At 73.4% G+C, this 54,597-nt stretch carries 53 protein-coding genes (1 of these 53 only partly in view); 17 read left to right on the top strand and 36 right to left on the bottom strand.

From position 1 onward, the window contains the following. Nucleotides 1–528: 528 nt before the first annotated feature. The 3 genes from ACGFYU_RS10060 to ACGFYU_RS10070 are packed head-to-tail and all read right to left on the bottom strand — an operon-like array spanning nt 529 to nt 3,787. Nucleotides 529–1,626: an acyl-CoA dehydrogenase family protein gene (locus tag ACGFYU_RS10060; protein ID WP_393826794.1), complete on the bottom strand. Its 1,098-nt coding sequence runs from the start codon at nt 1,624–1,626 to the stop codon at nt 529–531. Further along, nucleotides 1,623–2,813 carry an acyl-CoA dehydrogenase family protein gene (locus ACGFYU_RS10065; protein WP_393826795.1) on the bottom strand — a complete coding sequence of 397 codons (1,191 nt, stop codon included), beginning with the start codon at nt 2,811–2,813 and terminating at the stop codon, nt 1,623–1,625. Before ACGFYU_RS10065 ends, ACGFYU_RS10060 begins: the two co-directional genes overlap by 4 nt. Further along, nucleotides 2,810–3,787, bottom strand: a complete 978-nt coding sequence (locus ACGFYU_RS10070; RefSeq protein WP_393826796.1) for an NADPH:quinone oxidoreductase family protein — start codon at nt 3,785–3,787, stop codon at nt 2,810–2,812. Before ACGFYU_RS10070 ends, ACGFYU_RS10065 begins: the two co-directional genes overlap by 4 nt. 227 nt (nt 3,788–4,014) lie before the next feature. On the opposite strand from ACGFYU_RS10070, the gene ACGFYU_RS10075 reads away from it, so the two are divergent. Together ACGFYU_RS10075 and ACGFYU_RS10080 are read left to right on the top strand one after the other, a co-directional pair. Then, complete coding sequence (locus tag ACGFYU_RS10075; protein ID WP_393826797.1) at nt 4,015–5,166, top strand: hypothetical protein; 1,152 nt, start codon at nt 4,015–4,017, stop codon at nt 5,164–5,166. Between the two features lie 50 nt (nt 5,167–5,216). After that, entirely contained in the window at nt 5,217–6,116 is a 900-nt protein-coding gene (locus ACGFYU_RS10080; RefSeq protein ID WP_393826798.1) for an SDR family oxidoreductase, read from the top strand. Nucleotides 6,117–6,130: 14 nt separating this feature from the next. On the opposite strand, the gene ACGFYU_RS10085 is transcribed toward ACGFYU_RS10080, so the two are convergent. The 5 genes from ACGFYU_RS10085 to ACGFYU_RS10105 form a co-directional block, all read right to left on the bottom strand. Further along, nucleotides 6,131–6,964 carry an enoyl-CoA hydratase/isomerase family protein gene (locus ACGFYU_RS10085; protein ID WP_393826799.1) on the bottom strand — a complete coding sequence of 278 codons (834 nt, stop codon included), beginning with the start codon at nt 6,962–6,964 and terminating at the stop codon, nt 6,131–6,133. A gap of 55 nt (nt 6,965–7,019) precedes the next feature. Continuing rightward, complete coding sequence (locus tag ACGFYU_RS10090) at nt 7,020–7,784, bottom strand: PIG-L deacetylase family protein (protein WP_393826800.1); 765 nt, start codon at nt 7,782–7,784, stop codon at nt 7,020–7,022. Nucleotides 7,785–7,820: 36 nt separating this feature from the next. After that, complete coding sequence (locus ACGFYU_RS10095; RefSeq protein WP_393827134.1) at nt 7,821–9,125, bottom strand: alpha/beta fold hydrolase; 1,305 nt, start codon at nt 9,123–9,125, stop codon at nt 7,821–7,823. 121 nt (nt 9,126–9,246) lie between these two features. Further along, complete coding sequence (locus ACGFYU_RS10100) at nt 9,247–10,335, bottom strand: S-(hydroxymethyl)mycothiol dehydrogenase (protein ID WP_393826801.1); 1,089 nt, start codon at nt 10,333–10,335, stop codon at nt 9,247–9,249. 70 nt (nt 10,336–10,405) lie between these two features. Continuing rightward, nucleotides 10,406–11,407 (bottom strand): LysR substrate-binding domain-containing protein, encoded by a 1,002-nt coding sequence (locus ACGFYU_RS10105; RefSeq protein WP_393826802.1) that lies wholly within the window; start codon nt 11,405–11,407, stop codon nt 10,406–10,408. 71 nt (nt 11,408–11,478) lie between these two features. Between ACGFYU_RS10105 and ACGFYU_RS10110 the strand changes: the two genes are divergently transcribed. Beyond that, a complete protein-coding gene (locus ACGFYU_RS10110) occupies nt 11,479–12,396 on the top strand; it encodes a dihydrodipicolinate synthase family protein (protein WP_393826803.1) in 918 nt (305 codons plus the stop codon). A gap of 415 nt (nt 12,397–12,811) precedes the next feature. Further along, a complete protein-coding gene (locus tag ACGFYU_RS10115; protein ID WP_393826804.1) occupies nt 12,812–13,534 on the top strand; it encodes a transglycosylase SLT domain-containing protein in 723 nt (240 codons plus the stop codon). Nucleotides 13,535–13,541: 7 nt separating this feature from the next. On the opposite strand, the gene ACGFYU_RS10120 is transcribed toward ACGFYU_RS10115, so the two are convergent. The 9 genes from ACGFYU_RS10120 to ACGFYU_RS10160 all read right to left on the bottom strand — a co-directional run bounded on the left by ACGFYU_RS10120 (nt 13,542) and on the right by ACGFYU_RS10160 (nt 22,520). Further along, nucleotides 13,542–14,147, bottom strand: a complete 606-nt coding sequence (locus ACGFYU_RS10120; RefSeq protein WP_393826805.1) for a response regulator — start codon at nt 14,145–14,147, stop codon at nt 13,542–13,544. Between the two features lie 21 nt (nt 14,148–14,168). Further along, nucleotides 14,169–15,353, bottom strand: coding sequence for a sensor histidine kinase (locus ACGFYU_RS10125; protein ID WP_393826806.1), 1,185 nt, complete (start codon nt 15,351–15,353; stop codon nt 14,169–14,171). A 70-nt stretch (nt 15,354–15,423) separates the two neighbouring features. Next, a complete protein-coding gene (locus ACGFYU_RS10130; protein ID WP_393826807.1) occupies nt 15,424–16,341 on the bottom strand; it encodes a squalene/phytoene synthase family protein in 918 nt (305 codons plus the stop codon). Nucleotides 16,342–16,403: 62 nt separating this feature from the next. Further along, nucleotides 16,404–18,110, bottom strand: a complete 1,707-nt coding sequence (locus ACGFYU_RS10135) for a serine/threonine-protein kinase (RefSeq protein WP_393826808.1) — start codon at nt 18,108–18,110, stop codon at nt 16,404–16,406. A 27-nt stretch (nt 18,111–18,137) separates the two neighbouring features. Then, entirely contained in the window at nt 18,138–19,778 is a 1,641-nt protein-coding gene (locus tag ACGFYU_RS10140) for a peptide-N4-asparagine amidase (RefSeq protein ID WP_393826809.1), read from the bottom strand. A gap of 80 nt (nt 19,779–19,858) precedes the next feature. After that, on the bottom strand, nt 19,859–20,338 hold the full coding sequence (gene rraA / locus ACGFYU_RS10145; RefSeq protein WP_393826810.1) for a ribonuclease E activity regulator RraA: 480 nt from the start codon (nt 20,336–20,338) through the stop codon (nt 19,859–19,861). A 93-nt stretch (nt 20,339–20,431) separates the two neighbouring features. After that, nucleotides 20,432–20,698: a GlsB/YeaQ/YmgE family stress response membrane protein gene (locus ACGFYU_RS10150; RefSeq protein ID WP_393826811.1), complete on the bottom strand. Its 267-nt coding sequence runs from the start codon at nt 20,696–20,698 to the stop codon at nt 20,432–20,434. Between the two features lie 86 nt (nt 20,699–20,784). Continuing rightward, entirely contained in the window at nt 20,785–21,681 is an 897-nt protein-coding gene (locus ACGFYU_RS10155; RefSeq protein WP_393826812.1) for a hypothetical protein, read from the bottom strand. Beyond that, nucleotides 21,678–22,520 (bottom strand): phosphatase PAP2 family protein, encoded by an 843-nt coding sequence (locus ACGFYU_RS10160; RefSeq protein ID WP_393826813.1) that lies wholly within the window; start codon nt 22,518–22,520, stop codon nt 21,678–21,680. The genes ACGFYU_RS10155 and ACGFYU_RS10160 overlap by 4 nt, the downstream gene beginning before the upstream one ends. Before the next feature lie 158 nt (nt 22,521–22,678). Between ACGFYU_RS10160 and ACGFYU_RS10165 the strand changes: the two genes are divergently transcribed. After that, a complete protein-coding gene (locus ACGFYU_RS10165) occupies nt 22,679–23,287 on the top strand; it encodes a TetR/AcrR family transcriptional regulator (RefSeq protein WP_393826814.1) in 609 nt (202 codons plus the stop codon). A gap of 144 nt (nt 23,288–23,431) precedes the next feature. Here the strand turns inward: ACGFYU_RS10165 and ACGFYU_RS10170 are convergent, their stop codons facing one another. After that, the gene (locus ACGFYU_RS10170; RefSeq protein ID WP_393826815.1) at nt 23,432–23,965 is read right to left on the bottom strand and encodes a TerD family protein; all 534 of its coding nucleotides are present in this window, start codon (nt 23,963–23,965) and stop codon (nt 23,432–23,434) included. Between the two features lie 828 nt (nt 23,966–24,793). Here ACGFYU_RS10170 and ACGFYU_RS10175 point away from each other — a divergent pair. Next, the gene (locus ACGFYU_RS10175; protein ID WP_393826816.1) at nt 24,794–25,621 is read left to right on the top strand and encodes a glutamate ABC transporter substrate-binding protein; all 828 of its coding nucleotides are present in this window, start codon (nt 24,794–24,796) and stop codon (nt 25,619–25,621) included. On the opposite strand, the gene ACGFYU_RS10180 is transcribed toward ACGFYU_RS10175, so the two are convergent. Then, the gene (locus ACGFYU_RS10180; RefSeq protein ID WP_393826817.1) at nt 25,605–26,567 is read right to left on the bottom strand and encodes an SMP-30/gluconolactonase/LRE family protein; all 963 of its coding nucleotides are present in this window, start codon (nt 26,565–26,567) and stop codon (nt 25,605–25,607) included. The genes ACGFYU_RS10175 and ACGFYU_RS10180 overlap by 17 nt on opposite strands. Nucleotides 26,568–26,711: 144 nt before the next feature. Continuing rightward, nucleotides 26,712–27,278 carry a DJ-1/PfpI family protein gene (locus ACGFYU_RS10185; protein ID WP_393826818.1) on the bottom strand — a complete coding sequence of 189 codons (567 nt, stop codon included), beginning with the start codon at nt 27,276–27,278 and terminating at the stop codon, nt 26,712–26,714. 213 nt (nt 27,279–27,491) lie between these two features. On the opposite strand from ACGFYU_RS10185, the gene ACGFYU_RS10190 reads away from it, so the two are divergent. Beyond that, nucleotides 27,492–28,325 (top strand): endonuclease I family protein, encoded by an 834-nt coding sequence (locus ACGFYU_RS10190; RefSeq protein WP_393826819.1) that lies wholly within the window; start codon nt 27,492–27,494, stop codon nt 28,323–28,325. Nucleotides 28,326–28,439: 114 nt separating this feature from the next. Next, nucleotides 28,440–28,763, top strand: a complete 324-nt coding sequence (locus tag ACGFYU_RS10195; protein WP_393826820.1) for a DUF3040 domain-containing protein — start codon at nt 28,440–28,442, stop codon at nt 28,761–28,763. Here the strand turns inward: ACGFYU_RS10195 and ACGFYU_RS10200 are convergent. The 3 genes from ACGFYU_RS10200 to ACGFYU_RS10210 all read right to left on the bottom strand — a co-directional run bounded on the left by ACGFYU_RS10200 (nt 28,760) and on the right by ACGFYU_RS10210 (nt 32,441). Continuing rightward, nucleotides 28,760–29,365, bottom strand: coding sequence for a hypothetical protein (locus ACGFYU_RS10200; RefSeq protein ID WP_393826821.1), 606 nt, complete (start codon nt 29,363–29,365; stop codon nt 28,760–28,762). The genes ACGFYU_RS10195 and ACGFYU_RS10200 overlap by 4 nt on opposite strands. Before the next feature lie 128 nt (nt 29,366–29,493). After that, entirely contained in the window at nt 29,494–31,134 is a 1,641-nt protein-coding gene (locus ACGFYU_RS10205) for a glycoside hydrolase family 20 protein (RefSeq protein ID WP_393827135.1), read from the bottom strand. A 62-nt stretch (nt 31,135–31,196) separates the two neighbouring features. Then, nucleotides 31,197–32,441, bottom strand: a complete 1,245-nt coding sequence (locus tag ACGFYU_RS10210; RefSeq protein ID WP_393826822.1) for an MFS transporter — start codon at nt 32,439–32,441, stop codon at nt 31,197–31,199. A 178-nt stretch (nt 32,442–32,619) separates the two neighbouring features. Between ACGFYU_RS10210 and ACGFYU_RS10215 the strand changes: the two genes are divergently transcribed. Both ACGFYU_RS10215 and ACGFYU_RS10220 read left to right on the top strand, forming a co-directional pair. Beyond that, nucleotides 32,620–33,087 (top strand): MarR family winged helix-turn-helix transcriptional regulator, encoded by a 468-nt coding sequence (locus tag ACGFYU_RS10215; RefSeq protein ID WP_393826823.1) that lies wholly within the window; start codon nt 32,620–32,622, stop codon nt 33,085–33,087. A 185-nt stretch (nt 33,088–33,272) separates the two neighbouring features. Further along, the gene (locus ACGFYU_RS10220) at nt 33,273–33,821 is read left to right on the top strand and encodes a DUF1062 domain-containing protein (protein WP_393826824.1); all 549 of its coding nucleotides are present in this window, start codon (nt 33,273–33,275) and stop codon (nt 33,819–33,821) included. Nucleotides 33,822–33,870: 49 nt separating this feature from the next. Here the strand turns inward: ACGFYU_RS10220 and ACGFYU_RS10225 are convergent, their stop codons facing one another. Then, nucleotides 33,871–34,413: a GNAT family N-acetyltransferase gene (locus tag ACGFYU_RS10225; RefSeq protein WP_393826825.1), complete on the bottom strand. Its 543-nt coding sequence runs from the start codon at nt 34,411–34,413 to the stop codon at nt 33,871–33,873. Nucleotides 34,414–34,477: 64 nt separating this feature from the next. Here ACGFYU_RS10225 and ACGFYU_RS10230 point away from each other — a divergent pair, with 64 nt between their 5' ends. Then, nucleotides 34,478–34,744 carry a hypothetical protein gene (locus ACGFYU_RS10230; RefSeq protein ID WP_393826826.1) on the top strand — a complete coding sequence of 89 codons (267 nt, stop codon included), beginning with the start codon at nt 34,478–34,480 and terminating at the stop codon, nt 34,742–34,744. A gap of 235 nt (nt 34,745–34,979) precedes the next feature. Here the strand turns inward: ACGFYU_RS10230 and ACGFYU_RS10235 are convergent, their stop codons facing one another. Genes ACGFYU_RS10235 through ACGFYU_RS10245 form a run of 3 tightly spaced genes read right to left on the bottom strand, consistent with a single transcriptional unit; the run spans nt 34,980 to nt 37,732 of the window. Then, on the bottom strand, nt 34,980–35,654 hold the full coding sequence (locus ACGFYU_RS10235) for an RNA polymerase sigma factor (protein ID WP_393826827.1): 675 nt from the start codon (nt 35,652–35,654) through the stop codon (nt 34,980–34,982). Between the two features lie 8 nt (nt 35,655–35,662). Further along, nucleotides 35,663–36,133: an LPXTG cell wall anchor domain-containing protein gene (locus tag ACGFYU_RS10240; protein ID WP_393826828.1), complete on the bottom strand. Its 471-nt coding sequence runs from the start codon at nt 36,131–36,133 to the stop codon at nt 35,663–35,665. Nucleotides 36,134–36,184: 51 nt separating this feature from the next. Then, the gene (locus ACGFYU_RS10245) at nt 36,185–37,732 is read right to left on the bottom strand and encodes a PLP-dependent aminotransferase family protein (protein WP_393826829.1); all 1,548 of its coding nucleotides are present in this window, start codon (nt 37,730–37,732) and stop codon (nt 36,185–36,187) included. On the opposite strand from ACGFYU_RS10245, the gene ACGFYU_RS10250 reads away from it, so the two are divergent. Both ACGFYU_RS10250 and ACGFYU_RS10255 read left to right on the top strand, forming a co-directional pair. Beyond that, on the top strand, nt 37,720–38,682 hold the full coding sequence (locus ACGFYU_RS10250) for an EamA family transporter (RefSeq protein ID WP_393826830.1): 963 nt from the start codon (nt 37,720–37,722) through the stop codon (nt 38,680–38,682). The genes ACGFYU_RS10245 and ACGFYU_RS10250 overlap by 13 nt on opposite strands. A gap of 114 nt (nt 38,683–38,796) precedes the next feature. Then, entirely contained in the window at nt 38,797–39,639 is an 843-nt protein-coding gene (locus ACGFYU_RS10255) for a helix-turn-helix domain-containing protein (protein WP_393826831.1), read from the top strand. Between the two features lie 3 nt (nt 39,640–39,642). On the opposite strand, the gene ACGFYU_RS10260 is transcribed toward ACGFYU_RS10255, so the two are convergent. The 4 genes from ACGFYU_RS10260 to ACGFYU_RS10275 form a co-directional block, all read right to left on the bottom strand. Then, nucleotides 39,643–43,092: an endo-alpha-N-acetylgalactosaminidase family protein gene (locus ACGFYU_RS10260; RefSeq protein ID WP_393826832.1), complete on the bottom strand. Its 3,450-nt coding sequence runs from the start codon at nt 43,090–43,092 to the stop codon at nt 39,643–39,645. A gap of 175 nt (nt 43,093–43,267) precedes the next feature. Next, nucleotides 43,268–43,642: a YbjQ family protein gene (locus ACGFYU_RS10265; RefSeq protein ID WP_393826833.1), complete on the bottom strand. Its 375-nt coding sequence runs from the start codon at nt 43,640–43,642 to the stop codon at nt 43,268–43,270. Between the two features lie 52 nt (nt 43,643–43,694). Next, nucleotides 43,695–44,360 carry a response regulator gene (locus ACGFYU_RS10270; protein WP_393826834.1) on the bottom strand — a complete coding sequence of 222 codons (666 nt, stop codon included), beginning with the start codon at nt 44,358–44,360 and terminating at the stop codon, nt 43,695–43,697. Then, on the bottom strand, nt 44,335–45,579 hold the full coding sequence (locus ACGFYU_RS10275) for a sensor histidine kinase (protein ID WP_393826835.1): 1,245 nt from the start codon (nt 45,577–45,579) through the stop codon (nt 44,335–44,337). Before ACGFYU_RS10275 ends, ACGFYU_RS10270 begins: the two co-directional genes overlap by 26 nt. A gap of 380 nt (nt 45,580–45,959) precedes the next feature. On the opposite strand from ACGFYU_RS10275, the gene ACGFYU_RS10280 reads away from it, so the two are divergent. Further along, the gene (locus ACGFYU_RS10280; protein WP_393826836.1) at nt 45,960–46,424 is read left to right on the top strand and encodes an SH3 domain-containing protein; all 465 of its coding nucleotides are present in this window, start codon (nt 45,960–45,962) and stop codon (nt 46,422–46,424) included. Between the two features lie 35 nt (nt 46,425–46,459). On the opposite strand, the gene ACGFYU_RS10285 is transcribed toward ACGFYU_RS10280, so the two are convergent. The 3 genes from ACGFYU_RS10285 to ACGFYU_RS10295 all read right to left on the bottom strand — a co-directional run bounded on the left by ACGFYU_RS10285 (nt 46,460) and on the right by ACGFYU_RS10295 (nt 50,535). Continuing rightward, nucleotides 46,460–48,745 carry an RNA ligase gene (locus ACGFYU_RS10285; protein WP_393826837.1) on the bottom strand — a complete coding sequence of 762 codons (2,286 nt, stop codon included), beginning with the start codon at nt 48,743–48,745 and terminating at the stop codon, nt 46,460–46,462. A gap of 57 nt (nt 48,746–48,802) precedes the next feature. After that, the gene (locus tag ACGFYU_RS10290; RefSeq protein ID WP_393826838.1) at nt 48,803–49,489 is read right to left on the bottom strand and encodes an epimerase; all 687 of its coding nucleotides are present in this window, start codon (nt 49,487–49,489) and stop codon (nt 48,803–48,805) included. 89 nt (nt 49,490–49,578) lie between these two features. Then, the gene (locus ACGFYU_RS10295) at nt 49,579–50,535 is read right to left on the bottom strand and encodes a tellurite resistance/C4-dicarboxylate transporter family protein (protein ID WP_393826839.1); all 957 of its coding nucleotides are present in this window, start codon (nt 50,533–50,535) and stop codon (nt 49,579–49,581) included. Nucleotides 50,536–50,762: 227 nt separating this feature from the next. Here ACGFYU_RS10295 and ACGFYU_RS10300 point away from each other — a divergent pair, with 227 nt between their 5' ends. Both ACGFYU_RS10300 and ACGFYU_RS10305 read left to right on the top strand, forming a co-directional pair. Continuing rightward, on the top strand, nt 50,763–51,743 hold the full coding sequence (locus ACGFYU_RS10300) for a helix-turn-helix domain-containing protein (RefSeq protein ID WP_393826840.1): 981 nt from the start codon (nt 50,763–50,765) through the stop codon (nt 51,741–51,743). A 194-nt stretch (nt 51,744–51,937) separates the two neighbouring features. Next, the gene (locus ACGFYU_RS10305; RefSeq protein ID WP_393826841.1) at nt 51,938–52,516 is read left to right on the top strand and encodes a YdeI family protein; all 579 of its coding nucleotides are present in this window, start codon (nt 51,938–51,940) and stop codon (nt 52,514–52,516) included. A gap of 1 nt (nt 52,517) precedes the next feature. On the opposite strand, the gene ACGFYU_RS10310 is transcribed toward ACGFYU_RS10305, so the two are convergent. After that, nucleotides 52,518–53,612 (bottom strand): hypothetical protein, encoded by a 1,095-nt coding sequence (locus ACGFYU_RS10310; RefSeq protein ID WP_393826842.1) that lies wholly within the window; start codon nt 53,610–53,612, stop codon nt 52,518–52,520. A gap of 201 nt (nt 53,613–53,813) precedes the next feature. Next, on the bottom strand, nt 53,814–54,221 hold the full coding sequence (locus tag ACGFYU_RS10315; RefSeq protein WP_393826843.1) for a DUF5997 family protein: 408 nt from the start codon (nt 54,219–54,221) through the stop codon (nt 53,814–53,816). 58 nt (nt 54,222–54,279) lie between these two features. Between ACGFYU_RS10315 and ACGFYU_RS10320 the strand changes: the two genes are divergently transcribed. Continuing rightward, nucleotides 54,280–54,597, top strand: partial view of a LysR substrate-binding domain-containing protein gene (locus tag ACGFYU_RS10320; protein WP_393826844.1) — the 5' end (the start) only. The gene runs 483 nt beyond the window's last position; only the first 318 of its 801 coding nucleotides appear in the window; it begins with the start codon at nt 54,280–54,282; its stop codon lies beyond the right edge, outside the window.

Below are 54,597 nucleotides of genomic sequence, written 5' to 3' on the forward strand. Positions count from 1 at the left end.
GGGGGGGGGCCGGGCGGGCCCGGGGGGGGGGGGGGGGGGGGCCGGGGCCGGGGGGGGGGCTCGGCCGGTGCCCTGGCGGGGGCTTCGCGGAGCCGGGGCCGGGGTGGGGGCTCGGCCGGTGCCCTGGCGGGGGCTTCGCGGAGCCGGGGCCGGGGTGGGGTGTCGTCCGGGACGGGCTTCGATGTTCGGCGCCCTTTCCGGGTCGGCTCTGTCGGGCGGTGCCTTGCGCCGAATTCATCTCGTTTTAGTCCCGGCCGACACCCCACCCCGTCCCCGACCCCGGGCCGTACCGCTCGGTCTCGGCGAGACCTTCCAGCCCACCAGGCACCTTCCACTCGGCCGTCACTTCCAGCCTCGCCGGCGTTTGAGGCGCGGGGTCCGGGGCAGAGCCCCGAATCTTTGAGCCGCACTTGCCCGGTCACGCCAGGCACACCCAGCCCCTCCGGCGTTTGAGGAGCGGGGTACGGGGCGGAGCCCCGGATTCTTGGGCCGCACCCGCCCGCGTACGCCCCCCGGCCGGGACAACCCTTACGGCGCCGGGAGTTCCGCGAAGTCGGCCACCAGGCCGCGGTGGTGGCCCGTCGTGCCGAGGGCGAGGGAGTCGGCCTTGGCCCGCTTGAGGTAGAGGTGGGCCGGGTGCTCCCACGTCATGCCGATGCCCCCGTGGAGCTGGACGCACTCCTCGGCGGCCCGGACTGCCACCCCCGAGCAGTACGCCTGGGCGACGGCGACCGTGAGGGGCGCGTCGGGGGCCGACGTGGCCAGGGCGTCGGCCGCCGCCCTGGCCGCCGCGCGGGCGGAGGCCACGTCGAGCCAGAGCCGTGCGAGGCGGTGCTTGAGGGACTGGAAGGAGCCGATGGGGCGGTTGAACTGGTGGCGGGTCCTGACGTGCGCGACCGTCTGCGTCAGGCACCATTCGGCCAGCCCGAGCTGCTCCGAGGCGAGGAGTCCGGCCCCCGAGAGCAGGGCCCCGGCGACGGCCGCCCGCGCGGTGGCGGGGTCCGCGAGGAGGGTGCCGGCGGCCGCGTCGAGGGTGACGGTGGCCAGGGGGCGGGTCAGGTCCAGCGGGACCCGCGCGGTCAGCCGGGCGGAGGCGGCCGGGACGGCGTACAGCCCGGTGTCGGCGAGGACCAGCAGGACGTCGGCGGCCACGGCGTCCGCGACGGCGGTGACCGTCCCGGTCAGGATCCCGCCGCCCGCGTCGCGGACGGCCGCCGGGAGGGGTGCGCCCGGGGCGAGGGTCAGCGGCACGGCCGGCACGCACACCTGGTGGCCCGCGGCCAGCTCGCGCAGCAGCGGGGCGGCCTCGGCCGTGTCGCACCCGAGCAGGATCTCGGTCGCGAGCACCGCGCTCGTCAGGTACGGGAGGGGCGCCACGGCGCGGCCCAGCTCCTCCAGCACCACGGCCGCCTCGCGGTGGCTCGCGCCCTGGCCGCCGAGCTTCTCCGGTATGAGGAGTCCGGCCGCGCCGATCCCGACGGCGAGGGTGCGCCACACGTCCGGGTCGTGCGGGCGGCCGGTTTCGGCACGGGCGAGGACGGCCGCGCCGTCGCAGCGGTCTGCGAGGAGGGACCGTACGGCGGAGCGGAGTTCCTCCTCGGTCTCCGAATAGAGCAGATCCGTCATCGTGCCAGGTCCTTCCAGGCGAGGTCCTTGTCGTCGCGCGGCTCGGGGGGCAGGCCCAGGACGCGTTCGGCGACGATGTTGAGGAGGATTTCGCTGGTGCCGCCCTCGATGCTGTTGCCCTTGGCGCGCAGGTAGCGGTAGCCGGCGTCGCGGCCGGTGAAGTCGACCAGTTCGGGGCGGCGCAGGGTCCAGTCCTCGTAGAAGAGGCCCTCTTCGCCGAGGAGTTCCACCTCCAGGCCGCTGATCTCCTGGTTGAGGCGGGCGAAGGTGAGCTTCATGCCGGATCCCTCGGGGCCTGGCTGCCCGGCGACGAGCTGCTGGCGCAGCCGTTCCCCGGTGAGACGGGCGACCTCGGCCTCGACCCACAGTTCCAGGAGCCGTTGGTGGAGGGCGTGGGTGCGCAGTTCGGGCCGCTCGCGCCAGGCGGCGGCGACCGGGGCGATCATGCCGCCCTCGCGGGGGATGCGCATGCCGCCGATGGATACGCGCTCGTTCATCAGGGTGGTGCGGGCGACGGCCCAGCCTTCGCCGACGGCGCCGAGGCGGCGGGAGTCGGGGATGCGGACACCGGTGAGGAAGACCTCGTTGAACTCGGCCTCGCCGGTGATCTGGCGCAGCGGCCGGACCTCCACGCCGGGGGCGTGCATGTCGCAGAGGAAGTAGGTGATGCCCTGGTGCTTGGGCAGCGCCGGGTCGGTGCGGGCGATCAGGATGGCCCAGCGGGCGGTGTGGGCGCTGGAGGTCCACACCTTCTGGCCGTCGACCACCCACTCGCCGGTGTCCTCGTCGAGGACGGCGCGGGTGCCGAGCGCGGCGAGGTCGGAGCCGGCGCCGGGCTCGCTGAAGAGCTGGCACCAGACCTCCTCGCCGACCCACAGGGGGCGCAGGAAGCGGTGCTTCTGCTCCTCGGTGCCGTACGCGAGGATCGTGGGGGCGGCCATGCCCAGGCCGATGCCGATCCGGCGCGGGTCGTTGTCGGGGGCCGCGGCGGCCTCCAGTTCGGCGTCGACGACGGCCTGGAGGGTGCGGGGGGCACCCAGGCCGCCGAGGCCCTCGGGGTAGTGGACCCAGGCGAGGCCGGCGTCGAAGCGGGCGCGCAGGAAGTCGGTGCGCGGGGTGGTCGCGGGCGGGTGGGCGGCGAGCAGGTTCCGGGTACGGGTGACCAGGTCCTCGGCGGTGGCCGTCATCGCGCGGCACCTCCGTCCAGGGCCGGTACGACGACCAGCCGGCCGGTGGTGGTCCCGTCGGCGAGGCGCTGCACGGCGTCGGCGGCCGCGGCGAGCGGGACGCGTTCGCTGATCAGCGGCCTGATGGCGCCCTCCGCGGCGAGCCGGGTGAGTTCGGCGTGGCAGGCGGGGATGGCGGCGGGTTCCTTGGTGGCGTACAGGCCCCAGTGCAGGCCGAGGATCGCGTAGTTCTTCACCAGGGCGTGGTTGAGGGCGGGGGTGGGGATGGTGCCGCCGGCGAAGCCGACGACGACGATCCGGCCCTCGAAGGCCACGCATTTGGCGGAGGCGGTGTAGGAGTCCCCGCCGACCGGGTCGTAGACCACGTCGGCGCCGCGTCCGGCGGTGAACTCCTTGACGCGGGAGGCGATGTCCTCCGCCGTGCGGTCGATCACCAGGTCGCAGCCGAGTTCCTCGGCGGTGCGCGCCTTGGCCTTGCCGCCGACGACCCCGATGACGGTGGCCCCGGCCGCCTTGCCGAGCTGGACGGCGGCGCTGCCGACCCCGCCGGCGGCGGCGTGCACCAGGAGGGTCTCGCCGGCCTGGATGCGGGCGCGGCGGTGCAGGCCGAACCAGCCGGTCTGGTAGCCGATGTGGAGTGCCGCCGCCTCGGCGTCGTCGAGGGTGTCGGGGGCGGGCAGCAGGGCGCGGGCGGGCGCGGTGACGTACTCGGCGAAACCGCCGTGCGGCAGGATCGGGTTGGCGATGACGCGGCGGCCGTCCTCGGTCTCGCCGCAGATCTCGACCCCGGGGGTGAAGGGGAGCGGCGGGCGGATCTGGTACTGGCCGCGGACGAGCAGCGCGTCGGGGAAGTTGACGTTGGCGGCGAGCACCCTGAGCCTCACCTCGCCCTCGCCGGGGATCGGTTCGGGAACCTCTTCGAGGCGCATGGCCTCACGGGGTTCGCCGGGGGTATGTACTCGCCATGCCTGCATCCGGGGCCTCCAGCCGCCGTCGAGGAACCACGTTCCGCGGGCATACTAAGCGGTCGCTTGCCCTTCTGTGAACCCATCGGGCCACGCGGGGGAACGCGTCGGTCCGTACGGCGGTGTGTGCTTGTGACCCACCTGTCGGGCAGCATGTGCCCCGTAGATCAACAGGCAGCTGCCATACGGCACATGACATGCACCATCGGGGGATTCGAACCATGAACGGAATCGGCATGAGAAGCGTGACGGCCGCGGCGGGGGCCGCCGCCGTGCTCGCGGGGCTGATCAGCGCCGCCGGACCGGCCTCGGCGGCCGACACGGCGGCGTGCAGGCCGGCCGTCGAGCTGCTGCCGGCCCTGCCGGGGCTGAGCGGCGGCGCCGTGGCGGGCTTCGGCACCGGCGGCCTCGTGGTCGGCGAAAGCGGCGACCGGCCCGCCTACTGGACCGGCGCCGAGCACACCGTCCACGCCGTACCGCTGCCCGCGGGCTTCGACCGGGGCAGCGTCAAGGCCGTCAGCGCCAAGGGCCTGATGGTGGGCACGGCCGTGCGCGGCTCGGACCACACCTCGGTCGCCTTCACCCACCAGCTGGGCAGCGCGGCCTCGGAGGCGATCACCGAGCCGTCCAGCCCGTACGGCGAGGTGGCCGTCGACGTCAACGAGTCGGGCCGGGTCGTCGCCGCCGACCACGGCGTGGCCAAGGAGTGGGTGAACGGCAAGGTCGTACGCGAACTGCCGGTCCCCGCCGACGCGATCGCGGGCAGCAAGGTCGTCTCGCTGAACGGGATCAACAAGCGCGGCGACATCGTCGGCACCGTCAGCGGCTCGTACTTCGACGCCGAGAACGACATCCAGGTCACCAAGACCTTCCCGGTGGTCTGGCCGGCCGGCGGCGGCTATGCGCCGTACAGCCTGGAGGTGTGGAACGGCTACCACCACTCCTTCGCCACGATCGGCAGGGACATCGACGACCGCGGCCGGGTGGTGGGCCTGGAGGACTACTACTACCGCAACGACCCGAGGCTGACCCCGGCCGTCTGGAAGAAGCCGTACGACGCCCTGCCCGTCGACCCGGGCCGCGTGGCGGGCTACGGCCACCTCGAGTTCAACGGCAGCAGCCCGACCACGAACGTGGCCGTGGGCACCGCCACCGAGTTCGAGGAGAGCTTCGCCAGTTACTACCAGGCCGTCTACTGGTCCGGCAAGGGCGCCCCGCAGGTCCTGCCGGCCCCGGCGGGCGCCCCCGGCGCCGTGCCACTGACCCGCGCCTTCGCCGCGACCGACGACGACCGGGTCGGCGGCACCGTGAACGACCGCGAGACGCGGGCGGGCAGCGCGGTGATCTGGACCTGCGCGAGCAGGCAGGCGTACGTGCCGCAGAAGTAGGCGGTGTCGCGGGCATGGAGATGTGAGCGCCCGCGCGCTATCGATGCCTCATGACGGACGACACCCGGCGCGGCCTGCCCGCGCCCCCGCCGCTCGGCGCCGCCGCCCTGCCACCCGGTACGTACGCGGGGCAGGTGGTCCTCGTGACCGGCGGCGGCACCGGGCTGGGCAAGGCCATCGCCGCCGAGTTCGCACGGCTCGGTGCCGATCTGGTGATCGCGAGCCGGCGCGCCGAGCAGCTCCACGCCGCGCGCGAGGAGCTGGCGGCCGTCCCCGGCGCGGGCCGGGTGACGGCCGCCGTCTGCGACATCCGGGACCCCGAGCGGGTCGCGGAGGTCTTCGACGCGGCGCAGGCCGCGCTGGGCCTGCCGGACGTGCTAGTCAACAACGCGGCGGCCAATTTCCCCTCCCCCGCCGAGGACCTCTCCCCGGGCGCCTGGCGGGCGGTGGTCGACATCACCCTGACGGGCACCTGGTTCATGACCCGCGAGTTCGGCCGCCGCCACCTCGCCGCGGGCACGCCGGGCTCGATCGTGAACATCGGCGCCTCGTACGCCTGGACCGGCGGACCGGGCTTCGCCCACAGCGCGGCCGCCAAGGCCGGGGTGAAGAACCTGGTCGAGACGCTCGCCGTCGAGTGGGGCCCGTACGGCATCCAGATCAACGGCCTGGTCCCGGGCCTCTTCCCGCACGCCGACATGACCGAGTCCATCCGCACCGGCCTGGACCGCGCCGCCCCGGAAGCCCGGGGCGCACGCCAGCCCGCCCTGCGCGTCGGCGCCCCGCGCGAACTGGGCTGGGCGGCCACCTTCCTGGCCTCCCCCTACGCCCGCTTCGTCACCGGCCACACCCTGGTGGTGGACGGCGCGAACTGGCAGCGCCGCTCACTGGTCAACCCGGAGGTGATCCCGCTCCGCACCCAACTGGGCCGCGGCCCCTTCACCCCCTGAGCGCCGTCCCGTGTTCAGCCTCCGCTGAAGTGCGGTGGGCGGTGGGTCGCCTTGGCGGTGTAGCCCTCGTGGCAGTCCTCCGAGGTGAGGGTGAGGGCCGCCGTCATCGCTACGCGGTCGAGGGTCGGGGCGAGGGCGGCGTCAACGTAGGCGTCGATCGAGCGTTTGATGCCCTGGACGGCGAGCGGGGCGTTCGCGGCGATCTCCGCCGCCAGGGCGCGGGCGGTGGGCTCCAGTTCCGGCCCTGGGAGGACCAGTTGGACCAGGTTCAGGCGCCGCGCCGTCTCCGCGTCGATGCGGCGGCCCGTCAGGGCCAGGTACTTGGCCCAGCCGGCGCCCGCCTCGCGGGCGATGCGCAGGTCACCGCCGGCGTCCACCGCCACGCCCAGCCGCGCTTCCGGCAGGGCGAAGACGGCGTCCTCGGCGGCCACCCGGATGTCGGCCATCAGGGCCAGTTCGAAGCCGAAGCCGAGGCAGTAGCCCTGGACCGCGGCCACCACCGGCTGCGGGAGGCGGGCGAGGACCGCGAACCGCTCGTGGACCCAGCGGATGCCCTCGTAATAGTTGCGGGTGCGCTCGGCGGCGGACCGGCCGGTGATCGCGCCGCCGGGGGCCGTGACGTCGATGCCCGCGCAGAAGGCGCGGCCCTCCGCCCGCAGCAGTACGGCCCGTACGGACGGGTCGAAGCGGATCCGGTCCGCCAGCAGGCCGAGCTGGCGGGTGGACTCCCAGCTCCAGCCGTTGAGTTTGTCCGGACGGCACAGGGTGAGCACCGCGATGCCGTCCGCGACCTCCAGCCGGATCCGCTCCTCGCCCTCCGGTGTCTCCGTGGAGATGGTGTCGATCACGCCACGCCCCGCCCCCCCCTATTGACTGACGGTCCGTCAGCTTAGGGGTGGCCGGTCAGCGGGGGAAGACCTCGAACGCGACCGCCGGCGCGCCGCCGAACCGGGCCGCCGCCCGCTGGGCGTTGCCGGCGAGGAAGGTGCGCACGTACTCCTCGGGGTCCTGGTCCGTCAGTACGTCGATGTACGCCTTGTGTTCCAGCAGGGACTTCACCGAACGCTCGAAGCCCGGACCGGCATCGGCCGCGTGCGTGGGCGTGCTGGTGCCGGCCACCGCGACCCAGCGCACGCCGTTCCACGGCTCCAGGCCCTGCTCGGAGATGAGTTCGGGGAAGATCCACCGGTTTCCGGCGTCGGCGGCCGCGTCCAGCGTGGCCCGGCCGACGGCCTTGTGGTCGGGGGTGTTCCAGTAGCCACCGCCCTCCTCGCCGCCCCACGTGTCACGGTGGTTGAGGGTGACGACGAGCTCGGGGCGGTGCCGGCGGATGGCCGCGGCGATGTCCCGGCGCAGGTCGAGGCCGTACTCGACGACGCCGTCGTGGTGGTCGAGGAACTCCACCTCGGACACGCCGACCACGGCCGCGCTCGCCCGCTGCTCCGCCTCGCGCAGCGGGCCGCATTCGGCGGGGGCGATGGTGTCGATGCCCGCTTCGCCGCGCGTGGCGAGGAGGTACACGACCTCGCGGCCCCCGTCCGTCCAGTCCGCGATCGCGGCCGCGCAGCCGTACTCCAGGTCGTCCGGGTGGGCGACCACGGCCAGCGCGCGCTGCCAGTCGGTGGGCATCGGCTGCAAGGGGGCCGTCTCTTCAGGTTGTTCGGTCATGCCTCGCACAATAGGCGACCGCCCAGCCGGGTCGGGTCAGGCCTCGTCGCGCACGAGGGCCAGGAGGCGGTCCAGGACGCGGGTGCCGCCCGCGCGGACGCCGTCGTGCTCGAACTCGTCGGTCACCCAGGTCCGCAGGCCCCGTACGGCTCGCGCGGTGTCCAGGGAGTGGGCGGTGTCGACGTACATGTCGTCGTGGTAGACGGCGGCGGCCACCGGCACCTCGTTCGCGGCGAGCCGCTCCGGGTCGTAGAGCGGCCCCCAACCCGTGCGGGCGGCCAGTAGTTCGGCGGTCTCGCGCAGCGGGGCCAGGGAGGGGTCGGTGGTGAAGTGCCAGGGGTGGATGGTCTCGCCGGTGAAGAGGAGCGGCTCGTCGCCCGCGAGGGTCTTGGCCGCGTCGAAGCGGGGGTGTCCGGCCCGCACCCGGTCGGCGGCCCAGGCGGTGGGCGCGGCCGGGTCCTGGGCGTAGATCGCCTCGTGGAGGAGGGCGTAGAGGGGGTGGCCCGCGAAGGACAGCCGGTCGTGGACGTTCTCCAGGAAGGCGTCGGAGAGGGCGGGGCCGCCGGAGGTCGGGACGAACGCGTCCTCCAGCAGGTAGTGCAGCTGGTGGCTGCCGTCGCCGGCGCCGAGGAGGAGGCCGAGGGACTGGAAGGCCTCGACGGTGAGGAGGTGGCCGCCGGGGAGCTCGGCCGGGCGCTCGGCGAGGTGGGCCGCGATGCGGCGGGCGCGCTCGACGTCCATCGGGTAGCGGGCGTAGTGGGCCAGGTTCTTGCGCTCGACGCGGGGGTACGCGGCCTCGTACACCTCGTCGGCGGTGGCGGTCAGCGAGGGGAGGCCGCCGGTGATCAGGGCGGCGGTGAGGCCCTCGGGGGCGGTGGAGAGGTAGTGGGTGGTGCAGAAGCCGCCGAAGCTCTGGCCGAGCACGGTCCAGGGCGCGCCGCCGGTCAGTGCGGGGCGGATCGCCTCGGCGTCGCGCACGATGGAGTCGGCGCGGAAGTGGGCGAGGTACTCGGCCTGCCGCTCGGGCGTCCCGCGCTGGGGCAGGGTCTGCCGGTTCACCGGGGTGGAGCGGCCGGTTCCGCGCTGGTCGAGCAGGAGGACGCGGTAGTCGGCCAGGGCCCGCTCCAGCCAGGCCTGCCGGCCGATGAACCGCCGGGCCCCGAAACCGGGACCGCCCTCCAGGTACAGCAGCCAGGGCAGGGTCGCCGGGTCCTTGCCGGAGGCGACGACCTCCCTGGCGTACAGCTCGATCGTTTCGCCGTCCGGGCGCGCGTGGTCCAGCGGGACGGTGAACCGGTGGTCGGTGAGGACCGTACCGGGCTGGCGGTAGCTGTGGACGATGGTCACGGACGGCCCCTGGGGTACGAGGTGCGGTGACCCGCGCCCCGGGCCGGATCGCGGCCGGGGCGCGGGTGTGGCGGTCCGTGCGAGTCTGGTACGGACCCCACCGCTGACCTGGGGCTTACGGGAACTCGACGACCGAGCGGAGCACCTCGCCGCGCTCCATGCGGGCGAAGGCGTCCTCGACGCCGTCGAGCGGGATGGTCTCGGAGACGAAGGCGTCCAGGTCGAGCCGGCCCTGGAGGTAGAGGTCCACGAGGAGCGGGAAGTCGCGCTCGGGCAGGCAGTCCCCGTACCAGGAGGACTTCAGGGCCCCGCCGCGGCCGAACACGTCGAGGAGCGGGAGTTCGAGCTTCATGTCCGGGGTCGGCACGCCGACCAGGACCACAGTGCCCGCCAGGTCACGGGCGTAGAAGGCCTGTCGGTAGGTCTCGGGCCGGCCCACGGCGTCGATGACCACGTCGGCGCCGTTCCCTCCGGTCAGGCCCTGGATGGCCTTGACGACGTCCTCCGTACGGCCGTTGACGGTGTGGGTGGCGCCCAGGCCCCGTGCCCACTCCAGCTTCCGGTCGTCGAGGTCGACGGCGATGATGCGCGAGGCGCCGGCCAGCCGGGCGCCGGCCACGGCGGCGTTGCCCACTCCCCCGCAGCCGATGACGGCGACGGAGTCGCCCCGGCCGACGTTGCCGGTGTTCAGGGCCGCGCCGAGGCCGGCCATCACCCCGCAGCCGAGGAGTCCGGCGGCGGCCGGGGAGGCGGCGGGATCCACCTTCGTGCACTGGCCGGCCGCGACCAGGGTCTTCTCGGCGAAGGCGCCGATGCCGAGGGCCGGGGAGAGCGGGGTGCCGTCCTCCAGGGTCATGGGCTGGGCGGCGTTGTGCGTGGCGAAGCAGTACCAGGGGCGTCCGCGCCTGCAGGCCCGGCAGGTCCCGCACACCGCCCGCCAGTTGAGGACGACGAAGTCTCCGGGGGCCACGGAGGTGACGTCCGGGCCGACGGATTCGACGATCCCGGCGGCCTCGTGGCCGAGCAGGAAGGGGAACTCGTCGTTGATGCCGCCTTCGCGGTAGTGCAGGTCGGTGTGGCAGACCCCGCAGGCCTGGACCCGGACGAGCGCCTCGCCCGGCCCCGGGTCGGGCACGAGGATCGTCGTGGTCTCCACCGGCGCGCCCTTGCTCCGGGCGATGACCCCTCGTACGCGATGCGTCACGTTCGTTCTACCCCGCTCTCGTCGACTTCCGTCCGAACGTACACGGGCTCCGCGCGGTACGGGAGTTGCCTCACTCCGCGGTGTGCGATCTGGCCAAGTCGGGCGGTACGGAAGCGCGCAGGGCCGCGCCGAAGGCGGCCACGGCCGGGTGGCGGGCGGCCCCGCTGCGGAAGGCGAGCTGCGTACGGCGCTGCATGCGCAGGCGGGTGAGGCGGACGGCCGGTTCGGCGGGGGCGGTGATGCCGAGCTGGGGGACGACGGCCACGCCCTGGCCCGCGGCGACCAGGGCGAGGACGGTGGCGAACTCGTCGACCCGGTGGCGGACCCGGGGCGTGAAACCGGCGGCCTGGCAGGCCCGGACGGTCATCGCGTGGCAGAGGGTGCCGGGCGTGGCGGTGATCCAGGGGTCGTCGGCGTGCGTACGGAGCACCGAGCCCTGGTCGGGGGCCGTGCTCCGGTCGGAGGCCGCGCCCTGGCCGGAGGCCGCGCCCTGGCCGGAGGCCGGAGCCGGGGCGGCAGGTGGGTGCGGGGGGTTCTCGCCCGCCGGGGCCGCCAGGTACATCGCCTCCGCGTACAGCGGCTCGGTGGCCAGCCCGGGCTCGCGGGCGGAAGGCACCAGGTCGTACACGTGGACCAGCGCCACGTCGAGGTCCCCGGCCCGCAGGGCGTGGGCGACCGCCGCCGGGTCGGTCTCGCAGACCATGGGCTCCAGCCCCGGGTGGCACCCGGCGAGGGCGACCAGCGCCGCCGGGACGATGGCCCGGGTGGCGGTGGGGAAGGCGCCGATCCGCAGGGCTCCGGCGAGGCCGCCGCGCGCTTCGGCGAGGTCGGCGTCGGCCTGTTCCAGCCGTTCGAGGACGGCCTCGGCGTGGCGGACCAGGTTCTCCCCGGCGGGGGTGAGCCGGACCCGGCGGCCGGTGCGCTCCAGCAGCGGCAGCCCGGCTTCCCGTTCGAGGACGCCGAGTTGCTGGGACACCGCCGAAGGGCTGAATGCGAGGGCTTCGGCCACGGCGGCGATGGTTCCGCGGCGGGCCAGTTCGCGCAGCAGGCGCAGGCGTCGTACGTCGAGCATCGGCTCAGCTTACGAGTTCGATAAGAAATGCGAACTGGATTCGTGGCTCGGGGCGGGTGAGGCTCGGAGACATGACACAGGACATCGCGCGCGACCTGCACCTGCCCCTCTCCCTCCACGGGATCCACGTCCCGCTGGTCACCCCCTTCACCCGCGCCGGGGACATCGCCGCCGAGGCGCTGGAGGCACTCGCCCACGAGGTGCTCGACGCGGGCGCCACCGGGATCGTCGCCCTCGGCACCACCGCCGAGACGGCCACCCTTGACGAGGCGGAGCGGGACCTCGTCACCGACGTCTGCGCCCGGGTCTGCGGGGAGCGGGGCGCGCCGCTCACCGTGGGGGCCGGGGCGAGCGGGACCCGGGCCGCGGAGGCCTCGCTGGCCCGGCTGGCCCGGTGGCCGCAGGCGCGGGCGGCGCTGGTGACGGTGCCCTCGTTCGTACGCCCTTCGGCGGCGGGGGTGTTGGCGCACTTCGCGCGACTGGCCGAGGTGAGCCCCGTACCGCTGATCGTCTATCACATCCCGTACCGGACCGGGCAGCCGCTGGACGCCGCCGCGCTGCGCGGGCTCGGGGCGCTCGCGGGGGTCGCCGGGGTCAAGTACGCGGGCGGCGGCATCGACCAGGACACGGTGGCGCTGCTCGGCGACCTCCCGGCGGGGTTCGCGGTGCTGGCCGGCGACGACGCGTACCTCTCGCCGCTGCTGGCGCTGGGCGCGCCGGGCGGGATCCTGGCCTCGGCGCATCTGGCGACGGCCCGCTTCGCGGAGCTCGCCGACGCCTGGCGGGCGGGCGACGTGGCGCGGGCGCGGCCCCTGGGGCACGCGCTGGCCCGGCTGTCGGCGGCGGCCTTCGCCGAGCCGAACCCGGCGGTGGTCAAGGGCGTGCTGCACACCCAGGGGCGGATCCCGGATCCGGGCGTACGGCTCCCCCTGCTGCCGGCGTCCCGGACGGCGGTGGCGGCCACGCTGGAGCGGCTCGCGGAGCTCTGAGGCGGGGGCCGAGGGGCGACGACGAGAGCCGGAGAATGCCGGAAAAAGTCCATGATGGGCGATTCGCAACCAAAGCCCATGTCGCCCGAATGAGACATGGGAGAACGGACTTGTCCCCCCGCGCGCAGACGCCGCGACCACCCCCTCAAACCGTGATGTGGGTCACTCCGAAAGCGTCAACATCAATTCCCCACAAGGGGCGGATTCCCTTATCCCGGAAAGAAAGTTGGGTATTGCGCGAACACCTCACCAAGGTCATTTTCCGGGCGGACGGCAGGAAGTCGATCTACCGGTGGAATTCGGGCCTTGTTCCGGCCCCGAGGGCTCGCCTACGGTCACCCTCATTCCCGGTGGTCAGCTGCCGAATCCGGCCACCCCCGGGGCCTCTCCGTCCCCCCACGTGAGGAAATGCGCCATGCCCGCAAAGGGAAAGCACCGTCGGCCGAAGAACAACCCGATCACCCGCAAGCTGGCCATGGCCGGCACGGGTGGCGCGGCCCTCGCCCTTCCGCTGATCAGCGCGACCACCGCCGGGGCTGTGGAGGCGACCGTCGCCCCCACGGCTCGGACGGCCGCTCCCGCAGCGGGCACCGCCGCTCCCTCGACCTATTCCGTGGTCGCCGGCGACACGCTTTCGGAGATCGCCGCCAAGCATTCCGTGAGCGGTGGCTGGAAGCAGCTCTACGAGGCGAACCGGAGCGTCATCGGCGCCAACCCGTCGATCATCCGGCCCGGCATCAAACTGAAGCTCGACACCCGGGCTGAGACCGCCCGCGCGAGCAGGTCCGCCGCCCGGACCGCTGTGAAGCCCACCTACGCGAACAACCTCGACGGGTGGATCCGCGAGTCCCTCGACGTGATGGCCAAGCACGGAATTCCCGGCACCTACAACGGAATTCACCGCAACGTGATGCGGGAGTCCTCCGGCAACCCGCTCGCCATCAACCTCTGGGACATCAACGCCCAGAACGGCATCCCCTCCAAGGGCCTGCTGCAGGTCATCGACCCGACGTTCCGCGCCTACCACGTGCCCGGCACCTCGCTGGACTCCTACGACCCGGTCGCCAACATCACCGCCGCCTGCAACTACGCGGCCGCCCGCTACGGCTCCATCGACAACGTCAACGGGGCCTACTAGAAGGCGCTCAGAGCCAGCCCTGGCGGCGGGCGGCACGGACGGCCTCCATGCGGTTGCGGGTGCCCGTCTTCCCGATCGCCGCGGACAGGTAGTTGCGTACGGTCGACTCGGACAGGTGCACCTTCGCCGCGATGTCGGCCACGGTCGCCCCGTCCACCGCGGCGTTCAGGACATCGACCTCCCTCGGCGTCAGCGGGCTGGGCCCTGCGCTGAGGGCGGCCGCCGCGAGTGCCGGGTCGACCACGGTCTCCCCGGCCAGCACCCGGCGGACGGCTGCCGCCAGTTCCTCCACCGGGCCGTCCTTCACGAGGAACCCGGCCGCCCCGGCCTCCATGGCCCGCCGCAGGTAGCCGGGCCGGCCGAAGGTGGTCAGGATCAGCACCCGGCAGCCGGGGCACCGGGTGCGCAGTTCGGCGGCCGCGTCGAGGCCGCTGCGGCCCGGGAGTTCGATGTCGAGGAGGGCCACGTCCGGCCGTGCCTCGAGGGCGGCGGGCACGATCTCGTCCCCGGCGGCGACCTGCGCCACCACCTCGATGTCCTCCTCCAGCCCGAGCAGCAGGGCCAGGGCGCCCCGCATCATGCCCTGGTCCTCGGCCAGCAGGACCCTGATCATCGGCTCTCCCCGTCCACTCGGTCAGTGCGGCGCATCGTCACCCGCCGCCGCCGTCACGGACTCCAGCGCTTCCACCGGGAGTTCGGCGGTGACCCGGAACCCGCCGCCGGGCAGGGGGCCGCTGCTCAGCGTGCCGCCCGCCGCGGCGAGGCGCTCGGCGAGGCCGGTCAGACCGCTGCCCGGCGCGGTCGAGCCTACGCCGCCACCGTCGTCCGTGATCACCAGCCGGGTCCGCCCGGCGCGGTCGCCCACCTCGATCTCGCAGGTCTCGGCGGAGCTGTGCCGGATGACGTTGGTGACGGATTCGCGGACCACCCAGCCCAGCAGGGCGGCCGCCTGCGGGGGCAGCGGGGGCCCGGACTGGCGTACGAGGGGCTTGATCCCGGCGGCGGTGAGGGCGCCGCGTGCCCGGTCGAGCTCGCCGGCCAGACTCGCTTCCCGGTAGCCGGTGACTGCCTCGCGGATCTCCGTGAGCGCCTGCCGGCCGACCGACTCGATGTCGGCGACCTGGGCGAGGGCCGCGTCCATGTCCCGGGGCGCGATCCGGCGGGCCGCCTCCGACTTCACGACGATCACCGAGAGGGTGTGGCCGAGCAGGTCGTGCAGATCCCGCGAGAAGCGCAGCCGCTCCTCGTCCACGGCGGTCCGCGCCAGCTCCTGCCGGGTCTCTCGCAGCTCCTTCACCGTCTCGGACAGGGCCAGGATGGCCGCGGTGACCATGCCGGACAGGAACGTCCCGTAGAAGATACCGAGCGCCTCCCATCCGTCGCGGTACGCGGCGATCGCGGCGGCGACGGCGCTGAGGCCGAACATCACCGGGCCGAGCCTGCGGCCCCGGACCACGGTCCCGGTGGCCAGGCCCAGCAGGGGGAAGAACAGCAGCCAGCTGCCCGCGTAGGCGTAGGACAGGGCGCCGGTGATCGCGCCCATCGCGGCCAGGCTCCACTTGGTGCTCGCCGCCGCGCGCTTGCGCGGATCGAAGGAGCGGAACACCACGCTGATGTAGAGGGAGTTGAAGGCCAGCAGGCCGAGGCCGCCGATCAGCGGATTGGGGGTCTCGCCCTGGACGAGGTTGGAGAGGGAGCCCACACCCATCAGCAGCCACGGCAGCAGGGTGAATCCGCTGGGCGCGCCCATGTGGCCGTGGCGGCGCCACCAGGCGGCGCGCGGCGGGGACGGAGCGGTCGGAGTCTTCGTCTGCGTCATGGCCACCACGCTAGGCAGTGGTGCGGGGTCCCCGGCAGATCCGCATGTGGGGACCCCGGCCGTACAAGTGTCACGGCCGGGCCGTGCGCGTACGGGACGCCCGGGCGCGCAGGAGGGTGCGCAGCGGGGCGACCAGCCCGTAGCCGGTGTCGCGGCGCAGGGCGGTGATGCCCGCGCGCTCGACGGCGGCGAGCTGCTGCGCCATGAGCTCGGTCATCGTCGCGACCACGGGACGCAGCCCCGGCTCGGCGAGGCCGAGGTGGCCGTCGGTGGCGTCGAGGGCGGCCCGGGCGCGGCGGGTCTCGTCGGCGAGCAGGGCGCGTACGGCCGGGGTGTCGTGGCCCTGTTCGAGGTCGGCGCGGGTCACGGAGTGCTCGGCGAGCCGGTCGCGCGGGATGCAGAGCCGGCCGTCGGCGAGGTCCCCGGCGAGGTCCGCGAGGAAGTCCACGCGCTGGGCGGCATCGACGAACCGCCGCCAGCCCGCGGCCTGTTCGGGGTCGGGGCCGCCCTGGTACTGGAGGCCGGTGAAGGCGAGCACGCCGGGCCAGGCGTAGGCGTCGAGGTAGGCCTGGAAGTCCGCCTCGGTGCCGAAGCCGTCGAACGCGGCCTCGGCGGTGGCGGCGCCCTCAAGGAACCGGGTGACCCAGTGCGGGGGCAGGGCGCGGGAGTCGACGGCGTGGGCGTAGGCGCGCAGCACGGGGTCGGGGCTGTCCCCGGACTTCAGGGCGGCCCCGACCTGTTCGGTCAAGGCGGCCAGTGCGGTGGCGCGTTGGGATGGGGTCCCGGTTTCGGCCACGTCGTCGACCATGTTCATGAAGGCGAGGCCGGCGGCCAGCCAGGGCACCAGCGGCGGCGCGGCGAGCAGGCGCAGCGTGAGGTAGGGGGCGGGTTCGCGGCGGAGCACCCGGCGTGCGGCGTGCGTGTAGTCCTCCCGCAGCCGGGTGCCGGATATCCCGGCGGCCGTGAGTGTGGTGCGCCAGGTGGGCATGGCGATCTCGCTCCCTTGAGCTCTTCGAGCGTATGTACGTACACGCGTGCGGGTACACGATGTCAGAAGGCGACGGCCTTCTTGACCTTGCCGTCCACACCGGCGAGCACGTAGCCGCCACGGCCGTACTCGTCGGTCAGGTACGGGCGCATGCAGGGGACCTGGTCCATCATCCAGGGCTCGACGATGACGTAGCGCGAGGTCGGGTTCGGCACGTCGAGGTCCTTCTTGGACTGCTCCAGAAGGCCGGGCAGGGCGTCCCAGTTGACGGCTGCCATGTCGATCAGCGGCTCGCCGTCCTTGACCGTGCCGTCCGGGCCCGTGCGCTTGGCCGCGCCGTCGCGGTACTGCCAGGCGTCCACGGTCTTGGCTCCGGGGGCGGTGGGGATGGAGGCGAGGACGTAGCCGTCGTAGACCGTCAGGTCCACGAAGGTGGTCGTGCCCGTCTGCTGCTTGAACGCCTCCAGGGCGATCCGGATGTTCTCCGGGGTGAGCAGACTGCCCCGGGTCGCGCCCGCCTTGGACGTACTCGACTTCGGACCGGGGGTGGGCGTGGCGGCGACAGTGGTGGCGGTGGCGGTGGGGCCGGCGGTGGAGCCTCCCTTCGCATCGTCGCGGCTGCCGGCGGTCCCGTCCGGCAGCCACTGGACGAGGCCGACGACTCCGGCCGCCAGCACCGCCGCGAGTGCGGCGCCGATCAGGGCCGGGCGCCTGCGCGCGGCGGGTGCCACGGGAAGGGGCGTGGTGGTGACCGCGTAGGGCGTGGGCCCGGGACCGAACGGCGACGGGGTCGGCGGGGCGGGCGGGGCGGGTGGCCCGTACGGCCCGTACTGCCCGTACGGGGCCGGGACGGCGGGGGCTGCCACCGGCGGGGCGGCGGCCACCGGCGCCACTCCGGAGCCCGCGCCCGGGGCAGCCCCGAGAGCAGTGCTCGCTTCCCGGAGCAGTTGTTCCAGCCGCGCCCCGTCGGGCCGCGCGGCCGGGTCGCGTACGAGCAGCCGTTCCAGTACGGATCCCAGCGGGCCGGAGCGCACGGGTGCCGGGATCGGGTCGTCCAGCACGGCGACGACCGTGGCCAGGCTGGTGGCCCGGCGCAGCGGATGGACCCCTTCGGCGGCCACGTACAGCATCATGCCCAGCGACCACAGGTCGGAGGCGGCCAGCCCCTCCTCCCCCCGCACGCGTTCGGGCGCGATGTACTCCGGGGAGCCGATCAGCACGCCGGCGGCGGTGAGCCCCGTGGATCCGTGCAGGGCGGCGATGCCGAAGTCGGTGAGCACCGCCGAACCGTCCGAGCGCAGCAGCACGTTGGCCGGTTTCACGTCGCGGTGGTGTATCCCCTCGGCGTGTGCGGCGCGCAGCGCGGACAGGACATCGAGGCCGAGCCGCAGCACGTCCGCGAGCGGAAGCGGCCCGGACGCCAGCCGGTCGTGCAGGGAACCGCCCCGGACGAGCTCCATGACGATCCACGGATGCCCCTCCGCGCCCTCCGCCGGTTCGACGATGTGGTGGATCGTCACCACATGGGGGTGGGCGAGGCGGGCGAGGGCGCGGGCCTCGCGGACGGCACGCTCACGCAGCTGGTCGGCCAGACCGGGCTGGGCGGCGGCGGTGGCCGGGTCCGGCGGGCGCACCTCCTTGAGTGCGACCTCGCGGTGCAGGGCGATGTCGCGGGCCCGCCACACCGTACCCATGCCGCCGCTGCCCAGGGGCGCGACCAGTTCGAAGCGCCCGTCGATCAACCGTCTGCCGGCCTCACCAGTGTCCATGGGCGGTCATCGTAGGCGCCGCCGGTGTCAGCAGCGGCGGCGGTCCTCCGTGAGCGTTCCCTGCACGGTGGTGAGCGCACGGTCGTAGCAGCCGCCCGGCGCCCCGGAGCCGTGCAGGCGGTGGCGGGCGGTCGTGGTGGCGACCGCGTGCCGCTGGTCGCGCGGGACGTTGGCCGTGTAGGTGGCGTCGCCCTTGTAGCGGTCGTCGAGCCGGGAGACGTCGACGCTCCGGCCGCCGCGCAGGGTGACGGTGTCCGCCCGGTCGCCGAGGGAGAGGACGGTCCGCAGCCGGTCGCCCGCGCCGAGGGTGGTCTCGCCGTCCATCGTGTACGTGCGCGCCGTGCGGGTGGCGGTGGCCCCTCGGGTCACGGTCTCCTCGTCGTTCCAGGTGGCGGTGAGCGCGTCGCGGTTCTCGCCGTCGGTCCAGCGGTGGACCGAGGTGTTGCGTACCGCCCGGGTGACGGTGGTGGTGACCCGGCCGTGGGAGGTGTCGAGGTGCCCGGTGACGGTCAGCCGGTGGGCGCCCTCGGTGTCCAGGCGGTGCTCGGCTCCGGGGGTTCCGGGTGTGGCGGGGGTCCAGCGGGAGGAGTTGGCCGGATCGCTCTGCTCGTGGCGGGTCAGGGCGCCGGTGACGACTTCACGGGCCTGGTCCTGCCAGAGCAGCAGATTGGTGGGGGTGCTCCAGCCGCTCTGCCCGGCCGGCACTCCGGCGACGGACACCTCGATCCGGTGCGGGCGCCCGTCGTTGAGGAGGGCGGCGTAGGGGGTGAGGTCGTAGAGGACGGGCTGCACGTCGAAGGCGCGGGGGCCGGGGGTGACGTACCAGAGGAAGGGGTTGGACCAGCCGCCGGTCCAGACGGTGGGGAAGGGCGCGGCGATGCCCGCGAGCGCGCCGTCCACGGAGATGCGGACCTCGCGGTAGGGGCCGTCGGCGGCCTTGCAGGAGTACGGGGCCACGTCCGGGGTGGTCATGTACCAGTACTCCTCGCAGCCACCGCCCGAGCCCGTGGCGTACACCTCGGCGAGGAGGCGCTCGGTGTTGCGCGGGGTGCTGACGGCGGGCGAGGTGAGCGGGAGGACCCGGTCGGGGGTGTCGGGGGCGGGGGTGGCGCCCTCGGCGGCGTAGAAGGTGAGGGTGACCTTGACGTCGATGACGCCGGTGTAGGTGTCGTTGACGACGTTGCCGATGAGCATCTCGACGGGCTGGGGGCGGCTGAGGGTGTCCCGGTAGCGGGTGACGTCCTTCTCGACGGACCAGGTGATGCCGTCGGGCGAGGGCTGCGGGGTGGAGGTGCGCAGGATCTCGACGTCGCCGAGGGTCACGTACCCGAGCCGGTCGTACTGGCGGCCCTTGACCTTGCCGTCGAGGCGGAGCACCACCTTGGCCCAGTGGTCGGGGCCGCAGCCGGGGGGCGGCGTGTAGCCGCCCCGGTACGGGGTGAAGTCGCGGAACTGCGCCTCGGCGAGGGTCACCTGGCAGGACCGGGTCGCGGGCCGGGTGACGGGCGGGGCGGCGGTGAGCGGGTCGTGCCAGTCGGTGCCGAACTCGGCGGGCGGCTCGCCACCGGCCGGGGCCGCGGTCGTGGCATGCGCGGGTCCCGCGCCGGCCAGGGTGGCGGCGGCCAGCGCGATCGCGCCGAGCACGCCCGTGATCCTGTGTCGTCTCATGGGCCGGCAGTGAAACCCGGCCCGCCGGGACCGCGCCAGGCCGGGTGTGCCGAGAGTGGCCCGATCTCGCCCCTGCCGGGCTAGGCCGGGAGGACCACGATGCCGTCGTCGTCGGCGTGGACCGTGTCGCCGGGGCGGAAGGTGGTGCCGCCGATGGTGACGGGCACGTCCACCTCGCCCGCACCGGTCTTCCCGCTCTTACGGGGAACCGTGCCCAGCGCCTTGATGCCGAGGTCGAGTCCGCCCAAGGCCACGCTGTCGCGGACGGCGCCGTTGATGATCAGGCCCGCCCAGCCGTTGCGCTCGGCGGCGCCGGCGAGGAGGTCGCCCACCAGGGCGGTGCGCAGCGAGCCGCCCCCGTCCACGACGAGGACGGCGCCCTCGCCCGGCCCGTGGACGAGTTCGCGCAGCAGCGCGTTGTCCTCGTGGCAGGAGAGGGTCCGCACGGGGCCGGCGAAGAGCCGGCGGCCGCCCAGCTGCCGGAACTGCGTGTCGCAGATGCCGAGGGCCTCGCCGTGCTCGTCGTACAGGTCGGCCGTGGGGAGGGGGGTGACGCTCATGTCGCTGGGACTTCCTCGCTGCTCGTTCTCGCTCGTACGTCGCGCCGTGCGGCCAGCGTAACGGGCGGCGCGCGGCGGGCCGGCGGGCACGGGTCAGTCGCGGGAGTTGCCGAAGAGGATCCGGTAGCCGATGAGCAGGACCAGGGAGCCCGCGATGGCGGAGCCCCAGGTGGCGAGGTCGAAGAACTGGCTCTGGATCGGGCGGTCCAGGAACCGCGCCGAGAGCCAGCCGCCGATGAAGGCGCCGGCGACGCCGATGAGGGTGGTTCCGATCAGGCCGCCGGGGTCGCGGCCGGGCAACAGGAGCTTGGCGATGCCTCCGGCCAGCAGTCCCAGGATGATCCAGCCGACGATCCCCATGCCCGTTCACTCCGTTTCGGTGGTTCGGTGTTCACCGGGGAGGACGCGGCAAGCGCCGGAACGGTTCTCCGCCCGCCCGCCCGCGTTCAGCGCCGGTCGGCGGAACGGGCCAGTGCGAGGGGGCGGGGCGTCGGGGCGGGCCCGGTCCCCCGCAGGGCCACGGCGGCGGGCGGGGTGCGGGTCAGCAGGAGGACCCCGCGGGCCGCCGCCGCTGCACCGGCCACCGCGAGCAGGACCCCCAGCAGGCCGCCTTGGAGGCGTTCGCCGAGCAGGACCATGCCGATGGCGGCCGCGGCGAGCGGGTTGGCCAGGTTCACCACGGCGAGGGGGGCGCCGAGCCCGCCCCGGTAGGCCCGCTGTGACAGGAGCAGCCCGCCGACCGCGAACACGACGACGAGCAGGGCCACCGCGACGACCCGCACGCTGAGCAGGGATCCACCGCGGCCGCCCGCCACGGCCACGGTCTGGGTCAGGGCGGAGGCGGCCGCGGAGGCCAGCCCGGAGGCCGTGGCGTGCCGCAGGCCGGAGCGCGGGTCCTTGACGGCGGTCAGCAGCAGGATCACGGCGGCCGTGGCCCCGGAGACGGCGAGGGCCTCGGCCAGGGTGAGGGTGTCGTCGGGGGCCGGTCCGGATGCCGGGAGCAGCAGCAGGCCCAGGCCCGCGACGGTGGCCAGGGTGCCCCGCCACTCGGTGGCCGCCACCCGGCGCCCGGCCCGGCGCGCGCCGAGCGGGACGGCGGCGACGAGGGTGAGCGCGCCGAGCGGCTGGACCAGGGTCAGGGGCCCGTACCGCAGGGCGGCGGCGTGCAGCAGCGCGGCGGACGCGTTCAGCCCGGCCGACCACCACCAGGCGCCGTTGCCGAGCAGGGCCCTGGCGCTGCGGGCCACGGCGGCCCGGGCGAGCCGTTCCTGGGCGACGGCGGCGGACGCGTAGGCCACGGCCGAGGCGAGGCAGAGGCAGACGGCGAGTGCGGTGTCGTTCATCGCGCGACCGCCCCCGCGGTCTCGGCGGAGCGCCGCGTGCCGGGCAGTTCCTCTACGGCGGCACCCGCATCGCAGTCCCCGCCGATGTCGGTATGGATGTCGGTATCGGTATCGGCCGGGCCCGGCCGCGGGATCACCAGCAGGGCGACCCCGAGCAGCACGGTCGCCACGATCGCGTCGAGCCAGTAGTGGTTGGCCGTGCCGACGATCACCAGCAGGGTCAGCAGGGGGTGCAGCAGCCACAGCGCTCGCCACCGGGACCGGGTCGCGGCGATCATGCCGAGCGCGAGCATCAGGGCCCAGCCGAAGTGCAGCGAGGGCATCGCGGCGAACTGGTTGGCCAGGGTGTCGGTGGCCGGCGCGGCCCCGTAGACGGTGGGTCCGTAGACCTGGCCGGTGTCGATCAGGCCCGCGGCGCCGAGCATCCGCGGGGGCGCCAGCGGCAGGGCGAGGTGCAGGGCGAGGGCGGCGCCGGTGAGGACGGTGAGTATCCGGCGGGTCCACAGGTAGTGGCCGGGGCGGCGCAGGTAGAGCCAGACCAGGAAGAGTGCGGTCGCGGGGAAGTGGACGGCCGCGTAGTAGGTGTTCGCGGTGTGCACGAGGGCGTCCCCGTGGAGCAGCAGCCGCTGTATCGCGCCCTCGCCGGGCAGGCGCAGGGCGCGCTCGGCGTCCCAGACCCACCCGGCGTTGCGGTACGCCTCGTCGGTGCGCCCCGTGGAGAACATCCGGCCCGCCTTGTAGACGGCGAAGAGGCCCACCACGAGGAGCAGCTCGCGTATGAGGCGGCGGCGCGCGGCTCTCGGTCCGGCTGCCGGATCGGCAGGTGTGGTCTGGGACATCCCCCGGCTCTCTCTTCCTGTACTCCTGTACACGCAATCGACACGCCAGTGTATCGATACATTCGCGTATCGATACGACGGTGTACCGATACGCTCGCGTTCCCCTACACTCGTACTCGAACCTGCCGCAGAGGCGCCCCTGAGGAGAGTTTCACCCCATGACGTCGACGCCGCCCGCCGCGCGCCGCTCCAAGATCACCCCGGAGCGGGAGCGGGAGTTCTACGAGGCCGTCCTGGACCAGCTGCGCGAGCACGGCTACGAGGCCCTGACCATGGAGGGCGTCGCCGCCCGGGCGAGCTGCGGCAAATCCACGCTGTACCGGCAGTGGAAGACCAAGCCCCGGCTCGTCGCCGCCGCCCTGCGCGCGAACCGGCAGGGCACCCTGGTCGCGGTGGACACCGGGACACTGGCGGGCGACCTGCGCGAGGCGGCCCGGATCGCGGCCTGCACCTCGGGGCGCGACACCCGGCTCACCCAGGCCCTGGGGCACGCCGTGCTCAGCGACGAGGAGCTCCAGGCGGCCCTGCGCGAGGCACTGGTCGAGCCGGAGCTGGCCGCCTTCGACGCGATGGCGGAGCGGGCCGTGGCGCGGGGCGAGATCGCCGCGGACCATCCGGCCGTGGAGTTCCTGCCGGCGCAGCTGATGGGCGTGCTGCGCATCCGGCCGGTGCTGGAGGGGCGGTACGCCGACGCCGACTACCTGGTGCGGTTCGTCGACGCGGTCATGCTCCCGGCCCTGGGTCTGACGGCACCCGGGACCCCCTGAACCGGCGGGCCGCCGTCCCGATGACCTGACGGCGACCTGCCCGCGCTGCCTCGTGGGGACGGCGGCAGCGCGCCACCCGGACCGGGCGGCGGCCACTCACACGTGGAGCGGCCGCCGCCCGATCTGTGCGGACGTGTGGTCCCGTCAGCGGACGGCGCCCATGGTCCGGGTGAACTCCTCGGGGCCGGCGTCGAAGCCACGCAGGCGCGCGTCGAGGGACCAGACGCCCGAGTCCTCCCGGGTGAACTCCGCGACCGTGGCCGCGGTTGCGGTCGGGACGGACTCGAAGCCGCCCTGGGCGAGGTCCGTGTATCCCTCGCGGATCCGGATTCCCGTGCCGGCGATGTCGGCGAAGGTCTTCCGGGGACCGCCGCCGGTGTCCTGGATGATCACGCCGACCACCACCCGCCGCAACTCCGGTGCCATCCGGTCGAGTTCGAGGGTCATCACCTCGTCGAAGCCGAAGCCCTGACCCGTGTGGCTGTCCCGGTTCAGGGTGATGGTGCCGTCGGGCGAGCGGCTGCCGAAGTGGACCAGGTGGAGGGGAACCCCGTGGAGGTCCGCCGCGCCGTAGACCGCGGCCACGATGTCGAGGTCGTGCGGGGGCGTGCCGGCGGGACTGGGGTCCCACCGCAGCCCGACCTCCACCTTGGCCAGACCCTTGCGTACACCGGTCACCGAACTCCCCCTCCTTCGTACGGCTGTTGCCCGGACATGCTCCCACGCTGCTCGGGTCCGGGCCGAACGGCCGTACGTTCCCGGCCAGTTCACCAGGCTCTCACCAGGCCGCGTCCTGTACGGGCCTGCCCGGCCCCGGCGCGTTGCCGAGCCGCTTGACCTGGCCCGGATCCGGCTCCGTCCACGGGGCTGGTCGTCGCCCAGCCACTCCCCGACCGGCTTGACCCCGCCGAGGGCCTCGGTCGGGGCGAGGTCGGCGGCGGTGTCGGCGCGGCGCCCCCGAAGCCGCCGCCCCCGACCGGCCTTCCCCACCTGGCCCGCGGCCGCTGCGCCAGCCGCCACTCGGCCAGCGCCTCCGGCCCCAGCGGGAACGCCTGGAGCTGCACCCCGCCGGCGGTCTCCTCTCCGGTCACCTGGCCCTCGACCGTGGCGCCGAGCCCCAGCGGTACGGCGACGAACTGGCGCACCGTGCCGTCGCCCGGGGAACTCCCCCATCCCGGGAGGCAGCGCGTGCGCACCCGGTTCGGGGAGTCGCAATGTCCGTATGAAGCGGATCTACGCCCCTTCACCCAAGTGCAGTGCATTACCATCGAGACGTACCGAATCAGCGGCCATGTCTGCCCATTTTTCCCGCCCCTGCCCGGCTTTGCCACAGGATCTGCGGCCGTTCCGGATCGTTATCCTCAAGTTTTCCTCAGATCTAGTGACGCTGCGCCCGTCCCCTTCCTAGCTTCCTCATACACGTGTCTCGACGTCCCCCACGTCCCCGTGGTTCCGCGTGCGCCGGCGATCCCGGCGCACGCCCGCGTTCCGAGGAAAGAGTTCAGCATGAAGGTTCCCCAGGCCGGAGCGGTCGCCGCAGTGATCGCCCTCGCCCTCACCACCTCCGGGTGCGGCGGCGACGACGAGCCCAAGGGGAAGCTCGCCATCGGCATCAAGTTCGACCAGCCCGGCATCGGGATGCGCGAGGCGGACGGGACCTTCACCGGCTTCGACGTGGACGTCGCCACCTACGTGGCCAAGGAGCTCGGCTACAAGCCGGACCGGATCGACTTCAAGCAGGTCTACAGCAACGACCGCGAGCTGCTGCTCCAGTACAACGAGGTGCAGTTCGTCGCCGCGAGCTACTCGATCAGCGACAAGCGCAAGGAGAAGGTCGACTTCGCCGGCCCGTACTTCATCGCGCACCAGGACCTGATGGTGCGCGCCGGCGACGCGAGCATCACCAAGGCCGAGGACCTCAACAACAAGCGGTTGTGCTCGGTCTCCGGCTCCACCTCCGCGGAGAACGTCAGGAACAAGCTCGCCCCGAAGGCCAGCCTCCTGGAGCTCGGCGGGTACTCGGAGTGCGTCGTCGCCCTCCATGACGGCCTGGTCGACGCCATGACCACGGACAATTCCATCCTGGCCGGGTACACCGCCAGGAAGGGCAACGAGGGCAAGTTCAAGCTGGTCGGGCTGAGCCTGAGCAACGAGAGCTACGGCATCGGCGTCAAGAAGGGCGACAAGGAGCTCCAGGGCAAGATCAACGCCGCCCTGAAGAAGATGGTCGAGGACGGCTCCTGGGAAGCGGCCGTGAAGAAGAACTTCGGCGCGGCGGACTACAAGTACGAGCCGGCCCCTCAGGTCACCTCCGGCATCACAGCGGGCAGCTGACGATCGTCGAGGCGGTGGCAGGGTCCGACCAGTCGGCGTCGAAGCGGGCGTTGACGACGTAGAGCCGGTCGCCGTGGACCGCGGCGGTCGTCGGCTCGTCGAAGCGCGGGTCGGTGATCCGCTTGACGAAGCGGGCCCGGCGGCCGTCCCCGCTCAGGGTGAACACGTCGACGGCGTACGCCCAGTTGCGTACGACGTACAGGGTGCGGCCGTGGACCACGAGCCCGTCGCCGTTGCCCACCGAGCCTCCGTCGAGCACGGTGCGGGTGGCGTCGCCGGTGCGCGGGTCGACGCGGAACAGCGCCTCCGCGGTGTCGTGCACCACCAGCAGGGCCCGGCCGTCGGGGGTCCGCTCGATGCCGTTGGCGCCCCAGTGCTGCCCGCCGGGCGGGACCGGGGCCCACTCGCCGCCGAGCGGCACGGCACGGGGGGCCGCCTCGGCGCCGGTGAGCTCGCGACCGGCGGGCAGGAAGTACAGGACGTCGTTGAAGGAGTCCGTGAACCAGGCTCCGCCGCATCCGACGATGACGTCGTTGATGAAGGCGGCGCCGGTCGCGGCCTGGTGGGTGGCCAGCGCCCGGCCGTCGCCGGCGTGGATCACCCGGATCCGGCCGCTGTCGCCGCCCGCCACCAGCAACCTGCCGTACGTGTCGAGCTTGAGGCCGACCGCCATCGGGCCCTGGCCGCGGGTGAGGATGCGGCCGGCCCCGGTGGCGAGGTCTACGCGGTAGATCGAGCCGTCGATCAGCGAGCCCGTGTAGGCCACGCCGCGGCCGGAGACGGCTATGCCCTCCGGCTGGAAGCCGGGCGGGGTCGCGAGGGTGTCGGGCCGCCGGGTTTCGGCGGGCCGGGCCTGGGCGGAGGGGGCGAGGGGACCTGCGAGCGCGGCGCCGCCGAGTGCCGCGGCCGCGCCGATGAACCTGCGCCGACCCAAGGGTCCGGTCACGGTGGTGTCCTTTCAACTGCCTTGGTGGAAGCGTCGGTTGACGATCCCACCTCAGCACACCCCCGGCGCCCCGACCGTCCCTGACGACGACACTTCACAAGGGAATGAGGAGCCTCCCCTTCGCGACCGCGCGGACGGCCGAGATCAGGTCACGGGGGCCTTGCCGCGCAGCACGGTCAGGAATTCGCGCATCCAGCGCGAGTGGTCGGGCCAGGCCCGTGCCGAGACGAGCGTGCCGTCCACCACCGTCTCGGCGTCCTCGAACTCGGCCCCCGCCGCCTTCATGTCCAGCTCCAGCGCCGGATACGCGGTCACCCGGCGGCCCGCCAGTCCCCCGGCCGCGGCGGTGATCAGCGGGCCGTGGCAGATCTGGGCGATGGGCTTGTCGGACCCGGCGAAGGCGTCCAGGATCCGCCGCACCTCGGGATCGTTGCGCAGGTACTCCGGCGCCCGGCCGCCCGGCACGACCAGGGCGGCGTAGTCCTCCGTGACCACGTCGGCGAAGGCCAGGTCGGCCGGCCAGGTGTAGCCGGGCTTCTCGGTGTAGGTGTCGAAGCCGTCCTCGAAGTCGTGGACCACGAACCGCAGTTTCTTCACCGACGGCGCCGCGATGTGGACCTCGTAGCCCTCCTCGCGCAGGCGCTGGTACGGATACAGGACCTCCAGCGACTCCGCGGCGTCACCGGTCACGATGAGGATCTTGGCTGCCATGTGCTGCTCCCGTCACGGCTGTTCACGGTCGGCTCGGCCCCGCCGGGGCCACCGCTACCCTGCCCGCGGCGCCCACCCGGCACACACCAAGGTGCGCGTGCCGGACACATGGTTTTTACCTGTACGGCACATGACAATGTGAACCTCGCTCTGCCACCTGACACCCCGCCAATTCCCCGGGTGGGGACGGTGCGTGTGGAGAGGTACCCCCACGTGAAGAAGATCCCTCGCCTGACCTCCTGGGCGGCCGGCATCGCGGCCGTCGCCCTGTTCGCCGTACCCGCCGCGGCCTCGGCCGGCCAGCAGCGGACGGCGGAGGCCCGCTCCGCCGCGGCCGCCACCCCGGCGGCGGGCGCCTCGGCCGTCGACGCCTATTACGCGGCCGCCGAGGGCAAGACCGGCGCCGCGCTGAAGACCGCCCTGCACGACATCATCAAGACCCAGTCCAAGGTGACCTACGACGGCGTGTGGAACGCGCTGAAGCTCACCGACCAGGACCCGGCGAACCCGAACAACGTCATCCTGGTGTACTCCGGCCGCTCGCAGTCCAAGTCCACCAACGGCGGCGGGGTCAACGACTGGAACCGCGAGCACGTCTGGGCCAAGAGCCACGGCGACTTCGGCACCGCCACCGGCCCGGGCACGGACCTGCACCACCTGCGCCCCGAGGACGTCACCGTCAACAGCACCCGCGGCAACAAGGACTTCGACAAGGGCGGCAGCCCGGTCGCCGAGGCCCCGGGCAGCTTCACCGACGCCGACTCCTTCGAGCCCCGCGACGCGGTCAAGGGTGACGTGGCGCGCATGCTGCTCTACATGGCCGTGCGCTACGACGGCGGCGACGGCTTCGCCGACCTGGAGATGAACGACAAGGTCAACAACGGCACCGCCCCCCTCTTCGGCCGGATCAGCCTGCTGAAGCAGTGGAACCAGATGGACCCGCCGGACGCCTTCGAGCAGCGCCGCAACCAGGTCATATTCGACACCTACCAGCACAACCGCAACCCGTTCATCGACCACCCGGAGTGGGTCAACTCCATCTGGTAACCGGACCCGGCACTCTCGACCGGCTTCGGGGGTTGGGGCGCGCCTGGCCGGGTATTCGCAGGCCAGAGGCTGCGGGCCGCGCCCGGCGGCGGCAGCCGACGGAGGTACGTGGCCATGGACGGAGCCGGACTTTCCGACCGCGAGCAGCGCGCCCTCTCGGCGATCGAAGACCAACTCAAGAGCGACCGGTCACTGAACCGGTTGCTGCGGTCCGCGCATCTGCGTCACCGCACCGCTACGGCCTGTGTGCTGGGTGCGGTGACGGTGGCGCTGTTCGTCGCGGCGTCGGTCACCGTGTCGCAGCCGCTGATCTGGGCTTTCGCCGCCGCCTGGATGCTGACCGTGGCCACGGCGCTGCCGCTGGTCGGCGGGTGGATCCGCCGCCGCTGGCAGCGCCGTGAGCGCACGGCGCGGCCGCAGGCACCTGACGCTCCCTAGTCGGAGAGGTAGATCTCGTCCAGGGTGTCGATGGCTCCGTCGGCGCCCAGGTGGTAGCGGAAGGGCAGGCCGGAGTCGGGGTGTGCGGTCACCCAGGAGATGAGTTCGTGGAGGGTGATGGGCTTGGGGTCCACGCCCGAGAGGATCGGAGCGGTGGCCGTGATCTTGGCGGATTCCGCGATCGGGATGAAGGTCTCCTTGCCCACGGTCTCGAAGGCGGCGCCCTCCGTGTCCTTGCTGCCGCAGCTCCAGTTCCCGTGCTTGACGATCAGGTTGTGGGAGCCGCCCTCCGGCGTGTAGCGGCGCAGGGAGAGCATGTCCGGGGCGATGGGCATCTTGTGGTCGCACGTCGCGGCGGGAGCCGGGGGCGTGGGCTTCTTCACGCCGGTGGCGACCGCCGTGGGCTTGGGGGCCGGCTTCGACGCCGAGGCAGAGGGCTTCGCGGCCGCCGAGGACGTCGTGGAGGGCGTGGCCGGGGCGCTGGGCGCGGGCGCTCCGGGCGTGCTCCCGTCCGCTCCGCCCTGACAGGCCGAGAGCGCGAGCACCCCGCACACCGCCAGGGCGGCCAGGGCCGCCCGTCTGCCGTCGCGTACCGCCCGCATGGTCGTCTCCCTCTGCCTGTTCGAAGCGTGGCGTCAACGTAGCGCAGGGGATTCGGCCAGGACGATGACCGGAAGTCGTTCGTCACCGGTCCGGAATCGTGTTGCTGCGGAGTACGGACTTCCGTTGCCTAGCGGAGCCGGTCGGCGAGAGTGTTGAAGGCGGGCCAGGTCAGTTGGGGCGTGCGGGAGTCCCACACCTTCTGGGAGAGCGCGGCGAGCGGCAACCGGATGCCCGCCGCCACCTGGGCCTGGGTCTGGGCCCCGGACAGGTCGCACCACACGGCGAGGCGCGCGCCCAGGATCTGGCCGGCGTACCGGGCGGGGACGGCGGTGGTGCCGCGCAGGACCAGCGGGGTCCACTGCTCGTAGATGCGCCGCCCGGTGGGATAGGTGAACTGGTTGGGCTCGCCCAGCACGTAGTACAGGTACTCGTCGTTGAGGTTCACCACTTTGCGGCCCGCGCTCAGGTAGTCCAGCGGCGGGCGGGCGCCGATCTCCTTGCCGGTCCAGTACTCCACCTGGAGGTCCTTGGCCGCGCTCGCGACCCCGCCGGCGAAGAAGCCGTCGTTCCACGCCTTGAGCGCCTTGCCCGACGGGCGCACGGTGGCCGCGCGGTCGTCGAGCCAGCCCGTCGCGAGGTCCTGTACGCGGGCCGTTGGACCGTAACGCTGCCGTGCCGCGGTCGCGAGCTGCGGGAAGGAGGCCTCGGGGTCGCGGACGACCAGCGCCTGGTACTCGTCGGCGCCCAGGTGCCAGGCCCCTCCGGGGAACAACGGCAGGTACTCGCGCAGCAGTTCGTCGACGAACTTGGCGGCCGCGGGGTTGGATATGTCCACGGCGCCCTTCACCGCCGCGCCCTGGGCGTTGCGCAGTTGCAGGTCGGGGTGGGCGCGCAGCACGGCGCCGAGGTGTCCGGGCGAGTCGATCTCGGGGACGACGGTGATGTGGAGGCGGGCGGCGAGCGCCGTGATGCCGCGCACCTGCACCTTGGTGAGGTGCGGGGTGGAAACGATCTCGGGGTGGGTGTCGGACTCTATGCGGAAGGCCTGGTCGTCGGAGAAGTGCAGGCCGAGCTGGTTCAGCTTCATGTCGGCCATCTCGCGCAGCCGGTCCTCGATCCAGTCGGGGGTGAAGTGCTTGCGCGCGATGTCGAGGTTGAGGCCGCGCTGCGGTTTGGCCGGAGCGTCGCGCACGGTGCCCTCGGGGGCCGAACCGGCGCCGCGCACGGCCTGCTTGAGGGTGCGGGTGCCGTAGAAGACCCCGGCCTCGTCGGGGCCGGTGATCTTGACCCGGCCGTCCTTGACGGTGAGGGTGTACGACTCGGGCGACCCGGAGTCCTTGGCGCCGAGGGAGAGTTCCACGTCGCCGGGGCGCGGGGTCGCCGACTCCGCGTATCCCATGCGCAGTTCACCGGCGAGCAGTTTCCCCTCGTCGGCGAGGGCGGCCGTGCTGCCCTGTGCGACGACCACGCGGGCCTGGGGGGCGGGCTTCCAGCCGGGGCCGCGGGCGGGTATGTGCTCCCGTACGGCCGGGATGGTGCGCGGGGCGGTGGACAGCGGGTAGGACGGCGTCGGGGTGGGCGGGGGCTCCGCCGCGCCGGTCCCCTCCGGGGTGGCAGGCGGCGCGCTGGTGCCCGGCGTCGGGACGGAGGGGGCGCGCGGCCCGTCGGAGGCGGCGTTGGTGCAGCCGGGGAGGGCGAGTGCGACCAGCGCGGCGGCCGTCGCCGTCGCGCTGACGTGGACTCTCCTGTGCTGCCTCGGTTTCCGCATCATGCACCCGTGTCCCCCGTACCAACGTGGCACGGGGGACTCGGGCGCGCGACCCGGCGCTCTCAGACCAGGGGGTCGAGCGCGGTGGCGGCGTCGAGGACGGTGACGCTGACGGTGGCCCCGGCGACGACGCGGCCGTCGGCTCCGGCCGGGCGGGACGCCGTACGGCGCTCCAGGGCGCCCGAGACGAGGGCGAGGACCAGGGCGGAGGCGGCCAGTGCCGCGCCGACCCAGTTCGGGGCGGTCCAGCCGAGGCCCGCGGCGATCACGAGGCCGCCGAGCCAGGCGGCGAGGGCGTTGCCGAGGTTGAAGGCGCCGATGTTGACGGCGGAGGCCAGGGTGGGCGCGCCGGCGGCCTGGTCGAGGACCCGCTTCTGGAGCGGCGGCACGGTCGCGAAGCCGAGGGCGCCGATGAGCAGGATCGTGACGGCGGCGCCGGCCTTGGTGTGGGCGGTGAGGGTGAAGGCGGCCAGCACGACGGTGAGCGCGCCCAGGGACGCGTACAGCATCGGCATCAGCGCCCGGTCGGCGAAGCGGCCGCCGATGAGGTTGCCGGCGACCATGCCGAGGCCGAGGAGGACGAGGAGCCAGGTGACGGAGGAGCCGGCGAAACCGGCGACGTTGGTCATCATCGGGGTGATGTAGGTGATCGCGGCGAAGACGCCGCCGAAGCCGAGGACGGTCATCCCCATCGCGAGCAGCACCTGGACGTTGCGGAAGGCGGCCAGTTCGCTGGGGATCCGCACGCCGCCGGCGGGGCGGGGGATCTCGGGTACCAGCCGGGCGATGCCGAGCAGGCCGAGGACGCCGAGCGCGGCGACGATCAGGAAGGTGATCCGCCAGCCGAGGGTCTGCCCGACGAGGGTGCCGAGCGGGACGCCGACGACGTTGGCCACGGTCAGGCCGGTGAACATCATGGCGATGGCTCCGGCCTTCTTCTCGGGGGCGACGAGCCCGGCGGCGACGACAGCGCCGATGCCGAAGAAGGCGCCGTGGGCGAGGGAGGCGACGACGCGGCCGGTGAGCATGACGCCGAAGGCCGGGGCGAGCGCGGAGAGCAGGTTGCCCGCGACGAAGAGGCCCATGAGCAGCATCAGCATGCGCTTGCGGGGGATGCGGGTGCCCAGGACGGTCATGATCGGCGCGCCGAGCACCACACCGAGGGCATAACCGGTGACCAGGAAGCCCGCGGTGGGGATCGAGACGCCGTAGTCGGCGGCGACCTCGGGGAGCAGGCCCATGATCACGAACTCGGTGGTGCCGATCCCGAAGGCCCCGATGGCGAGGGCGAGGAGTGCGAGTGGCATGAGGGGAGGTGCCCTTCAGGGGTGGGGAGAGGTGCGGCGCCGGGCCGCCGGCGCTGCGCGGACACATTGCTGCCGCTGCTTACGTGCGTCCACATTAATTGCAGACGCGGGATATTTGCAAGCGCGGGCTATTGCGGAAGTGACCTATCCTGGGGGCACACCGACGAAGGAGGAGCCCATGACGGCCACGGACGGCGCGCTCACCGCCCTCTCCCAGGGCTGGTGCGCCCTGTCCCTCCTGCACGGGCGCATCGAGGCGCACATCGAGCGGGCGCTGCAGGCCGGACACGGGCTCAGCGTGCGCGAGTACTCGCTGCTGGACGTGCTGAGCCGTCAGCACAACGGGCCGGGCGGCCACCTGCGGATGCACCAGGTCGCCGACTCGGTGGTGCTCAGCCAGAGCGCGACGACCCGTCTGGTCAGCCGGCTGGAGGACCGCGGCCTGCTGAGCCGCTACCTCTGCGACACCGACCGGCGGGGCATCTACACCGATGTGAGCGAGGCCGGCCTGGCCCTGCTGGCCGCGGCCCGGCCCACGAACGACGCCGCCCTGCGCGAGGCGCTGGACGAGGCCGCCCGCAAGCCGGAACTCGCCCCGCTGGTCGAGGCCGTGGAGAACCTCCGTACGGCACCCGCCGAGGGCTAGGACGCCGAAAAACCAGTGGAGCCGCGTCGTTGTGCGCGATTACCGTGCTGCCGGACCAGTCGCCTAGGCAAGGACGTGCCGTTGTACACCCTGTGAGACCCCCCGAGTGCTGATTCGTCGCGCGTCGCGCCTGTGCGCCGCGCTCCTTTCTGCTGCGGTCTTCTCACTGGAACCGGTGTACTTCTGTGCTCAATACCTGGGTGGTCGCTCCCACCTGCCTGCCGCTCGTCCTCCGCCGATGCCACACGTGCGCGTCCGAGCGCTTCCGGGCGAACGGCAAATTCCGAATCAACGCCAACCACAAGCTCCTCGACGCCTGGCTCCTCGTGCTCTGCACCGCCTGCGGGGACACGGCGAAACTCACGGTCCTGGAGCGGGTGCACGTGCGCTCCGTACGACCCGAGCTGCTGGACCGGCTGCACGACAACGACCCTGGCCTGGCAGCCGAGTTGCTCCAGGATCCGGTCGTGCGGCGCCGCAATCACATCGCCCTCGACTGGGACGGCGCCTGGCGCCTCGACACCCGCGGATCGGATCACCTGGACCGCGAGGTGATCGACGTGTCGGTCCGCTTCGCGGCGCGGATCCCGGTCCGCCCGGTGCGGCTGATCGCCGAGGGGTGCGGTCTTTCACGGGCCGAGGTCGAGAGACTGATCACGGACGGGAAGCTCGTCTCGGCAGTCCGGCTGAGCGGCAGGCTCTCCGGCGACTTCACCTTCACGCTCAAGCGCTGACCCCTCCCCGGGGCCGGGGGCCTGTCCGGCGGGATCCGCCGGACAGGCCCTAGCCGTTGGACTCCGCCTTCCAGTCCTGGACGAGGAGACCGAGAAGCACCTCGTCGAGGAACTCGCCCATCACCCAGGCGGAGGAGCGCAGCACGCCCTCGCGGACGAAGCCGTTGTGCTCGGCCGAGCGCAGCATCGCGGCGTTGTCCGACAGCGTCTCGATCTGCAGCCGTTGCAAGCCGCGCACGACGAAGCCGTAGTGGCACAGCACCGCGACCACGTCGGTGCCGTAGCCCTTGCCGCGGGAGGACGGCAGCAGCCCGAGGCCGATGTGCGCGGACCGGTTGTGGTTGTCGATGCCCCACAGCGTCGCGGTGCCGACCAGCGTGCCGCCGTCCAACTCCACCACGGAGAACGGGACGTGTCCTTGTTCCTTGTCGTCCACCACGAGCCGCGGATCCTTCGAGCCGGGGGTGATCGGCCGCCACGGCCCGGCTTCGGCCCGCGAGGAGTTGACCACGTCGTCGTAGAGTTCCGCCCGCAGGATCGGGATGTCGTCCTCGTACCGGGCCCTGAGCCCGACCTTTCTGCCCCTTAGCATGCGAACTTCCTATCCGACCGGGCCGGCCGACGGCAAGCAGACCTAGCGGGGAGTCGAGCTCGGCGTGCCCGAGGGCTTCGGCGAGGGCGGCACGGACGTCGAGGGCGAGCCCGCCGGCACCGAGGCCCCCGCGCGGCTAGGGCTGCCACTCGGAATCGGGGTCGCGCGGCCACTCGCGCTCGCGCTCGGCGACAGGTCCGGGCCCGGGCTCGGCGTGAAGCGCGACGACGACGGCGACGGCCGGCTCGTCGGCGGGTGGGGGGATTCCGGGGACGGACCGGGGGCCGTGATCCTCGGCGGGGTGGCGGGCGGCACCGGGGCGGGGGCCTGATCCGGCGCGAACAGCAGGTACCCGATCCCGGCGGCGGCAGCCGCCGCCAGACCGCCGAGGGGCACGGCGAAGCGCCGGAACCGGTCCAAGGGCAGGCGCCTGACCCGCGGCCCGGGCGGATCCGCGGGGCGCAGCAGGCGGAGTTCGACGCCGTCGGCACGCGCGTCGAGGGCCTGTCGCAGCCGGCGCTCGACCGGACGTTCTGCGGAGCGCTCGCCGGCGCGCGTCGTGCGTGTCATATCCGTCCCTCCAGAATCCGTTCCAGCGCGTCCAGGCCACGGCTCGCGTTCGACTTCACCGCTCCCCGGCTGATGCCGAGGGTGGTCGCGATCTCCGCCTCGCTGAGGTCGGCCCAGTAGCGCAGCACCAGGACCTGTCGGCGGCGCGGCGTCAACCGGCCGAGCGCGGCGAGCACTTCGCGATGTGCCTCGTCGAGGACCACGGACGACTCCGCCGACGGCACGTCGACCGCCGCGGGCGGGGTCCAGGCCCGGACGGTCCGCCTGCGGCGCAGCACCGAGCGGGAGGTGTTGACGACGGCGGTCCGCAGGTAGCCCAGCGCGTTGTCGACCTCCGTGATGTGTTCGCCGTGGCGGCGGTACAGGGCCGTGAAGGCGTCCTGCACCACGTCCTCTGCGGTGGCCAGGTCGTCGACGAGCAGCACCGCCAGCCGGACCATCCGCAGCCGGTGCGCGTGGTAGAGCTCGGTGACGGTGGGCGGCTGCGGATCGCCGTGACGCGTGTCGTGCGCGTACGAGGAGCCGTACGAGGAGCCGTGCGGGGAGCCGCCGTACGGGCTCGGGGAGACCGGCGGCGCGGAGCGGTCCCGGCGCAGCAACGACCACAGGCCCCGCCACGCCCGGCCGAAGCCGGGCGCGAGGGGGCCGACGGGTGGTGCGAGTTGGAGCACTGGGTTCCTCAGCTGTTCGCGCGGCGCCGCACGGCGTACAGGGCTCCGGCTCCGGCGAGGATCAGCCCGGTGGCCCCGGCCCCTATGGCGACGGTCGTCGCCGAGGAGCCAGTATGCGCGAGCTCGGACCCTTCGGACCCGGCGGGTACGGCGGAGGGCGAGGCACCGGCCGGGCTGGGCTTGGCACTCGTCCCCGCGGTCGGACGGGACGCGGACGGGCTGGGCTTGACGCTCGACCCCGCCGTCGGCAGGGACGCGGACGGGCTGGGCTTGACGCTCGACCCCGCCGTCGGGTGGGACACGGACGGGCTGGGCTTGACGCTCGACCCCGCCGTCGGCAGGGACGCGGACGGGCTGGGCTGGGCCGAGGGCCCGCTCGCGGCGTGGGCGTGCCCGGAGAGCGCGACGACCGCCCCGGCGGCGGCAGCGGCGACGGCCACCCGGCGGACGCTGAGCGGGACGCGCTTGAGGTTCTTCACGGTGGTTCTCCACGGTCGGGTCGAGAGCGCGGTACCGCGCCCTCCACCCCCTCACGACGCGCGACCCCCGGGGAGGTTGCCGCCGGATCCGAAAAACTTCAGGGCTCTGCCGAGCGTGGCGATGCCGTCCTCGATCTCGCCGGTCGAGCCGGCCGCGTAGCCCAGGATCAGGCCCGGCGGCCCGGGTGCGATGCGGTGCCAGGACAGCGGGTGGGTCTTGACGCCGAGGGTCAGGGCCGACGCGGCGAGATCGGTGTCCGCGAAGTCCGCCCCGTCGAAGGTGACCATCAGGTGCAGGCCCGCCGCCGCGCCGTGCACCCGGGCCCCGGGGAGGCTCTCGGCGACCGCCCGGAGCATGGCGTCGCGGCGGCGGCGGTGGCGGCGCCGCACGAAGCGCAGGTGGCGCTCCAGTTCGCCCGAGTCCATCAGCCGGGCGAGGACCAGTTGGGCGAGGACCGGGTTGCCGAGGTCGGCATAGCGCTTGGCGGCGGTCACGGCCTCGCGCAGGCGCGGCGGGACCAGGAGCCAGCCGAGGCGCAGTGCGGGTGCGAGGAGTTTGGACACGCTCCCGGCGTAGCAGACGGCTTCGGGGAGCAGGGCGCGCAGCGCGGGGACGGGGGCGCGGTCGTAGCGGTGTTCGGCGTCGTAGTCGTCCTCGATGACCAGTCCCCCGGCGGCCGCCCAGCCGAGCAGCTCGCGGCGGCGCTCCCCGTCGAGGACGACTCCGGTCGGGAACTGGTGCGCCGGGGTGAGCAGCACGGCGCCGGCCCCGCTCGCGCGGAGCTCCGCCACGTCCAGCCCGGCCTCGTCCACCGGTACGGGGACGGTCTCCAGGCGGTGGTACTCCAGCTGCTGGCGGGCGCCGAGCGAGCCGGGGTCCTCCACGGCGACCCGGCGCACCCCGTGCTCGCGCAGGACGTGCCCGAGCAGTCCGAGGGCCTGGGCGACCCCCGCGACGATCACCACCTCGTCCGGGTCGGCACGGATCCCGCGGTTGCGGGCCAGCCAGCCGACGACGGCCTCGCGCAGCGCGGGCGCGCCCTGCGGGTTCCCGTAGCCGAAGTCGGCGGGGGTGAGACCGGCGAGCACCCGGCGCTCGGCCTGGAGCCAGGCCGTACGGGGGAAGGCGGTGAGGTCGGGCACCCCGGGCGAGAGGTCGATGCGGCAGGGTACGGCGCGCAGCGCGTCGACCAGGCCGCCCCGGGCCGGGGCGGGGGACGGCGCGGCCACCGGCGGCGGGGCCGCGACGACCACCGTGCCGCCCCGGCCGCGGCCGGACACCTGGCCGGTCTCCGCGAGCCGCTGGTAGGCCTCGGTGACGAGCCCCCGGGAGACGCGGAGTTCGGCGGCGAGCACCCGGCTGGCCGGGAGCCGGCTGCCGACGGGCAGCGTGCCGTCGGCGATGGCGGCCCGGAGCCGCCCGGCCAGCCAGTCGGTACGGCTCCCCTGCGGGGCCTGACCGATGTCGAGCTGCAGGAAGTCGGACCCTGCCGACGCCGTGGCCCCGGGCTGTGCGGTTTTGGACCCCTGGGTCCCGCTCTCTTTGGACCTGCTCACCGGACCATTGTGGGACCACGCTGGACCGCATGAGAACACCATCCACCGCCCTGCGGGATCTGGCGCCCGGAATCGTCGGGATGGCGCTGGTCGGCAGCAGCGTCACCGTTTCCCGGTCCCTCGTCGATGCCCCGCTCTACGCCCTCCAGGCGGCCCGGTACGCGGCCGCCGCTCTGATCCTGCTGGCCCTGGCCCGGGCGGCGAAGGTGCCGCTGCTGCGGCCGCGCGGCCGCGAGTGGCTGTGGCTGGCCGGGATCGCGGCGACGGGGCTCGTGCTGTTCAACGTGGCCGTCGTCCGCGGGGTCGCGCACGCCGAGCCGGCCGTCATCGCGGTGGCGGTGGCCTCCGTACCGATCCTGCTCGGGCTGACCGGTCCGTTCCTGGAGGGCCGCCGGCCCAGCCGTCAGGTGCTGCTCGCGGCGCCCGTGGTCGTGGCCGGGGCGGTCCTGGTCGAGGGGACGGGCCGGACGGACGCCGCCGGGGTGGCCTGGGCCGCTCTGGCGTTGGCCTGCGAGGCCGGGTTCACGCTGCTCGCCGTACCGGTGCTCCGGCGGCACGGCGCGTGGGGGGTGTCCGTGCACGCGGTGTGGATGGGGGCCGTGATGCTGGCGGTGCTCACAGTGTGCGTGGAGCGGCCCTCGGCCCTCCTGGAGATCGGCGCGGCCCAGTGGGCGGCGGCCGGATACCTCGCGGTGATGGTGACGGCGGTGGCCTTCCTGCTCTGGTACCGCACGGTGGCCGCCGTCGGCTCCGGCCGGGCCGGGCTGCTGACCGGGGTCGCCCCGCTCGCGGCGGCCGGGGCCGGCGCGTTGACCGGCGGCGGGGTCCCGGGCCCGGCGGTGTGGCTGGGCCTGGCCGTCGTGATCGCCGGTCTGGCGGCGGGGCTCATGGAGCGACCGGCGGATCACGGCCGGTCCCGGCCCGCCTGGCACCGCGCCTTGCCGCGGTCTCGCCAGGCACGGCACCAGACGACCCGGGCCATCCGACGCTGATCCGCCGGGCACCCCTGAGCCACCGCGCCCGAGGCACCCCGCGCCCGTGAAGGTTCCGGTCCGGACGCCCGCCTCCCCTTGAGGGGGCCCGGCCCGGTGGATCACAATCCGCAGATGGCGACGCCCCCGTACAGCAGTTGGATGCGGTACTTCTCCCCCACCGCCAACCACCGCAGACTCGGCCTGGTCTGCCTCGGGGTGGGGGTGCAGGAGGGTGAACTGCCCGTCGTGGGGCCGCGCGTCCTCGACCACCACGTGGCCGTGGTCGTCACGCGCGGCCGGGGCTGGTTCAGCCACGGCGGCCGGCCCGCCCAGCCGGTGACCGCGCCCGCGCTGCTCTGGCTGGTGCCGGGCGTGGAGCACCACTACGGGCCCGATCCGCGGACCGGCTGGGACGAGTGCTTCGTCGATTTCACGGGCCGCAGCGTGGAGGCGTACACCGACCTCGGCTACGTCACCCCGGACCGCCCGCTCGTGCCGCTGAGCGGAACGGCCGGGGTGCGGCACGTGGTCGACGGGATCGTCCGGGCCGCCCGGCGTGGCGGCCCGCTGCTGGAGGTGGAGGCCGCGGCCGCCGTGCACGCGCTGCTGGTGGCCCTGCGCTACGCCCGCGCCGAGGTGTCCCGGCAGGGGGACGCCGTGATGGACACCCTGGCGCGGGACGCCCTGCTGCCGATATCGGTGGCCGAGCACGCGGCCCGGCTCGGGATGCCGCTGCCGCAGCTGCGCTGGGCGGTGCGGCGCAGTACCGGGGAGGGGGTCAAGGAGTACCTCCTCGGGATCCGGCTGAGCCGGGCGAAGGAGCTGCTGGCCCGCACCGACCTGCCGGTCGCCGGGGTCGCCCGGCGGGTCGGTTACGAGGATCCGGCCTACTTCAGCCGGCTGTTCAGCCGCCGGGTGGGGATGGCCCCCGTACGGTTCCGCGCGCAGCAGTCGGTACGCGGGCCGTCCCGGTGAACGTCAGGGCCGGTAGCCGATGTTGAGCTCAGCGACCGAGGTCCACGGGTTACCGCCCACCTCGCTGGTGGCCTTCAGCCTGACGTAGCGCGCGGTCCGCTGGGTGAAGTTGACGTCCTGCTGCGCCGTGCTGTTCGCGAAGGTCCCGGCGGCGGCCGCCGTCCCCCAGCTGACCCCGTCGGTCGAGGTGAAGAGCTGGTAGTCGGCGATGCGCCCGTTGCTCTGCGTCTGCCGGGGCAGGTAGTGCAGCGCCGAGACGTTGTACGAGGCCCCGAGGTCAAGGGTGATCTCGTGCGGCATCGGCGCGGTGGCCGCGTACCACTGGGTGTGCCAGATGGTGGCGGCGTCCCCGTCCAGGACGTTCGCGGCGCTGCCGTTCTCGCCCGCGGTCTCCTGGCTGTCGACGGCCTTCACGCTCATCTGGCTCTGCGGTACGAGGAGTTCGCCGCCCCCGACCGGGCCGAGGTCGTCCACGGCCAGGTCGTCGAGGACGAGGTCGGCCTCGTTGTGCGAACCCTCGGCGGTCACCTTCCGTACGCCGATCCAGGCGTCGGTCCCGGCGGTGAAGGTCGTGGTGAAGGTGGTGGGCGTACGGGCCTGGCCCAGCGCGGTGGCGGTCTCGGTGGAGCCGGCGTCGGCGCCGGTGATGAACTGGTAGTCGCCGGCGAAGCCGTTCTCGTAGGTGAAGGTCACCTTGTACGAGTTCCCCTGGGTCAGGCGCAGGGTCTGGGGCAGGGTGCGGTAGACGAGCCCGGTCCGCTCCTCGTGCGATTTGAGCGAGTTCTGCCCGCCGATCACGTCGTCGACCAGCTTGCCGTTCCAGCCGGCCTGTGTGTACGGGGCGTTGCGCTGGGCGATGTGCGTGCGCGGGTCGGTGGCCGAGCCGCCGGCGCCGCCGAAGGCGAAGGGGCCCCAGCCCGCGTCGACGTTCTCGAAGTCCTCGGCGAACCAGTGCCCGCCGAGCGGGGTCCGGGCGGAGCGCACCACGCGTACGTCGTCCAGGTAGACGGTGCCGGTGCCGGATCCGGCGGCCGCGGAGAGCCTGATCGTGGCGGTGGACTGGCCGGCCGGGACGTCGAAGAGCACCTTCATGCGCTGCGTCTTCGTGCCGTTCTTCTCGCTGCCGCCGAGGCTGTTGGTCAGCGGTGAGGAGTCGGCGTACACGGAGGCCGCGGCCCCACCGGCCGGGGTGGCGGTGAGGGTCACGGCGCGGCCGGCCGGGGTGGAGACCCAGACGGAGGCGGCGTAGGTGCCGGGGGCGAGGCCGGTGAGCTGCTGGGAGACGGCGGGGGTGGTGCCGGGGGCGAAGGTGAGCTCGTTCTGTCCCTGGGCGTTGCGGGTGACGGCGGCTCCGGTGCCGGTGACGGTCCAGGCGTTCAGGTTCCCGGCGTAGAAGGAGGGGTCCTTGACGGGGGTGCCCTCGCCCCACTTCGGGTCGGCCGCGGCGGGCGCGGCGCCGTTGGTGACCACGTAGGCGGTGCGGGCGGCGGCGCTGATGGTGACCTGGCCCTGGCTCACCGCGAGGTCGCCGGCCAACTGGCGTCCGGTGTCGGTCAGTTTGTAGAGCTTGGGTGCGGTCCAGCCTGCGGGCAGGGTCCAGGTGGTGGAGGCCGCCTTGTCGTTCCAGTGGTAGAGCTTGCCGTCGCGGGGCAGCAGGTAGGCGTCCCCGGACAGCACCGTGCGGCCGCCCGTGGTGATCTGCCGCTTGTTGCCGGAGACGGTGACGGTGGTGCCGTTGGCGAGGGTGACCGTGTCGGCGGTCCACTTCACGATCGGGGATTCCTGGAGGTACTTGGTCGGCAGGTTGACGCCGAAGGTGGTGTTCTGGAAGGCGGTGAAGTCCTTCTTGCCCTGCCAGCCCTCGTAGGCGGTGACCTCGGCGCCGCCGAGGAGCGGGTTGCGGGCGATCCAGTCGTCCTTGGCGTGGTTGGCGATGAAGCGCGCGATGGTGGAGTTGATGCCCTTCAGGTCGCTGCCGCCGTAGTTGACGTCGGCCGCCCAGTGGTGCCAGAGGGACTGCTCGGTGAGGGTGTTGGGGAATTCCGTGGCCAGCTGGAAGCCGAGCTCGCCGATCTCTCGCTGGAGTTTGCGCGAGACGTAGCCGTCCCCGTACCAGACGTCCACGTAGAGGAAGTCGAGCCCGGGGGCGGCGGTCTTGAGGTCCTGGAGGCGCTTCAGCCGCTCCCCGGACTGGCCGTCCTTGCGGGTGTCCACGTAGTACGACTGGTCGAGCCAGTCCCAGCCGAGACCACCGCTCTGGTGGGCCGGGTCGAAGGTGGCCGAGACGGGGTACTCCTCGGTCGCGTTGACGTGCACGCCGAAGTCCGCGTTGTAGGCGTGTCCGGCGGTGGTGAGGGTGTTCAGGTCGACGGCGCCGCCCAGCTTCGAGCCGATGTTCTTGTAGTCCATGTGCGCGGAGTCATGGCCCTCGGAGGCGTATCCCTTGAGGAGGACGAACTGTCCGAGGCCGTCCGTGGCGAGCGAGACCCGCTTGGTCTCGTCCAGGGTCTGCGCGAAGGGGTGCGTGGCCTGGGAGGCGAAGTTGAAGGGGATCCGCTGCACGACCCGGTCGGCGGTCTGCTGCCAGCCGGTGGGCGGGGTCCAGATGTCCCGGTAGGCGACGGCGGCGTCCTGCCAGTCGACGACGGAGTCCGCGTTGCGGTCGGCCGTGATCGCGATACGGGCGTACGGCAGCGGCTCGGTGTCGCCGTCGGCCGCGCCGGCGGCCCGGTGGAGCCAGGCGCCGCTCCACAGTCCGGCGCGCCGGTAGGAGCCCTTGTCGGTGACCCGTTTGCTGATCCGGCCGTTCTCCCGTGCCGTGCCGCCCGAGGGCGTGTCGTAGAGGGAGTTGGAGTCGATGGCTGCGGCCAGCCTGCCGGTGTTGGCCAGGCCGTACATGACGGTGGTCGCGGAGGGGTCGACGGGGGTGCTGCCGGTGATCGGGGTGAAGGTGTCCCCGGTGCCGGTGGTGGCGGTGTGCATGGTGGCCGTGGAGAGCGCGGCGCCCGGCTGGTCGCTGCGGACGCTGACGAGGTGGTGCTCGGGGATCGCGAGGCTGCGCACGCGCAGGGCGGCGGTGTCCTCGATCGCGGTCACCTTGAACTCCACGACCGAACCGGCCACCGAGATCCGGGATCTGATGGTCACTCCGGAGAAGGTGAGCGCGTAGTCCACGGCGGAGGCGGAGGGGGTCGAGGTCACGGTGGGGGTGTAGGCGGTCCCGTTGACCAGGACCGTGCTCAGCGGGTCCTCGTTGCCGTGCAGGACGTCGCCGGTGGCGCGGCGGGTGTAGCCGATGACACGGGGGAAACCGCTGTCCACGCTGACGGACAGCTCGGGCGAGGTGATCGTCACGGGTGCGGCCGCCGCGGCGGGGGCGGCGGGCACGGCCACGACCAGGGTGGCGACCAGGCCGGCCACCGCGGCTGCGGCCGGCCAGAGGGGGGTGCGCATCGGACCTCCGGGAGTCGGCTCTTCCTCGGCGGAAGACCGCTCGGCACGCAGCCCCGAGCGGTCCGCTCACTGACCTGACAGCTTGCGGACCGCGGGGCGCGCAGGCCCATGGACAAAGCGGAGTGCCGTCCTGGACTTACGTGGGGCCGGAGGCTCGGGAGTTGCCCGAATGGGCTCAGGTGGCGGCGGGCACCAGGATGACGGCCGTCCCGTACGCGCACACCTCGGTCCCGATGCTGCCGGCGTCGGTCACGTCGAAGCGCATCGCCAGGATGGCGTTCGCGCCGCGCACCTTCGCCTGTTCGATGAGCCGCTCCATGGCCTGGTTGCGGGTCTCCACCAGGGTCTTGGTGAGGCCCTTCAGCTCGCCGCCGACCATCGACTTCAGGCCCGCGCCGATCTGGCTGCCCAGGTTGCGGGAGCGCACGGTGAGTCCGAAGACCTCGCCGATGACCTGTTCCACCCGGTAGCCGGGGACGTCGTTGGTCGTCACGACCATGACGCCGGTCTGCTGGGCCCCGGGGCCGCCGCCGTAGTCTTCGATACCCATGGCAGCCACTCTCCCCCGGCCCGCCGCCACCCGCATCCGGAGGCGGCCGGGCTCAGGGCATCCGGGCGGCGAGACCGAACTCGTGGGCGAGGACCACGGCCTGGGCGCGGCTGGACAGCTCCAGCTTGCTCATGCAGCGGTGCACGTGGGTCTTGACGGTGGCGGGGCTGAGGACGAGGCGTGCCGCGATGTCGGCGTTGGACAGGCCGGCGCCGACCAGGGCGAGCACCTCGCGCTCGCGCGGGGTCAGCGCGGCCAGCCCGGGGTGCGGGGCGCGGGCGGCCGGGGCCGCGTAGGCGTCGACGAGTCCGCGCAGGGCTCCGGGGCTGAAGAGCATCTCGCCGGCGTGCACGGTGGCGATCGCGGCGAGCAGGCGGTCGGGCGGGGTGTCCTTGAGGAGGAAGCCGCTGGCCCCGACCCGCAGCGCGCGGAAGACGTACTCGTCGGAGTCGAAGGTGGTCAGCACCAGCACCTTGGGAACGCCGGGATGCGTCGTGTCACGCCCGGCGAGGATCCGCTCGGTGGCCGTGATCCCGTCCGTGCCGGGCATCCGGATGTCCATCAGGACCACGTCGGGGCGGGTCTCGGCGGCCAGCCGGACCGCCTCCTCACCGTCCTCGGCCTCGCCCACGACCTCGTAGCCGGGCGCGGCGGTGAGCAGCGCCGTGAGTCCGGACCGGATCAGGAACTGGTCATCGACGACGAGTACGGACGGCATCCGCGTCATCCCCTCCCGCTCGGGGCACGGGGACCCGCAGACAGACCTCGAATCCGCCCCCGGGGGCGGGCTCGGCGGTCACCGTGCCGTGATAGATCGTCGCCCGCTCGCGCATGCCGATCAGCCCCTGGCCCGTGGCGGGCCCCGCGCCGGGCGCGGTGCGGGCCGGTGTGCGCCCGCTGCCTTCGTCCTTGACGCGTACGCGGATCTCGTCCGCACCGTAGTCGACGCGTACGGTCGTACGGGCCTCGGGGGCGTGCTTGATCACGTTGGTGAGCGCCTCCTGGACCACGCGGTACGCGCAGAGGTCGATCCCGGGCGGCAGTGCGTACGCCGTCCCCGTGATCCGTACGTCGACCGGTACGCCGGCCTCCCCGACCCTTTTGACCAGCGCGTCGAGGTGCCCGAGCCCGGGGACCCCGGACTTGGGGCACTCCGTGGCGGAAGCAGACTCCGGGTCCGCGGCGGGGCCTTCCGCGCGGAGCACCTCCAGCATCCGGCGCATCTCGGCCAGGGCCTCGCGGGCGCTGTCGCCGACGGTGTCCAGGGCCCGGCGGGCGGTCGGCGGGTCGGCGGAGAACACGTAGGTGGCGAGCCCCGTCTGGACGGAGATCACCGAAACGTGGTGGGCGATGACGTCGTGCAGTTCGCGGGCGATCCGGATGCGCTCCTCCGTAACGGCCCGGCGGGCCTTCTCCTCCTGCTCCAGGCGGAGTCGGCGGGTGAGCTCGCGCAGCCGGCGCGCGCCGTCGCCGACGACCCAGCAGACGACGGTGGTCACCGTCACGAAGCCGACGCTGAGCGCGCCGATCCCCGGCTCGGCGAGGCGGGTGCCCCAGAGGAACACGAGGAGCGCCCCGGCCGCGCACCGGGCCGAGACCCGGCGGGGCCGCAGGGAGGCCACGGTGTAGAGCGCGGTGGCCAGCCCGCACACGGCGACGACGTGGTAGTAGCCGAGGGTGAAGTAGGCGGCGACGGCGATCCCCGTGGCGCACAGGACGGCGAGGGGGAACCGGCGGCGCAGCACGAGCGGGAGGTAGACCGCGGCGAGGAGGACGTAGGCGAGCGCGTCGGTGTCCCGCCAATAGCCGTTGGGGTCGGGCCAGTTGTGCAGCATGGTGCCCGAGATCCAGAGCGAGCCGGCGGCCCACACGATCTCGCCGACGACCGGTAGCCCGGCTCGGAGCCGGACCGTCGCCGGATGTGTCGCCACGTGCACGTCAACCCCCCTGTGTACCCCCCTGGTTGTACACGGTCGCCCACCGGGGGGGTAGGCGCGTTTCAACCCCTGGATGGGCGCGGGCCGGGGCGGGACGCCCGTAGATTCGGCACCGTCGGCCCACCGGCCGGCGCCGGCCCTGCCCCCCGGGGCCCCGCCGCGCGGCCGTGCCCGTTCGGGGGCGGGCACGGCCCCGCGTGAGCGCCGGCCGGGAGGAAGGCGCCGACTCGCGTTAGATATTGGGCATATCGGGCTAATCGGCGGTGCGGCAGCGGGTGCGCGCGCCCCTCCCTCGTCATAGTCGTCCCTGGCAACCGTCTGGTTGCCGCCCCGCGCCGCACGCCGCGGCCGGGCGGACGACTTCGTAGAGGAGCCGGCTCATGCTGAAGCCCACCAGGACCATCCTCGCTCTCGCCGCCGGAAGCCTGGTGCTCGGCCTGGTCGGGGCCGGGGCCGGGGCCGCCGCCGCCGACGACGACGAGGGGCAGGTGGCCGTCATGCCGTCGCAGGAGATCGTCTCGGACGACGGGGGCAAGCGGGCCGACGACTACGACGAGTACGACGACTACAAGTACAAGCACGCCATCGGCAAGGTCGTCTCCAAGGGACCGCTGAAGGTCCGCAGCGAGCCGACCACCCACTCGAAGGCGGTCGACAAGGTGTACCCGCACCACAAGGTCGAGATCGAGTGCAAGAAGAAGGGCGAGTCGGTCGACGGCAACCGCATCTGGTACCGCCTGCGCAAGGAGTACGGCGCGAGCCCGGAGATGAAGGCGTACGGCAAGAAGCACTGGGTCGCCGCCCGCTACGTCAAGAACCTCACCGAAGTGAAGTACTGCTACTGACCCCCCTCGCCCGGCCCGCGGGTCGACCGCGGCGGCTAGAAGTCGCCGTAGTCGACCTGCCAGGTGGGCAGACCCATCCGGCGCCAGACCGCCACCACCCGGTCCCGGTCGTCGAGCGACACCCGGACCGCGTACCGGTGGCGGACGTGCGCGTCGAACAGCTCCGCCTTCACCACGTCGTCGCGCCGCGTGTCGCCGGCCGCGCGCATCCACAGCTCGTCGTACGGCACCTGGTGGCGCCGCAGCCAGGATTCGGTCTGCGGCCGGTGCTCCTCGCCCCGCCCCGAGAGCAGCACGATCGCGTCCCCGTCGGCGCGCCGGAAGGCGTCGAGCGCGTGCCGTACCGGCTCGTTGAGCAGGTCGAGCTCGCAGCGCGAGAAGTCGTACGGCCCCCGGTCGCCGGTCAGCGCGAGGGTGCCGTCGATGTCGCACATCACCGCGCTGGGCAGCGCCGGGTCGGGTACGTACGCGGTCACGGGCGGCGCCGCCATCGCGCCGGAGCCGCCGTTCAGCCACTCCGCCGTCAGCCGCCACCCGCCCTTGCGGGCCTTCTCGTGCTTCTCGGCCAGGATGCGGATGATCTCCTCGCCGACCCGGTTCTCCCGGGCGGCGTCCCGGCGCAGGCACTCCTCCAGCGGGACGTCGGTGAAGTCGTGCACGACGAAGGTGGCGAGTCCGCCGACCGCCGCCTTGAGTCGCTTCGGAATGTGCTTGGTCAGGTGGGTGTTGTCGACGACCACGTCGAAACCGCCGTCGACGGCCGCGCGGACCGCCGCGTCCTGCACGGCCAGTACGGTCTGCTCGTGCGCCCAGGAGCGGCCCCGCTCGGGGTCCGGGAGGTCGAGCATGCTCCGCAGGTCGTCCAGGTTGACGCGGCGCATCCGGCCGCCGGCCTGCGCCTGGAGGGCGCGCGCCGCGGTCGTCTTGCCGGAGGCCGGCAGTCCCGTCATGACGTGCACGACGGGCAGCGGGGACGCCTCCGCGTCCGCCTCCCGCGCGGCGGGCCGCGGTACGGAATGCGGTGCGGCGGAGGCCGCCGGAAGGGCCGCGGCCGGGTCGGCAGCGCGCGGCGCGGGCTGCGGCGCGGGGCGGCGCGCTTCCGCGGGCCCGTCCGCGTCCTCCTCGTCGGTGGTGTACGGGTCGGCCGTCTCCGGCCGCACGTGTCGCCAGGTCGTGAGCTCGGTCGGCCGGCCGTCGAGCCGCATGAACATCGCCGGGCGGACCTCCCGGTCGGCCAGTTCGTTGACGGCGCGGGCGAAGGCGCCCCGGTCGGCGGCCAGGTGGACCAGGCCCGCGTAGGCCTCGTCGATGGCGTGCTCGTGCCGCGCGGCCTCCTCCTCCAGGCGGGCGATGACCTCGCGCACCCAGGCGTCGAACTCGTCGGGCACCTGCTGCAGCAGCGCGTCCAGTGGCTTGCCGCCCGAGGCCTCGACCTCGGCAACGGTGCAGTTCAGGGCCTGCGCGAGCCGCTTGGCGGGCAGGCCCGTGAACCGCTGGATGCCGTGGCTGCGCCAGATGTCCCGCTCGTTGACGCCGGTGAGCACCCGGTGCAGGCGCACGTACTCGGCGATCTTGGCCTTCGCACGCACTCCGGACGCGAAGCGCAGGACGAAGCCCTCGGCGTCGGTACCGGTGGCCGCGGCGCCGCCGGGCATGGTGCTGGACTCGGTCAGCGCGATCAGCTCGTCGAGGGGCATGGCGGGCCACACCGTGACGACGGAGCCGATGCCCTCCCAGTGGGCCGCGGCCTCGGTGAGCGGGACCTCGGTGCCGTCGCGGCCGAAGGCGGCGAGGAGGACCAGGTCCCGGCGGTCGCCGTAGTTCACGACGATGCGGTTCTCCGGGTACAGGATCTCCGCGAGGTAGGTGACTCCCGGGCGCAGCGCGGAGGTGTCCTTGCCGTCGAGGCGCCGCTGGGCCCAGGTCGCCTGGGTGCTGGTGAAGGAACCCTTGGAGGCGACCCTCCAGTGGCCGGCGTAGTGGAACACCACCGCGAGGCTGCCGTCGACCTTCTCGTACACCTCGAACGGCTCGTCCGGGAGCGCGGGTGCGTACGGCATGCCGGCCTCGTGCTCGCCGACGTTGAAGAACTTCGGCAGCGGCAGGGCGACGATCGCGCGGGTGGTGTCGTCGGCGACGAGTCCGCGGCATCGTGTGGTGACCTGGTTCCAGAGGCCCTGGTACTGGGCCGTCCGCGTGTACGTGTAGATCGACAGCGGCAGCTCGGGGTGCGGCTTGCGGGTCACGTGTCCGGCGGCGATCGACTCGGCCAGCGCCTGAGCGGGCATCAGGTCATGCAGAGTCAGGAGCTCCTGGCTCATGGGTTCCTCCCGGTTTGAGATGGTTCATTCTCATGTGCGGGAGGTGGCACGCGGTACTCAATTATGCCTGATCGACGCGGTACCCAGCCGGTTGATGTCCCGGGTGCGCAGGACGCGGCCGGGAACCGCGGTGCCGGGTGTCGCGACGGCGATCATCGCACGGCCCAGGGCCTCGGTGGTGGTGACGAGGTCCGGAGCAATCCGGCGCAGCAGGGGGAACAGCGGTGCGGTGAGCGCGTAGAGGCTCCGGTAGAGCCGGGTCTTGGAGGGCACGCCACGCAGCGGCTGGATCAGCCCGGGGCGGAACATGTAGGCCTGGAAGGGCAGTTCCAGCAGGTCGTTCTCGGTCTTGCCCTTGACCCGGGCCCACATGGAGCGGCCCCGCTCGGTGCTGTCGGTGCCCTCGCCGGACACGTAGACGAAGGTCAGGCGGGGGTTGGCGGCGGCGAGCGGGCGGGCCACCGCGAGGGTCAGGTCGTAGATGACGCGGCGGTAGGCCTCCTCCTTCATCCCGACGGAGGAGACGCCGAGGCAGAAGAAGCAGGCGTCGAACGCCGCCGGGTCGAGGTCGGGCGCGGAGAGGTCCGACGGGTCGGGCTGGACGCGCTCGCGCAGTTTGGGGTGGCTGACGCCGAGCGGGGTGCGCCCGACGGCGAGGACGGAGGTGACGGACGCGTCGCGCAGGCACTCGCGCAGGACGCCCCGGCCGATCATTCCGGTCGCGCCGAAGAGGATGACGTTCACGGGCGCAGCGTAAGCCCTGGCCGGGCGGGGTTCGGGGATGAGCCGCGGCTCCCTTGCGGGTACGCGCCTGGCCGGGTGGCCGCCCGGGATCAGCCCGCGGAGTTGCCGGTGAGCGCCGGTCGGTGGGAGGTGACGAACTTGGCGCAGGTGAACAGGCAGGCGGCTACCGCGATCCAGAGCAGGACCTCGCCCAGCGGGCGGAGCCAGGCCACGCCGGTCGGGTCCGCCGCGGAGAGGCAGGCGGCGGCCGTCATGCCGAGCGGGAAGACGGTGGCCCAGCGCCGGATGTCGTAGCGCGGCCGGGGGTGGCGCAGTTCGGCGGTGAGGAGCACGGCGTACCAGGTGAGGGAGAGGCCCAGCAGCGCGAGGGTGGCGGTACGCAGCACTGTGTGCGCCGAACCGGTCCATACGGGTGATGCCGTGAGCTTGGAGGCGGCCAGGGAGGAGATGGCCAGCGCACCGCCCGCCACCCAGTGGTCCCCCGCTCCGCCCGCCACCTCGCCCAGGTCGAAGCGGGCCAGGGCCACCGCGTAGAGCAGCAGCCCGAGGCAGAAGCAGGCCAGCGCCGCCCACGCGAGCCAGTCATGGTGTTCGGCGGCGGCGAGGACGGCCGCGAGGACGGCGAGCCCCTGGGTGGCGACGCAGACGAGGAAGGCCACGCCGGGCATGCGGCGCCGCCAGTGCCGTACGACGGCGAACAGCAGCCCGGGCCAGAGCACGGCGGCCAGGGCCAGCAGGGCGGCGGCCACGTCCTGCCATCCGAGCAGGGAGAGCCGGGTGCCGAGCACGGTGGTGGCGGCGACGGCGGTCAAGGCGGCCGGGGTGTCCGCCTCGGCCCGGAACCGCCTGCGGTCACCCAGCAGCCGGGCCGTGAAATCGGCGGCGAGGACCAGCCACAGCGCCCCGGCGAGGGCGAGCGCGATCAGGGACGGTACCTCGTGCCCGGTCAGGTGCAGGCCGACGGAGATGATGCCGACGGCCATGACGGCGGCTCCCGCGGCCGGCGGGAGTCCGGCCCACCAGCCGCGGCCGGGAAGGGGGCTCACCCCTCCAGCGGACCCCACGGGCGGGCGGCCCGCCACCGGGCGGGCCCGGCCGGGAACCTTCGCGGCGCGGTCGGCGTCTCCTGCTCCGCCGTCTCGGCGAGCCCGGCGACCAGGTACTGGACGGGGGTGAGATGGAATGGACAGTTCCGCCATCCTGACGGTGGCCGGAATCCGTTCGCAACACAGTCACTCCGTCGCTCAGGGAGCCGTACACCATGTGGTCGCCGATGTCCCCAGCCGCCGTGCCGGCCGGGGACGGGTTCGAGTGGTTCACCGACACGTCCGCCCGCGCCCCGGCGCCCGCGCCCCTCGGCAGCGGCGGCCCGAACGCCTTGCGCGCGGAGGCCGCCGTCGTGAACCTGGGCGAATCCGTGCGGCTGTCGGCGCTCCGCAGGCAAGGCGACCCGGGACAGTGCCCGTTGGGGCTGGTGCCCGGGAGCCCGCTGTGGATCGCCCGGCACCGCGACGGCTCCGGACCCGTCACCGGGGACGTGATCACGATGCTCTGGGACACCACGCACCCCTCCGAGGAGGGCATGCTGCGGGCCGTCGTCCTCCAGATCCCCACGGCCGTGCTGCCGCTGCCCGCCGACAAGGTCGACCGGCTGCTGGCGCGGCGGATCCCCGCCGACCGGGGGTCGGGGGCGATCCTCGGCCAGTTCATCGCCTCGCTGGCGGTCCACGCGGCCGATTGCGGTCCGCTGGAGCTGGCCCGGCTGGGCGGCGTGGCGGTGGACCTGGTCACCGCGTGCCTCGCCGCGCACGCGGACGCGTACGAGGAGCTGCCCGGCGAGGTCGCGGACCAGGCCCTGCGGGCGCGGATCGGCTCCTTCATCGAGCACAACCTCGGCAGCACCGAGCTGACTCCGCAGACCATCGCCGCCCGGCACCACATCTCGCTGCGCCGCCTCCACCTCCTCTTCCAGGGGCAGGCGGAGAGCGTGGCGGCCTCCATCCGGCGCCGCCGCCTCGAACGGTGCCGCGCCGACCTGAGCCGCCCCGAGCTGCTCTCGCGGCCCATCCACGCGATCGCCGCGCACTGGGGGTTCACCAACCCCGCCGTCTTCAGCCGCGCCTTCCGCGAGGCGTACGGCATCAGTCCGAAGGAGTTGCGCGTCCGCGCGGCCCAAACCTCCTGCACGCATGATCAACAGAACCTGCGCGCTCTGCACAGGCAGCGGTCCGGCCCGGCCATAGGCTCTGGTTGAGACGGGGACCTGCCGGTCCGTCACAGGGGAGCGGGCCGGCTGCTTCCACGGGTCCTGCGCGCTGCCTCCTCAGCCCAGGGCGTCCGCTCCCCGTACGCGGGGGGTGCGGTGGCGGCGGCGGCCACCACCGCTCCCACCTCCGCTCTTTCCGCCACGGCGGCCCGACGCTCCGTCACGGGCGCTAGCCTGAGCCGATGGACGAGATCGACGGCGTGGAGATCATCGCCTTCCCGGACGGCGCGGCGTTCGAGGGCTGGCTGGCCGAACACCACACCCGCCACGAGGGGGTGTGGGTCAAGGTGGCGAAGAAGAAGTCCGGCATCCCGAGCGTCGGCGACGACGAGCTGGTCGACATCGGGCTCTGCTACGGGTGGATCTCCGGGCAGCGGCGGTCCCTCGACGAGCGGTACTACCTCCAGAAGTACGTGCCGCGCCGACCCCGGAGCCTGTGGTCGCAGGTCAATGTCGACAAGGTCGCGATGCTGGCGGCCGCGGGCCGGATGCGGGAACCCGGGCTGGCCGAGGTGCGCAAGGCGCAGGAGGACGGACGCTGGGCGGCGGCCTACGGGTCGCAGAGGACGGCGACGGTACCGCCCGATCTCGCCGCGGCGCTCGAGGCGGACCCGGAGGCCGGGAAGGCGTTCGAGGCGCTGGACAGGACCGGGCGCTACCTGGTGGTGCTGCCCCTGCTCCAGGCGCTGACACCGGAGACCAGGCAGGCCCGGCTCGACCGGGCGCTGCACCTGCTGGCGGCCGGTGGCCGGCCGGGGTGACTCAGGGCTGGGCCAGCCGCTGGTAGAGGCTGCGGATGTCGATCCCGGCCTCCTCGGCCACCAGCGGCAGGGTGTCGAAGGAGAGCTCCCACTCCCCCCGCGGGCCGAACCGCTCGACGATCCCGAACGGGATGGCGGTGCCCTGGGTGCTGGTGATCGTGCCGTGCCACTCCACGTAGGTGGTGCTTCCGCCGAAGGCGACCTGGCCCGACTGGAACTTCACGTCCGCCTTCTCGAAGAACCTCTTGAGGTAGGCGCTCTTGCCCTCCGCGGTGGCCAGCGGGGCGGCCAGGCCCGGGCCGGTCAGCCGGGCGTTGCCCACCCGGCCGGTCAGCGCGGCGACGTCCTCGCCGTTCCAGGCCGCCAGCCGGGCCGTGATCTCGTCGGCGCGGAACCGTTCGGGGCCGCGGCCGGTGGCGGGCCCCGCGTCCGCGATGCCGTCGAAGAGGGGGCGCAGTTCGGGCGCCACCGGCCTGAAGATCTCGTAGCGGTCGTAGTAGCGGCGAGCCTGGATGGTCTTCCCGTCGTCCGACAGGACGTTGCGGGCGATCTGGAGGTAGGTCACCTTCTGCCCCTTGACCGTGACCTCGTTGCGCTGGCCGAACATCATCACCGCGCCGTCGGCCACCACGTTGGTGCCCACGTAGCGCAGGTCGGGGGCGAGGCCCAGGGAGCCGGTGATCGAGGCGCCGATCACGGCGTGCCCGCGCTGGGCGGGGCCGCCCGCCTCCCAGAGCGTGGCGTCCGCGTCGAAGATGTCCAGGTACGCGGCGACCCTCGGGTGGGTCGGACCACCGGGCACGGGAGGCGTGCCGGTCGGCATCTCGCCGAAGGCGATCTGCCGCTTCATGAAGGCGCAGGCGTTCGGGGTGATCAGCCCTTCCAGCCGCTCGACCTTGTCCCGGACCTCGGCGCACTCGCCGCTCCGCCCGGCGGCGGCCGGCCGGCCCGCCTGGCTCGCCGCGGCCGGGGAGGACGAGCCGGCCGTGACCGCGCCGATCGACAGGCCGGCGGCGACGGCCACCGCGGCGAGCCGCCCGGTCCGCGCCACCGTCTGCTTCTTCGTACGCCGCTGCTGCTGCCGGATCGCCGTCATGACCGCACTTCTCCCTCTGCCTCCGGGTGTGTTCCGAGCCCTTGCCCGTCCCGGTGGGACCAATCTGCCCGGAGGCGTACGGAAGATCGATTACCTCTCGGGTAATGCCGGCGGAGGGGCGGGCGGGCGCGCGGCCCACCACACGCCTCAGGCCCGGCTCCCACGGGGGAACCGGGCCTGAGGACCGAGAGGTGACGCGGATCAGGAACGCGGGTTGCGCGTCTGCTCGGCTGCGCGCTGGGCGTTCTTCTCCTTGATGCGGACCGCTTCCTTGCGGACCTCGGCCTGGGTGGCGCGCTCCTTCTGCAGCCACTCGGGAGCTTCCTGCTTCAGCGCCTCGATCTGCTCGGTGGTGAGGGGCTCGGTGACCCCGCCGCGGGCGAGGCCGGCGATGGAGACGCCGAGCTTGGCCGCGACCACCGGGCGGGGGTGCGGGCCGTTGCGCCGCAGTTCCTGGAGCCACTGGGGCGGGTCGGCCTGCAGCGCACTCAATTCACTGCGCGAGACGACACCCTCCTGGAACTCTGCGGGGGTGGCCTCGAGGTACACGCCCAGCTTCTTCGCCGCGGTTGCGGGCTTCATCGTCTGGGTGTTCTGGTGCGACGTCATGGTGTCAAGGGTATCGAGCGTGTGCGCTACCTCCGACCACGACCGGTAACCTGGCGGGGTGACAGGCTCGGAAGCACCCCATTCGTTCCGGCTCGCTTATGTCCCAGGCGTGACCCCCACCAAGTGGATCCGGATCTGGAACGAGCGGCTGCCCGACGTCCCGCTGACCCTGGTCGCGGTGTCGCCCACCGAGGCCTTCGGCGTCCTGCGCGACGGCGGCGCCGACGCGGGATTCGTCCGGCTGCCGGTGGACCGCGACGACCTCAGCGCGATCCCCCTCTACACCGAGACCACGGTCGTGGTGATCCCCAAGGACCACCTCGTCGCGGCCGTGGAGGAGGTCTCCACGGCGGACCTGGCCGAGGAGATCGTCTTC

The sequence above is a fragment of the Streptomyces sp. NPDC048337 genome, assembly GCF_043201175.1.
Lineage (GTDB): Bacteria > Actinomycetota > Actinomycetes > Streptomycetales > Streptomycetaceae > Streptomyces.

Excerpts from the sequence above, each read along its gene's own strand:
- ACGFYU_RS10225 (WP_393826825.1), bottom strand. The coding sequence starts at position 34,413 with ATGCTAAGGGGCAGAAAGGTCGGGCTCAGGGCCCGGTACGAGGACGAC.
- ACGFYU_RS10265 (WP_393826833.1), bottom strand. The coding sequence starts at position 43,642 with ATGGGTATCGAAGACTACGGCGGCGGCCCCGGGGCCCAGCAGACCGGC.
- ACGFYU_RS10185 (WP_393826818.1), bottom strand. The coding sequence starts at position 27,278 with ATGGCAGCCAAGATCCTCATCGTGACCGGTGACGCCGCGGAGTCGCTG.
- ACGFYU_RS10245 (WP_393826829.1), bottom strand. The coding sequence starts at position 37,732 with ATGGTGTTCTCATGCGGTCCAGCGTGGTCCCACAATGGTCCGGTGAGC.
- ACGFYU_RS10255 (WP_393826831.1), top strand. The coding sequence starts at position 38,797 with ATGGCGACGCCCCCGTACAGCAGTTGGATGCGGTACTTCTCCCCCACC.
- ACGFYU_RS10205 (WP_393827135.1), bottom strand. The coding sequence starts at position 31,134 with ATGCGGAAACCGAGGCAGCACAGGAGAGTCCACGTCAGCGCGACGGCG.
- ACGFYU_RS10110 (WP_393826803.1), top strand. The coding sequence starts at position 11,479 with ATGACACAGGACATCGCGCGCGACCTGCACCTGCCCCTCTCCCTCCAC.
- ACGFYU_RS10210 (WP_393826822.1), bottom strand. The coding sequence starts at position 32,441 with ATGCCACTCGCACTCCTCGCCCTCGCCATCGGGGCCTTCGGGATCGGC.
- ACGFYU_RS10080 (WP_393826798.1), top strand. The coding sequence starts at position 5,217 with ATGACGGACGACACCCGGCGCGGCCTGCCCGCGCCCCCGCCGCTCGGC.
- ACGFYU_RS10195 (WP_393826820.1), top strand. The coding sequence starts at position 28,440 with ATGGACGGAGCCGGACTTTCCGACCGCGAGCAGCGCGCCCTCTCGGCG.
- ACGFYU_RS10105 (WP_393826802.1), bottom strand. The coding sequence starts at position 11,407 with ATGCTCGACGTACGACGCCTGCGCCTGCTGCGCGAACTGGCCCGCCGC.
- ACGFYU_RS10065 (WP_393826795.1), bottom strand. The coding sequence starts at position 2,813 with ATGACGGCCACCGCCGAGGACCTGGTCACCCGTACCCGGAACCTGCTC.
- ACGFYU_RS10160 (WP_393826813.1), bottom strand. The coding sequence starts at position 22,520 with ATGTCCCAGACCACACCTGCCGATCCGGCAGCCGGACCGAGAGCCGCG.
- ACGFYU_RS10125 (WP_393826806.1), bottom strand. The coding sequence starts at position 15,353 with ATGACGCAGACGAAGACTCCGACCGCTCCGTCCCCGCCGCGCGCCGCC.
- ACGFYU_RS10150 (WP_393826811.1), bottom strand. The coding sequence starts at position 20,698 with ATGGGGATCGTCGGCTGGATCATCCTGGGACTGCTGGCCGGAGGCATC.
- ACGFYU_RS10115 (WP_393826804.1), top strand. The coding sequence starts at position 12,812 with ATGCCCGCAAAGGGAAAGCACCGTCGGCCGAAGAACAACCCGATCACC.
- ACGFYU_RS10155 (WP_393826812.1), bottom strand. The coding sequence starts at position 21,681 with ATGAACGACACCGCACTCGCCGTCTGCCTCTGCCTCGCCTCGGCCGTG.
- ACGFYU_RS10175 (WP_393826816.1), top strand. The coding sequence starts at position 24,794 with ATGAAGGTTCCCCAGGCCGGAGCGGTCGCCGCAGTGATCGCCCTCGCC.
- rraA (WP_393826810.1), bottom strand. The coding sequence starts at position 20,338 with ATGAGCGTCACCCCCCTCCCCACGGCCGACCTGTACGACGAGCACGGC.
- ACGFYU_RS10075 (WP_393826797.1), top strand. The coding sequence starts at position 4,015 with ATGAGAAGCGTGACGGCCGCGGCGGGGGCCGCCGCCGTGCTCGCGGGG.
- ACGFYU_RS10140 (WP_393826809.1), bottom strand. The coding sequence starts at position 19,778 with ATGAGACGACACAGGATCACGGGCGTGCTCGGCGCGATCGCGCTGGCC.
- ACGFYU_RS10250 (WP_393826830.1), top strand. The coding sequence starts at position 37,720 with ATGAGAACACCATCCACCGCCCTGCGGGATCTGGCGCCCGGAATCGTC.
- ACGFYU_RS10280 (WP_393826836.1), top strand. The coding sequence starts at position 45,960 with ATGCTGAAGCCCACCAGGACCATCCTCGCTCTCGCCGCCGGAAGCCTG.
- ACGFYU_RS10305 (WP_393826841.1), top strand. The coding sequence starts at position 51,938 with ATGGACGAGATCGACGGCGTGGAGATCATCGCCTTCCCGGACGGCGCG.
- ACGFYU_RS10270 (WP_393826834.1), bottom strand. The coding sequence starts at position 44,360 with ATGCCGTCCGTACTCGTCGTCGATGACCAGTTCCTGATCCGGTCCGGA.
- ACGFYU_RS10300 (WP_393826840.1), top strand. The coding sequence starts at position 50,763 with ATGTCCCCAGCCGCCGTGCCGGCCGGGGACGGGTTCGAGTGGTTCACC.
- ACGFYU_RS10260 (WP_393826832.1), bottom strand. The coding sequence starts at position 43,092 with ATGCGCACCCCCCTCTGGCCGGCCGCAGCCGCGGTGGCCGGCCTGGTC.
- ACGFYU_RS10070 (WP_393826796.1), bottom strand. The coding sequence starts at position 3,787 with ATGCAGGCATGGCGAGTACATACCCCCGGCGAACCCCGTGAGGCCATG.
- ACGFYU_RS10135 (WP_393826808.1), bottom strand. The coding sequence starts at position 18,110 with ATGGACACTGGTGAGGCCGGCAGACGGTTGATCGACGGGCGCTTCGAA.
- ACGFYU_RS10310 (WP_393826842.1), bottom strand. The coding sequence starts at position 53,612 with ATGACGGCGATCCGGCAGCAGCAGCGGCGTACGAAGAAGCAGACGGTG.
- ACGFYU_RS10215 (WP_393826823.1), top strand. The coding sequence starts at position 32,620 with ATGACGGCCACGGACGGCGCGCTCACCGCCCTCTCCCAGGGCTGGTGC.
- ACGFYU_RS10200 (WP_393826821.1), bottom strand. The coding sequence starts at position 29,365 with ATGCGGGCGGTACGCGACGGCAGACGGGCGGCCCTGGCCGCCCTGGCG.
- ACGFYU_RS10060 (WP_393826794.1), bottom strand. The coding sequence starts at position 1,626 with ATGACGGATCTGCTCTATTCGGAGACCGAGGAGGAACTCCGCTCCGCC.
- ACGFYU_RS10130 (WP_393826807.1), bottom strand. The coding sequence starts at position 16,341 with ATGCCCACCTGGCGCACCACACTCACGGCCGCCGGGATATCCGGCACC.
- ACGFYU_RS10315 (WP_393826843.1), bottom strand. The coding sequence starts at position 54,221 with ATGACGTCGCACCAGAACACCCAGACGATGAAGCCCGCAACCGCGGCG.
- ACGFYU_RS10120 (WP_393826805.1), bottom strand. The coding sequence starts at position 14,147 with ATGATCAGGGTCCTGCTGGCCGAGGACCAGGGCATGATGCGGGGCGCC.
- ACGFYU_RS10165 (WP_393826814.1), top strand. The coding sequence starts at position 22,679 with ATGACGTCGACGCCGCCCGCCGCGCGCCGCTCCAAGATCACCCCGGAG.
- ACGFYU_RS10090 (WP_393826800.1), bottom strand. The coding sequence starts at position 7,784 with ATGACCGAACAACCTGAAGAGACGGCCCCCTTGCAGCCGATGCCCACC.
- ACGFYU_RS10285 (WP_393826837.1), bottom strand. The coding sequence starts at position 48,745 with ATGAGCCAGGAGCTCCTGACTCTGCATGACCTGATGCCCGCTCAGGCG.